Source organism: Streptomyces sp. JJ38, assembly GCF_019303475.1.
Lineage (GTDB): Bacteria > Actinomycetota > Actinomycetes > Streptomycetales > Streptomycetaceae > Streptomyces.
The window spans coordinates 57,672-113,750 of sequence record NZ_JABLSI010000028.1; the positions used below are offsets into that span (position 1 = coordinate 57,672).

At 73.4% G+C, this 56,079-nt stretch carries 49 protein-coding genes, 3 tRNA genes and 1 pseudogene (2 of these 53 running past the window's edge); 24 read left to right on the top strand and 29 right to left on the bottom strand.

The window, feature by feature from the left end; genetic code table 11:
• Nucleotides 1-1,523, bottom strand: the 5' portion of a protein-coding gene (locus HPT28_RS16605) for an ATP-dependent RecD-like DNA helicase (protein ID WP_219091878.1). Its footprint begins 718 nt before the window's first position; the window shows 1,523 of its 2,241 coding nt (coding positions 1-1,523); it begins with the start codon at nt 1,521-1,523; its stop codon lies off the left edge, out of view.
• 225 nt (nt 1,524-1,748) lie between these two features.
• Here HPT28_RS16605 and HPT28_RS16610 point away from each other — a divergent pair, with 225 nt between their 5' ends.
• The gene (locus HPT28_RS16610) at nt 1,749-2,687 is read left to right on the top strand and encodes a ribokinase (protein WP_257578771.1); all 939 of its coding nucleotides are present in this window, start codon (nt 1,749-1,751) and stop codon (nt 2,685-2,687) included.
• Nucleotides 2,688-2,761: 74 nt separating this feature from the next.
• Here HPT28_RS16610 and HPT28_RS16615 read toward each other — a convergent pair whose 3' ends face one another.
• Nucleotides 2,762-4,210: a S28 family serine protease gene (locus HPT28_RS16615; RefSeq protein WP_219091880.1), complete on the bottom strand. Its 1,449-nt coding sequence runs from the start codon at nt 4,208-4,210 to the stop codon at nt 2,762-2,764.
• Between the two features lie 175 nt (nt 4,211-4,385).
• On the opposite strand from HPT28_RS16615, the gene HPT28_RS27060 reads away from it, so the two are divergent.
• The gene (locus HPT28_RS27060; protein WP_257578754.1) at nt 4,386-4,853 is read left to right on the top strand and encodes an NUDIX domain-containing protein; all 468 of its coding nucleotides are present in this window, start codon (nt 4,386-4,388) and stop codon (nt 4,851-4,853) included.
• A gap of 72 nt (nt 4,854-4,925) precedes the next feature.
• On the opposite strand, the gene HPT28_RS27065 is transcribed toward HPT28_RS27060, so the two are convergent.
• The 4 genes and pseudogenes from HPT28_RS27065 to HPT28_RS16635 form a co-directional block, all read right to left on the bottom strand.
• Nucleotides 4,926-5,159 (bottom strand): proprotein convertase P-domain-containing protein, encoded by a 234-nt coding sequence (locus HPT28_RS27065; RefSeq protein WP_308119315.1) that lies wholly within the window; start codon nt 5,157-5,159, stop codon nt 4,926-4,928.
• A gap of 132 nt (nt 5,160-5,291) precedes the next feature.
• Nucleotides 5,292-6,458: pseudogene (locus tag HPT28_RS16625) on the bottom strand (alkaline phosphatase PhoX); the annotation flags it as partial.
• A gap of 214 nt (nt 6,459-6,672) precedes the next feature.
• The gene (locus HPT28_RS16630; protein WP_219091883.1) at nt 6,673-6,987 is read right to left on the bottom strand and encodes a putative quinol monooxygenase; all 315 of its coding nucleotides are present in this window, start codon (nt 6,985-6,987) and stop codon (nt 6,673-6,675) included.
• Nucleotides 6,984-7,331, bottom strand: a complete 348-nt coding sequence (locus HPT28_RS16635; RefSeq protein ID WP_219091884.1) for a putative quinol monooxygenase — start codon at nt 7,329-7,331, stop codon at nt 6,984-6,986. The genes HPT28_RS16630 and HPT28_RS16635 overlap by 4 nt, the downstream gene beginning before the upstream one ends.
• Nucleotides 7,332-7,478: 147 nt before the next feature.
• On the opposite strand from HPT28_RS16635, the gene HPT28_RS16640 reads away from it, so the two are divergent.
• Nucleotides 7,479-8,417: a helix-turn-helix transcriptional regulator gene (locus HPT28_RS16640; protein WP_219091885.1), complete on the top strand. Its 939-nt coding sequence runs from the start codon at nt 7,479-7,481 to the stop codon at nt 8,415-8,417.
• Between the two features lie 39 nt (nt 8,418-8,456).
• Here the strand turns inward: HPT28_RS16640 and HPT28_RS16645 are convergent, their stop codons facing one another.
• Both HPT28_RS16645 and HPT28_RS16650 read right to left on the bottom strand, forming a co-directional pair.
• Nucleotides 8,457-12,272 (bottom strand): ABC transporter ATP-binding protein, encoded by a 3,816-nt coding sequence (locus HPT28_RS16645; protein ID WP_219091886.1) that lies wholly within the window; start codon nt 12,270-12,272, stop codon nt 8,457-8,459.
• 258 nt (nt 12,273-12,530) lie between these two features.
• Nucleotides 12,531-13,217: an ATP-binding protein gene (locus HPT28_RS16650; RefSeq protein ID WP_219091887.1), complete on the bottom strand. Its 687-nt coding sequence runs from the start codon at nt 13,215-13,217 to the stop codon at nt 12,531-12,533.
• A gap of 403 nt (nt 13,218-13,620) precedes the next feature.
• On the opposite strand from HPT28_RS16650, the gene HPT28_RS16655 reads away from it, so the two are divergent.
• Both HPT28_RS16655 and HPT28_RS16660 read left to right on the top strand, forming a co-directional pair.
• Nucleotides 13,621-13,842, top strand: a complete 222-nt coding sequence (locus tag HPT28_RS16655; protein WP_308119316.1) for a DUF397 domain-containing protein — start codon at nt 13,621-13,623, stop codon at nt 13,840-13,842.
• Nucleotides 13,843-13,928: 86 nt separating this feature from the next.
• On the top strand, nt 13,929-14,831 hold the full coding sequence (locus HPT28_RS16660) for a helix-turn-helix transcriptional regulator (RefSeq protein ID WP_219091889.1): 903 nt from the start codon (nt 13,929-13,931) through the stop codon (nt 14,829-14,831).
• Nucleotides 14,832-15,495: 664 nt separating this feature from the next.
• Here HPT28_RS16660 and speB read toward each other — a convergent pair.
• The gene (gene speB / locus HPT28_RS16665) at nt 15,496-16,476 is read right to left on the bottom strand and encodes an agmatinase (RefSeq protein WP_219091890.1); all 981 of its coding nucleotides are present in this window, start codon (nt 16,474-16,476) and stop codon (nt 15,496-15,498) included.
• A gap of 114 nt (nt 16,477-16,590) precedes the next feature.
• Between speB and HPT28_RS16670 the strand changes: the two genes are divergently transcribed.
• Nucleotides 16,591-17,418 (top strand): phosphatase, encoded by an 828-nt coding sequence (locus HPT28_RS16670; protein ID WP_257578757.1) that lies wholly within the window; start codon nt 16,591-16,593, stop codon nt 17,416-17,418.
• A gap of 222 nt (nt 17,419-17,640) precedes the next feature.
• On the opposite strand, the gene HPT28_RS16675 is transcribed toward HPT28_RS16670, so the two are convergent.
• Together HPT28_RS16675 and HPT28_RS16680 are read right to left on the bottom strand one after the other, a co-directional pair.
• Nucleotides 17,641-18,531 (bottom strand): acyl-CoA thioesterase II, encoded by an 891-nt coding sequence (locus HPT28_RS16675; protein WP_219091891.1) that lies wholly within the window; start codon nt 18,529-18,531, stop codon nt 17,641-17,643.
• Nucleotides 18,532-18,538: 7 nt separating this feature from the next.
• Entirely contained in the window at nt 18,539-19,696 is a 1,158-nt protein-coding gene (locus tag HPT28_RS16680) for an acyl-CoA dehydrogenase family protein (protein WP_219091892.1), read from the bottom strand.
• Between the two features lie 155 nt (nt 19,697-19,851).
• Here HPT28_RS16680 and HPT28_RS16685 point away from each other — a divergent pair, with 155 nt between their 5' ends.
• On the top strand, nt 19,852-20,217 hold the full coding sequence (locus HPT28_RS16685; protein ID WP_219091928.1) for a signal peptidase I: 366 nt from the start codon (nt 19,852-19,854) through the stop codon (nt 20,215-20,217).
• A gap of 141 nt (nt 20,218-20,358) precedes the next feature.
• On the opposite strand, the gene HPT28_RS16690 is transcribed toward HPT28_RS16685, so the two are convergent.
• From HPT28_RS16690 to HPT28_RS16700, 3 genes are all read right to left on the bottom strand, one after another.
• Nucleotides 20,359-20,431, bottom strand: a tRNA-His gene (locus HPT28_RS16690).
• 153 nt (nt 20,432-20,584) lie between these two features.
• Complete coding sequence (orn, locus tag HPT28_RS16695; RefSeq protein ID WP_219091893.1) at nt 20,585-21,184, bottom strand: oligoribonuclease; 600 nt, start codon at nt 21,182-21,184, stop codon at nt 20,585-20,587.
• Nucleotides 21,185-21,222: 38 nt separating this feature from the next.
• Complete coding sequence (locus HPT28_RS16700) at nt 21,223-22,518, bottom strand: helix-turn-helix domain-containing protein (protein WP_219091894.1); 1,296 nt, start codon at nt 22,516-22,518, stop codon at nt 21,223-21,225.
• 1,041 nt (nt 22,519-23,559) lie between these two features.
• Between HPT28_RS16700 and HPT28_RS16705 the strand changes: the two genes are divergently transcribed.
• Nucleotides 23,560-24,090, top strand: coding sequence for a universal stress protein (locus tag HPT28_RS16705; protein WP_219091895.1), 531 nt, complete (start codon nt 23,560-23,562; stop codon nt 24,088-24,090).
• A 392-nt stretch (nt 24,091-24,482) separates the two neighbouring features.
• Here HPT28_RS16705 and glmS read toward each other — a convergent pair whose 3' ends face one another.
• The 3 genes from glmS to HPT28_RS16720 all read right to left on the bottom strand — a co-directional run bounded on the left by glmS (nt 24,483) and on the right by HPT28_RS16720 (nt 26,990).
• Nucleotides 24,483-26,309 carry a glutamine--fructose-6-phosphate transaminase (isomerizing) gene (gene glmS, locus HPT28_RS16710; RefSeq protein ID WP_219091896.1) on the bottom strand — a complete coding sequence of 609 codons (1,827 nt, stop codon included), beginning with the start codon at nt 26,307-26,309 and terminating at the stop codon, nt 24,483-24,485.
• A 53-nt stretch (nt 26,310-26,362) separates the two neighbouring features.
• Nucleotides 26,363-26,641, bottom strand: coding sequence for a hypothetical protein (locus tag HPT28_RS16715; RefSeq protein WP_219091897.1), 279 nt, complete (start codon nt 26,639-26,641; stop codon nt 26,363-26,365).
• An 88-nt stretch (nt 26,642-26,729) separates the two neighbouring features.
• Nucleotides 26,730-26,990 carry a hypothetical protein gene (locus HPT28_RS16720; RefSeq protein WP_219091898.1) on the bottom strand — a complete coding sequence of 87 codons (261 nt, stop codon included), beginning with the start codon at nt 26,988-26,990 and terminating at the stop codon, nt 26,730-26,732.
• A gap of 190 nt (nt 26,991-27,180) precedes the next feature.
• Here HPT28_RS16720 and HPT28_RS16725 point away from each other — a divergent pair, with 190 nt between their 5' ends.
• Nucleotides 27,181-28,350: a hypothetical protein gene (locus HPT28_RS16725; RefSeq protein WP_219091899.1), complete on the top strand. Its 1,170-nt coding sequence runs from the start codon at nt 27,181-27,183 to the stop codon at nt 28,348-28,350.
• A 144-nt stretch (nt 28,351-28,494) separates the two neighbouring features.
• Here HPT28_RS16725 and HPT28_RS16730 read toward each other — a convergent pair whose 3' ends face one another.
• Genes HPT28_RS16730 through HPT28_RS16745 form a run of 4 tightly spaced genes read right to left on the bottom strand, consistent with a single transcriptional unit; the run spans nt 28,495 to nt 34,319 of the window.
• Complete coding sequence (locus HPT28_RS16730; protein WP_219091900.1) at nt 28,495-29,658, bottom strand: acyl-CoA dehydrogenase family protein; 1,164 nt, start codon at nt 29,656-29,658, stop codon at nt 28,495-28,497.
• 2 nt (nt 29,659-29,660) lie between these two features.
• Nucleotides 29,661-30,605 carry a hydroxymethylglutaryl-CoA lyase gene (locus HPT28_RS16735; protein ID WP_219091901.1) on the bottom strand — a complete coding sequence of 315 codons (945 nt, stop codon included), beginning with the start codon at nt 30,603-30,605 and terminating at the stop codon, nt 29,661-29,663.
• Nucleotides 30,602-32,668: a biotin carboxylase N-terminal domain-containing protein gene (locus HPT28_RS16740; protein WP_219091929.1), complete on the bottom strand. Its 2,067-nt coding sequence runs from the start codon at nt 32,666-32,668 to the stop codon at nt 30,602-30,604. Before HPT28_RS16740 ends, HPT28_RS16735 begins: the two co-directional genes overlap by 4 nt.
• 34 nt (nt 32,669-32,702) lie before the next feature.
• Nucleotides 32,703-34,319: a carboxyl transferase domain-containing protein gene (locus HPT28_RS16745; RefSeq protein WP_219091902.1), complete on the bottom strand. Its 1,617-nt coding sequence runs from the start codon at nt 34,317-34,319 to the stop codon at nt 32,703-32,705.
• 108 nt (nt 34,320-34,427) lie between these two features.
• Between HPT28_RS16745 and HPT28_RS16750 the strand changes: the two genes are divergently transcribed.
• Complete coding sequence (locus HPT28_RS16750) at nt 34,428-35,096, top strand: TetR/AcrR family transcriptional regulator (RefSeq protein ID WP_219091903.1); 669 nt, start codon at nt 34,428-34,430, stop codon at nt 35,094-35,096.
• A gap of 21 nt (nt 35,097-35,117) precedes the next feature.
• Here the strand turns inward: HPT28_RS16750 and HPT28_RS16755 are convergent, their stop codons facing one another.
• From HPT28_RS16755 to HPT28_RS16765, 3 genes are all read right to left on the bottom strand, one after another.
• Entirely contained in the window at nt 35,118-35,684 is a 567-nt protein-coding gene (locus tag HPT28_RS16755) for a murein hydrolase activator EnvC (protein WP_219091904.1), read from the bottom strand.
• 525 nt (nt 35,685-36,209) lie between these two features.
• On the bottom strand, nt 36,210-37,088 hold the full coding sequence (locus tag HPT28_RS16760; protein WP_219091905.1) for a spermidine synthase: 879 nt from the start codon (nt 37,086-37,088) through the stop codon (nt 36,210-36,212).
• 75 nt (nt 37,089-37,163) lie between these two features.
• Nucleotides 37,164-37,571, bottom strand: coding sequence for a hypothetical protein (locus HPT28_RS16765; protein ID WP_374226976.1), 408 nt, complete (start codon nt 37,569-37,571; stop codon nt 37,164-37,166).
• Nucleotides 37,572-37,801: 230 nt separating this feature from the next.
• Here HPT28_RS16765 and HPT28_RS16770 point away from each other — a divergent pair, with 230 nt between their 5' ends.
• The 8 genes from HPT28_RS16770 to HPT28_RS16805 all read left to right on the top strand — a co-directional run bounded on the left by HPT28_RS16770 (nt 37,802) and on the right by HPT28_RS16805 (nt 45,392).
• A complete protein-coding gene (locus HPT28_RS16770) occupies nt 37,802-39,370 on the top strand; it encodes a hypothetical protein (protein WP_374226975.1) in 1,569 nt (522 codons plus the stop codon).
• A gap of 118 nt (nt 39,371-39,488) precedes the next feature.
• Nucleotides 39,489-39,860 (top strand): cupin domain-containing protein, encoded by a 372-nt coding sequence (locus HPT28_RS16775; protein WP_219091906.1) that lies wholly within the window; start codon nt 39,489-39,491, stop codon nt 39,858-39,860.
• A 145-nt stretch (nt 39,861-40,005) separates the two neighbouring features.
• Complete coding sequence (locus HPT28_RS16780; protein ID WP_308119314.1) at nt 40,006-41,187, top strand: hypothetical protein; 1,182 nt, start codon at nt 40,006-40,008, stop codon at nt 41,185-41,187.
• Nucleotides 41,184-42,689, top strand: a complete 1,506-nt coding sequence (locus tag HPT28_RS16785; RefSeq protein WP_219091907.1) for a hypothetical protein — start codon at nt 41,184-41,186, stop codon at nt 42,687-42,689. Before HPT28_RS16780 ends, HPT28_RS16785 begins: the two co-directional genes overlap by 4 nt.
• 8 nt (nt 42,690-42,697) lie before the next feature.
• Entirely contained in the window at nt 42,698-44,092 is a 1,395-nt protein-coding gene (locus HPT28_RS16790) for an AAA domain-containing protein (protein ID WP_219091933.1), read from the top strand.
• A gap of 110 nt (nt 44,093-44,202) precedes the next feature.
• Nucleotides 44,203-44,547: a hypothetical protein gene (locus tag HPT28_RS16795; RefSeq protein WP_219091908.1), complete on the top strand. Its 345-nt coding sequence runs from the start codon at nt 44,203-44,205 to the stop codon at nt 44,545-44,547.
• Nucleotides 44,548-44,719: 172 nt separating this feature from the next.
• Nucleotides 44,720-45,328 carry a hypothetical protein gene (locus HPT28_RS16800; RefSeq protein WP_219091909.1) on the top strand — a complete coding sequence of 203 codons (609 nt, stop codon included), beginning with the start codon at nt 44,720-44,722 and terminating at the stop codon, nt 45,326-45,328.
• Nucleotides 45,319-45,392, top strand: a tRNA-Lys gene (locus HPT28_RS16805). The genes HPT28_RS16800 and HPT28_RS16805 overlap by 10 nt, the downstream gene beginning before the upstream one ends.
• A 133-nt stretch (nt 45,393-45,525) precedes the next feature.
• Here HPT28_RS16805 and HPT28_RS16810 read toward each other — a convergent pair.
• Nucleotides 45,526-46,806 carry a M6 family metalloprotease domain-containing protein gene (locus HPT28_RS16810; RefSeq protein ID WP_219091910.1) on the bottom strand — a complete coding sequence of 427 codons (1,281 nt, stop codon included), beginning with the start codon at nt 46,804-46,806 and terminating at the stop codon, nt 45,526-45,528.
• A 282-nt stretch (nt 46,807-47,088) separates the two neighbouring features.
• On the opposite strand from HPT28_RS16810, the gene HPT28_RS16815 reads away from it, so the two are divergent.
• Nucleotides 47,089-48,921 (top strand): EAL domain-containing protein, encoded by a 1,833-nt coding sequence (locus HPT28_RS16815; RefSeq protein WP_219091911.1) that lies wholly within the window; start codon nt 47,089-47,091, stop codon nt 48,919-48,921.
• Nucleotides 48,922-48,973: 52 nt separating this feature from the next.
• On the opposite strand, the gene HPT28_RS16820 is transcribed toward HPT28_RS16815, so the two are convergent.
• Nucleotides 48,974-49,708 carry a decarboxylase gene (locus tag HPT28_RS16820; RefSeq protein ID WP_219091912.1) on the bottom strand — a complete coding sequence of 245 codons (735 nt, stop codon included), beginning with the start codon at nt 49,706-49,708 and terminating at the stop codon, nt 48,974-48,976.
• A gap of 12 nt (nt 49,709-49,720) precedes the next feature.
• Nucleotides 49,721-50,641, bottom strand: coding sequence for a decarboxylase (locus HPT28_RS16825; RefSeq protein WP_219091913.1), 921 nt, complete (start codon nt 50,639-50,641; stop codon nt 49,721-49,723).
• 244 nt (nt 50,642-50,885) lie between these two features.
• Between HPT28_RS16825 and HPT28_RS16830 the strand changes: the two genes are divergently transcribed.
• The 3 genes from HPT28_RS16830 (at nt 50,886) to HPT28_RS16840 (ending at nt 53,878) form a co-directional block, all read left to right on the top strand.
• Nucleotides 50,886-51,848 carry a D-2-hydroxyacid dehydrogenase gene (locus HPT28_RS16830; RefSeq protein WP_219091914.1) on the top strand — a complete coding sequence of 321 codons (963 nt, stop codon included), beginning with the start codon at nt 50,886-50,888 and terminating at the stop codon, nt 51,846-51,848.
• A 12-nt stretch (nt 51,849-51,860) separates the two neighbouring features.
• Complete coding sequence (locus HPT28_RS16835; protein WP_219091915.1) at nt 51,861-53,285, top strand: amidase; 1,425 nt, start codon at nt 51,861-51,863, stop codon at nt 53,283-53,285.
• 92 nt (nt 53,286-53,377) lie between these two features.
• Nucleotides 53,378-53,878, top strand: a complete 501-nt coding sequence (locus tag HPT28_RS16840; protein WP_219091916.1) for a DUF3830 family protein — start codon at nt 53,378-53,380, stop codon at nt 53,876-53,878.
• A 66-nt stretch (nt 53,879-53,944) separates the two neighbouring features.
• Here HPT28_RS16840 and HPT28_RS16845 read toward each other — a convergent pair.
• Nucleotides 53,945-54,018 (bottom strand) — tRNA-Lys (locus HPT28_RS16845).
• 33 nt (nt 54,019-54,051) lie between these two features.
• Nucleotides 54,052-54,615: a hypothetical protein gene (locus tag HPT28_RS16850; protein WP_219091917.1), complete on the bottom strand. Its 564-nt coding sequence runs from the start codon at nt 54,613-54,615 to the stop codon at nt 54,052-54,054.
• Between the two features lie 184 nt (nt 54,616-54,799).
• Between HPT28_RS16850 and ehuB the strand changes: the two genes are divergently transcribed.
• Both ehuB and ehuC read left to right on the top strand, forming a co-directional pair.
• On the top strand, nt 54,800-55,726 hold the full coding sequence (gene ehuB / locus HPT28_RS16855; protein WP_219091918.1) for an ectoine/hydroxyectoine ABC transporter substrate-binding protein EhuB: 927 nt from the start codon (nt 54,800-54,802) through the stop codon (nt 55,724-55,726).
• Nucleotides 55,723-56,079 carry the 5' end (the start) of an ectoine/hydroxyectoine ABC transporter permease subunit EhuC gene (ehuC, locus tag HPT28_RS16860; RefSeq protein WP_219091919.1) on the top strand. It continues 393 nt past the right edge of the window, so the window shows 357 of its 750 coding nt (coding positions 1-357); its start codon is at nt 55,723-55,725; its stop codon lies beyond the right edge, outside the window. Before ehuB ends, ehuC begins: the two co-directional genes overlap by 4 nt.

Here is a 56,079-nt window from a genome sequence, read left to right on the forward strand (position 1 = left end):
ACGCCCGACTGCTGGGCCTGCCGGAAGATCCGCGTCAGCCGGACGGCCGGGACCGGCCCGCCCTCGGCCAGCAGATCCCGCAGCACCTCGCCCGCGCCCACCGACGGCAGCTGGTCCACATCGCCCACCAGCAGCAGGTGCGCCCCGGGCGGCACCGCCTTGACCAGCTTGTTCGCCAGCAGCAGATCGAGCATCGAGGCCTCGTCGACGACGATCAGGTCCGCGTCGAGCGGGCGCTCCTGGTCGTAGGCGGCGTCCCCGCCGGGCTTCAGCTCCAGCAGCCGGTGCACCGTGGACGCCTCGACGCCCGTCAGCTCCGCGAGCCGCTTGGCCGCCCGGCCCGTGGGCGCGGCCAGCAGCACCGACGCCCCCTTGGCCCGGGCCAGCTCCACCACCGAGCGGACGGTGAAGGACTTGCCGCAGCCCGGCCCGCCGGTGAGCACGGCGACCCTGCGGGTGAGGGCGAGCCGCACCGCGTCCCGCTGCTCGGGGGCCAGATCCGCCCCGGTGCGCCGGGCCAGCCAGGCCAGGGCGCGCTCCCAGTCCACGTCGGCGAAGGCGGGCAGCCGGTCCTCCGGCGTGGCCAGCAGACGGCGAAGCCGGCCCGCCAGCGAGCGCTCGGCCCGGTGGAACGGCAGCAGATAGACCGCCGTCAGCGCGTCCTCCGGGGACTCAGGGTGCGGCCCCCGCTCGCGGACGACGCCCTCCTCCTCCCCCGCCAGCTCGTCCAGGCACTCGATCACCAGCCCGGTGTCCACCTGGAGCAGCTTCACCGCGTCCGCGATGAGCTTCTCCTCGGGCAGGAAGCAGTGCCCCTGGTCGGCCGACTGGGACAGCGCGTACTGGAGGCCCGCCTTCACCCGCTCCGGGCTGTCGTGCGGAATGCCGACGGCCTGGGCGATGCGGTCGGCCGTGAGGAAGCCGATCCCCCACACGTCCGCCGCCAGCCGGTAGGGGTGGTCCCGCACGACGCCGATCGAGCCGTCCCCGTACTTCTTGTAGATCCGCACGGCGATGGAGGTGGAGACACCGACGCCCTGGAGGAAGACCATCACCTCCTTGATGGCCTTCTGCTCCTCCCACGCGGCGGCGATCTTCTTCGTGCGCTTCGGGCCGAGACCGGGCACCTCGATCAGCCGACCGGCGTCCTCCTCGATGACGTCCAGCGTGTCCGTCCCGAAGTGGTCCACGATGCGCTCGGCGATGCGCGGCCCGATGCCCTTGATCAGCCCGGAGCCGAGATAGCGCCGTATGCCCTGCACCGTGGCCGGCAGCACCGTCGTGTAGTTCTCCACCGTGAACTGACGGCCGTACTGCGGATGGGAGCCCCAACGCCCCTCCATCCGCAGCGACTCCCCCGGCTGCGCGCCCAGCAGCGAGCCCACGACGGTGAGCAGGTCCCCGCCGTGGCCCGCGTCCTTCCGCCGCGAGGGCGCGACCCGGGCCACGGTGTACCCCGTCTCCTCGTTGGCATAGGTCACGCGCTCGAGGACGCCTTCGAGCACGGCAGGCTGAAACGACATGTCACAGACCGTAACCCCCGCCGCCGACAGTGCGACACCCCCGCCACCGACCTGTGGACAACCGGCGCCTACTTGCTCCGCACCCCGGTCGTCGTCTTCAATCCGGACGTAGTCGTTCGTATGCGGTTTCCACACGAACCCCCCGACGTGAAAGGCGTGTGCCATGGCGGTCCGGGCGACGACGGCGGGCGTGCCCGCCTCCCGGCAGAGCGCGGAGCGGTCCCCCTGACGGCCCCGGGTCCCGCGGCGGACACCCCGGGCACCGGGCTCGACGTCCTCGTCATCGGGTCGGCCAACGCCGATCTGGTCACCGTCGTCGAACGGCACCCCGCGCCCGGCGAGACCGTCCTCGGTTCCGATCTCGCCCTCCACCCCGGCGGCAAGGGCGCCAACCAGGCCGTCGCCGCCGCCCGCCTCGGCGCCCGGGCCGGCCTGCTGGCCCGGGTCGGCGACGACGCGCACGGCCGGCTGCTGACGGACTCCCTCGCCGCGTCCGGCGTCGCCACCGGCACCCTCCTGACCGGCGGGGCGCCCACCGGCGTAGCGCTGATCACGGTCGGCGCGGGCGGTGACAACACCATCGTCGTCTCCCCCGGCGCCAACGGGCACCTCACCCCGGCGGACGTGGCCGCGGCCCAGGACGCGGTGGGCGCGGCGGCCGTCGTCTCGCTGCAACTGGAGATCCCCCTGGGGACGGTGGCGGCCGCCGTCTACACCGCCGCCGCGGCCGGCACCCGCGTCGTGCTCAACCCCTCACCGCCCGCCGCGCTGCCCCCGGACGTCCTCGCCCTGTGCGACCCCCTCGTCGTCAACGAGCACGAGGCCCGGCTGCTGCTCGCCGGCACCGGGGCGGCGGACGGCGGCACTCCGGCCGACTGGGCGGCGGCGTTGCTGCGGCACGGCCCGCGCAGCGTCGTCGTGACCCTCGGCGCCGCGGGAGCGCTCGCCCGGGGACCCGAGGGCACCGCACTCGTCCCGGCGCCCCGCGTCGAGGCGGTGGACTCCACAGGCGCGGGCGACGCCTTCACCGGCGCGCTCGCCTGGCGGCTCGCCCGCGGCGACGACCTCCCCACCGCCGTGCGGTTCGCGGTGCGCGCGGGCGCCGCCTCCGTCGCCCAGCCCGGCGCCCAGAGCTCCTACCCCTCGGCTGGCGAGCTGCCCTAGGGCGGGCCCCGAACGTCACGCGGTCCCGCCGAGCCGCGCTCGACGGGACCGCGTGACGCTGGGATGTCGGGGCGTCAGCCGAGGCGCCCGGGCAGGGCGAACGGCGTCTGCTCCACCGCCGGGCGGTCCAGCTGCGCGTCGAACGGCGCGAGCGGCACGGCCTTCTCGGCGGCCGAGCGGGCCGGCGGACGGGCCTCGTCCGCCACTCCGGCCCAGCGCAGCACCGCCTCGGTGGCCACGGCCTTCTCGTCCTTTGGCAACTGGGCGATGTTCGCACCGTGGTTGGCGCCGGGGGCGGTGAACACGTAGGCGTCCTCCGCGCGCGGGCCGACGCGGAAGGGCTCGGCGCCCCACGGGTCGTTCTCACCGTTGACGAAGAGCATCTCCGAGGAGGACTTGCGCACCCAGCGGTCGATGTCCTTCATCGCCTTGCGATCGAGCTCCGGGACGTCGATCTCGTCCGGCACGGCCTCGCTCGGGTGGTACACGTCCGGGTAGCGCAGCAGCCCCTTGAGGTGGTTGGGCGTGCGGACGGTCGGGTAACCCAGCTCGGTGGCGGCCTGGTAGTAGTACGGCGTGTAGGGCGTCATGCCCTGGTCCGTGTAGAAGCCGAAGCCGGAGACCTGGTCGATGTAGTCGTACAGCTCGTCCGTCGAGGCGTCGGCCTTCGGGGCCTTGAGGCAGTCGTCCTCGTCCTGGTACTGGAAGTACGCCCACACGAAGTCCAGCACGACGACCTCGAAGGCGCGGTCGGGCGAGTCGTACAGCTCGAAGGTGTAGCCCTTCTCCTCGGCCCACGTCGTGTAGCGGTCGACCATCTCGTCCCGGCGCAGGAGGGCCTCGCGCTGGATGCCGTTCAGCCGGTCCCGGCACTCCTCGGTGGCGACGTTGCGGAAGAACCGGTCGTAGGCGGTGTTGTTCTTGACGTTGGTGTTGTTCGGCGCGACGTAGGCGACCGTGCCGTCCATGTCGTCCGGGTAGAAGCGGCGGTAGTAGGTGGCCGTCATGCCGCCCTTGCTGCCGCCGGTGGAGATCCAGTTCTCGTCGTAGATGTCGTTGAGTGCGTCGAAGAGCCGGTGCTGGTCGCTGGCGGCCTGCCAGATGTCCAGCTTGGACCAGTCGGCCGGCTCCGGGCGCGAGGGCGTGAAGAACCGGTACTCCATGGACACCTGGTTGGCGTCCGCGATCCGGGTCGGCTCACTGCGGCGCGGGCTGGTGCTGACGTGGTAGCCCGAGGTGTAGAAGACGGTGGGCCGGTCCTCGGACTTGTGCAGCAGCGTGAACCGCTGCTCGAACGTGCCCTCGGAGGGCCGGTTGTGGTCGACCGGCTGCTCGTATCCGAGGACGAAGAACCGGTACCCGTCGACGGGCTTCTCCTCGATGAGGCGCATCCCGTCGATCGCGAGTATGCGGTCCTTGATGTCGGCTTCGGCCGCGGTGGCGGCCCCCGCCGACGCGGTGGCGACCCCCGCCGTGCCGACCAGCACGCTGAGAGCCAGCACCCCTCTGAGCGCTGCGCGCATAGACAACTCCCCCTGGATGTGGGTAGGTAGTCAGGATGTTCGCGGTGAACCTATCCGCCGGTCGGCCGGGCCACCACCCCCCGGTCGGCCGGAGCGGACCGCCGACCGGCGGCGGGGTTGGCCGCCTCACCCGGCCGACGTCGCCCTGTCGTACCGGCCGCGTAGGGTCGACGCCATGGACGAGGTGCTGGCCACCGGGCCGCGGGACATGACGCTGCTGAGGTTCGACGCGCTGGAGGAAGGCGCGGCGGAGGCCGCCTACGTGCTCGTGGCCCTGTGGCACGGGCCGCTGCTGCTGCTCGTGCGCGTGCGCAAGCGCTCGTGCTGGGAGCTGCCCGGCGGCGGAGTGGAGCCGGGCGAGTCGCCCCGGGAAGCCGCCGTCCGGGAGCTGCTGGAGGAGACGGGCCAGCGGGTGCCCGCCGAGGCCCTGGCCTTCGTCGGCTACGCGACGACGGCGATCGGGCCGGAGCAGGCGGTGTTGCGCGGAGCCCTGTTCACCGCCGGCACAGACCGTCCCGAAGCCTTCAGCCCGACGGACGAGATCGCCGCAACGCACTGGTGGGACGGCGTCGGGAAACTGCCCGGCGGGCGGTTGCAGACCGTCGACACGTACCTGGCCGGGCTGGTGCGGCCGGAGCGGTGAACGGGGCGCCACCAGCCCCGGGGAGCCGGTGCGGGACGACGGTGAGCGCCGCCGTCCCGCACGGACGGAGCGTCAGAAGCGCAGAGTCCAGGAGTCCAGGTGGCCCTGGTCCCAGCCCGCGTGGTCGTGGATCTCGAGGGTCCACGTGCCGTCGGCGTTGACTCCGGAGCCGGTCAGGCCGAAGGTCTGCTGGATGTCGTTGGAGCTGCCGCCGTCCCGGTTCCAGATCCGCCAGCTCGTGCCGCCCGGGGCGATGACGTCGATCGTCAGATCGCCGATGTAGGTGTGGTGGAGGTCCAGGTCCACCTCGAAACTCCCGGCGTCGCCGATCCCGGAGACGGCGATCTCGGAGACGGCGGTGCTGTGGTCGCTGATGGTGACGTCGCCGTCGTTGGTGAACTCGTCGCCGCCCGGCGGGTCGGTCGGGTCCCCGGCGGAGCTGCGGAACGGTCCGGTGACCTCGTAGGTGATGCCCCCGGAGGACGAGCCGCTGGTGCCGCGCTGCGAGGAGAAGTAGAGCCGGTCGCCAGCCGGGTTGAACCAGGGACCGGTGATCTCCGAGGAGCTCTGGCCGTCGATCTCCAGGAACGGCGCGACGACCTCGCCCGGGGTGATGATGTTGATCTGCATGTTGCCGCCGTCCTCGGCGACGAAGAGGTCCCCGGAGACGGAGCCGGTGATGTTGTCCACACCGGTCAGTGGCGCGGGGCCGTCGACCAGGTCGTTGTCGTACGCCAGCTCGTAGGTGTCGTCCGCGGTGTTGAACCGCCACACCCGGTTGTCACCCTTGGTGGTGAACCAGCAGGCGCCGTCGGCGTAGTACGCGCCCTCGCCGCCGTCGAAGTGCTTCGCCCCGGAGACCTGGTGACGCGTCTCGGTCTGGCCCGGACGGGGGGTCGGGTTCGGCACCTCCTGCCAGCTCGCGCTGCCGGACGTCCCGCCGCCGGCCACCAGGACCTCCAGCGTGCCGCCCTGCGAGAGGTCACTCCAGACGGCGGGGCGGAACCGGTAGAAGCAGCCGTCGCCCTCGTCCTCGGTCAGGTAGATCACCTGGCGGTCGGGGTCACAGGCCGCGGCCTCGTGCTGGAAGCGGCCCATCGCGTCCCGTCGCTCCGGGGCCCGCACGCCGTACGGGTCGGTCTCGAATACGTAGCCGTAGGCCGTCTCCTCGCAGGACAGCCAGGTGTTCCACGGGGTCGGACCACCGGCGCAGTTGCGATTGGTGCCGGAGAGGATCCGGTACGCGTCGGTGACGGTGCCGTCGGCGTCGAAACGGAGCGCGCTCACCCCGCCGTCGCCACCGGACAGTTCGGCGTTGGAGACGTAGATCCAGCCGTCCCCGTCCGCGAAGCAGGCGCCGCCGTCGGGGGCGCCGTGCCAGGTGTAGCCGGTGCCGGGCACGGTCTGGGAGGACCGGGCGACGACGCGGCTGGTGAAGCCCTCGGGCAGGCGGATGCCGTTGGCGTCCGCGGACTGGAGCGGGCCGTACGGGCTGGGACCGTTCTGCGCGGGGGCGGCGAGCGCCGCCCCCTGCCACAGGCTGCCGGCGAAGGCGAGACCGCCGGCCCCGGCGACGGCGGCACGGAGGACTGCTCTGCGGTTCATATGCACGGGCTGACTCCTTCGACAGGTGGGGGGTGGTACCCGGTCAGCGGTACTCGGGCGCCGAGCGGAAGGTAGGCACCGGCGCCGCGCCGAAGAGTAACGATGCGCGAAGCACTGCGGAACGCTTCACGAACTCGTCCTGGATAACGCTGGAATGGGGACAAAACCCGGTCACGTACCCGGACGAGCCCGTGCGCCCGGGTACGTGACGGCGTCACCTTCGGGCAGCCGGGGCCGCCTCCCCCGCCTCGGTGAGGTGGCGCAGGGTGAAGGGCCGGCTCAGCAGCGTCTCCAGCTGCCGGGCGACATGCTCGAAGTGCGGCGTTCCGAAGTGGCGCTCCAGGGCTGCCCGGTCGGTCCACTCCTCGATGATCACCATGTTCCCGGGCCGGTTGGGGTCCACGTACGGCTGGTAGGCCAGGCAGCCGGGCTCGTCCAGCGAAGGCTCGATCATGGCCTCCAGGGCCGTGCGCAACGCGTCCTCCTTCCCGCGGGCGGCGTCGAACACGGCGATGACGGTCAGGCTCATCGTGCGGCCTCCTCGGGGGTCGGGGCGGTCGGGGCCGCCGTGGCGGTCTGCTCGTCCTCGATGCGGTTGCCCTTGATCAGCCAGGTCGGCCCCTCGGCGTAGTCCTTGATCAGTTCGAAGAAGCGGGCGAAGTGCGGCCCCTCGCAGTGGAGATCGAAGGCGCGCTCGTCCTCGTACGCCTCGTTGAGGTAGAAGCGGCCCGGCCGCTCGGAGTCCGCGATGAGCTCGAAGCGGAGGGTGCCGGGCTCGTCGGCGGCCGAATCGCGGCCGTCCGCCAGAGCGGCCGCGACGAAATCGGCGCGGCGCTCCTCCGGCACGTCGAAACTGACGGCGATGTGGTACACGAGGCTCCTCGGAGTCGTCGTTCTCTGACGCCCCGATACTTCCGGCTCCGGAGCCCACCCGGCAGGGCCGCCTCGCACCGGGGGACCGGCCAACCTGGGTCCGGCAGAACCCCCCTGTCGTCGCCGCGAGTTCGTACAGTGGACGGTATGGACCGCAGAGCCGAACTGGGAGCCTTCCTCCGCTCGCGCAGAGCCCGCCTCAAACCCGAGGACGTCGGGCTGAACGGATTCGGCAGCCGACGGCGGGTCCCGGGCCTGCGCCGGGAGGAACTCGCGCAGACGGCCGGCGTCAGCGTGGACTACTACGTGCGCTTCGAGCAGGGGCGCGGGGAGAACGTCTCGGACTCCGTCATCGACGCCGTGGCCACCGCGCTCCGGCTCACCGCCGCCGAGCGGGCGCACCTGCACGACCTGGCCCGGGCCGTCGGCGGCCGTCCGAGGGCCGCAGGGACGGCGCGCCCGGAGGTCCGCGCCGGGGTGCGGCGTCTGCTGGCGGCGCTCACCGAGGTTCCGGCCTATGTGGTCGGACGGCGTACCGACATCCTGGCCTGGAACGGCCTGTACGCCGAACTGCTCACCGATCTCGCGGCGCTGTCGGCCGACCGGCGCAACACGGCCCTGCTGACCTTCCTCGACACGGAGGTCCGGGCTCGCTACATCGACTGGGAGACCAAGGCGCGCAACGTCGTGGCCTTTCTGCGCATGGACCACGGACGCCACCCCGGCGACCCGGCCTTCGACGCCCTGATCGAGGAACTGTCCGACGGCAGTGCGGAGTTCCGCCGGATGTGGGCGGCGCGCGAGGTGGACGAGCGTACGCACGGCGCGTACCGCATGCTGCACCCGGCGGTCGGGGAGCTCACGGTGCGGTACGAGGGCTTCCAGCCCACCGGGGACCCGGAGACGACGCTGATCGCCTACACCGCCGAGCCGGGCTCCCCGTCCGAGGCGGCCCTGCGACGGCTCGCGCGACGGGCCGCCCGTACCGCCCGCCACGGGGACGCCGCGCACCGCGCGCCCGGCCCCGGCGGACCGGCGGTGCGCGACGCGCCGGACGAGGCCGACGCGGCGGCTCCGGTCGGCTGATCCGGTCCGGGTGATCCGGTCGGGTGATCCGGCGGCGCCCTACGTGGCGGCCGGCTCGGGCTGGGGCTCGCCGATGAAGGTGCGCCACAGGGCGGCGTAGCGGCCGTCGGCGGCCAGCAGCTCCGCGTGGGTGCCGTCCTCCACGACCGTGCCGTGGTCCAGGACGATCACCCGGTCGGCCCGGGCGGCCGTCGTGAGCCGGTGGGCGACGACGAGAGTGGTGCGGCGCCCCGCCAGCCGGTCGGTGGCCTGGTTGACCAGGGCCTCGGTGGCGAGGTCCAGCGCGGCCGTCGCCTCGTCGAGCAGCAGGATCGCCGGGTCCACCAACTCCGCCCGGGCCAGGGCGATGAGCTGGCGCTGCCCGGCCGAGAGGTTGCGGCCCCGCTCGCCCACGGGGTGCAGGTAGCCGCCGGGCAGGGAGGCCACCATGTCGTGGGCGCCCACCGCGCGGGCGGCGGCCTCCACCTCGGCGTCCGTGGCGTTCTCCCGGCCGTAGGCGATGGCGTCCCGCACGGTGCCGGGGAAGAGGTACGGCTCCTGGGGGACGACGCCGAGGTGGCCGCGGTAGGCCGTGAGGTCCAGCTCGCGGACGTCAGTGCCGTCGACCAGGACGCGGCCCTCGGTGGCGTCGTAGTACCGGGCGACCAGCTTGACCAGCGTGGACTTGCCCGCGCCGGTCTCGCCGACGAAGGCCACCGTCTGCCCGGCCGGGATCGTGAGGTTCAGGCCCTCCAGAGCTGCCTCGTCCAGCGGGGCGCCTTCGGCCGAGCGGTAGTGGAAGGAGACGTCGTCGAAGGCGATCTCCCCACGCGGGCGGCCCGGGTCGAGCGGCCGGGCCGCGGCAGGGGTGCTCGTCTCCTCGCGCAGCAGCTCGCGGATGCGGCCGAGGGAGACGACGGCCTGCTGGTAGCCGTCGAAGACCTGGGAGAGCTGCTGCACCGGGGCGAAGAACAGCTCGATGTAGAGCAGGTAGGCCACGAGCGCACCCGCGGTGAGGGTGCCGGCGGCCACCCGGTCGGCGCCGACGACGAGCACGGCCGCCGTGGCCAGGGCGGCCAGAAGCTGGACGAAGGGGAAGTAGACGGACACCAGCCACTGGCCGCGCACCCGGGCCTGGCGGTAGCCGTCGCTGCGGCGGGCGAACCGGTCGGCGCCGAGGCCCTCGCGGCGGAAGGCCTGCACCATGCGCAGCCCGGCGACGGACTCCTGGAGGTCGGCGTTGACGACGCTGACCCGCTCCCGGGCGAGCTCGTAGGCGCGCACCGACTGCCGGCGGAAGAAGACGGTCCCGACGACCAGCAGCGGCAGCGAGGCGAAGACGACCAGGGCGAGCTGGAGGTCGATGACCAGCAGCGCGACGAGGATGCCGGCGAAGCTGATCAGCGAGACCACGGCGGTGACCAGGCCCGTCTGCAGGAAGGTGGACAGCGCGTCGACGTCCGTCGTCATCCTCGTCATGACGGCGCCGGTGAGGTGGCGCTCGTAGTAGTCCAGCCCGAGCCGTTGGAGCTGGGCGAAGATCTTCAGCCGCAGGGCGTACAGGACGCGCTCACCGGTGCGCCCCGTGAGACGGATGGCGAGGACCTGGGCCGCCCACTGCCCGGCCACGACGAGGAGCGCGAGCGCGGAGGCGGCCCACACGGCGTTGAGCGCCGAGCGGGTGACGCCCTCGTCGATGCCGTGCCGGATGAGCACAGGCAGGGCCAGAAGAGCCAAGGCGTCGATCGCGACGAAGACCAGAGCGAGCGCGAGCGGCCCGCCGAAGCCGCGCAGGAGGTGCCGCAGCCCGTATCCGCCGTGCAGCGGCGAGGCCGCTGCCTCCTCCGCCTGCTCCTCGTCCACGTCGGGCACCTCGGTGGCCGGGGGCAGGGCCGCCACCTTGGCCAGCAGCTCCGGGCTGCCGGGGGAGGCCGCCAGCTCGGCGCCCCAGCTTCCCGGGCGTCCGCTCTGCGCGGCGAGGGTGCCGGCCTGGCTCGCGGCGGATCCCGCCGCGTCCTCCTCGCCCGCCCGGCGGACCCACAGCTCCGGGGTCACGCCGTCCACCGTGCGGTGGCTGTCGTGGGCGGCCTGCCCGGCCGGGTCCCGCTCGACGTTGCCCAGCTCGTCCGGGTCGGTGAGGAGCCGGCGGTAGAGGGAGCAGCGCTCGGTCAGTTCCGCGTGGGTGCCGATGTCCACCAGCCGCCCGCCGTCGAGGACGGCGATCCGGTCGGCGAGGGCGAGGGTGGACTGGCGGTGGGCGATGAGGAGCGTGGTGCGGCCGCGCATGACGCCCCGCAGGGCCTCGTGGATCTCGTGCTCGATGCGGGCGTCCACCGCGGAGGTGGCGTCGTCGAGTATGAGGAGCCGGGGGTCGGTGATGATCGCCCGGGCCAGGGCTATGCGCTGGCGCTGGCCGCCGGAGAGAGTGAGACCCTGCTCGCCGACGGTGGTGTCGTAGCCCTCGGCCAGCTCCTGGATGAAGCCGTCCGCCTGGGCGGCCCGGGCGGCGGCGCGGATCTGCTCGTCGGTGGCGTCGGGCGCGCCGAAGGCGATGTTCTCCCGGATGGTGGAGGAGAACAGGAAGCTGTTCTCGGGCACGAGGCCGATGGCCGAGCGCAGGGAGTGCAGGGTCAGGTCCCGTACGTCGTGCCCGCCGACGCGGACGGCGCCGCCGGTGGCGTCGTAGTAGCGCGGCAGAAGCATCGAGACGGTGGACTTGCCGCTGCCGCTGGGGCCCACGACGGCCAGGGTCTCCCCCGGCCTGACCTCCAGGCTGACGCCGTCCAGCACGGGGTGCTCGGGGTCGTACCCGAAGGTGACCCGGTCGAACTCGACGGAGGCCGGGGCGTCGGCCGGGAGCTCGCGCGCGCCGGGGCGCTCGGTCATCTGCGGTTCGGTGTCGATCAGGTCGTAGACGCGCTCGACGCCGGCGCGGGCCTGCTGCCCGATGGTGAGCATGGCCGCGAGCATCCGGACCGGGCCCACGAGCTGGGCGAGGTAGGTGGAGAAGGCGACGAAGGTGCCCAGGGTGATCGAGCCGTTGACGGCCATCCAGCCGCCCAGGGCCAGCATCGCGACCTGGCCGAGCGAGGGGATGGACTGCAGGGCCGGCGTGTAGCGCGCGTTGTAGCGCAGGGTGCGCAGCCGGGCCGCGTACAGAACCCGGCCGACCGCGCGCAGCTTCGCCTTCTCCTGCCCCTCCTGCCCGAAGCCCTTGACGACGCGGACGCCGGTGATCGCGCCGTCCACCACCGAGGCCACGGCCCCGGCCTGCTGCTGCGCGTACCACGTGGCCGGGAAGAGCCGGGCGCGGCTGAGAGAGGCGATCCACCACAGCAGCGGGAAGACGGCGAGGGAGACGACGGTCAGCAGCGGGGAGAGGATCACCATCACGGTGAGCGCGACGACGAACAGCAGCGCGTTGCCGATCATCATCGGGACCATGAAGAGCAGGCTCTGCACCAACTGGAGGTCGCTGGTGCCCCGGCCCACGACCTGGCCGGTGGACAGCTCGTCCTGACTGCGGCCGTCGAGGCGCACGATGGCCTCGTACATGTCCGTGCGCAGGTCGTGCTGGACGTCGAGGGCGAGCCGCCCGCCGTAGTAGCGACGCAGGTACGTCAGCCCGTAGACGAGGACGGCGGCGCCGACCAGCAGGCCGATCCACAGGGCCATGTCGCCCGTCTCACCCGCGGTGACGTCGTCGATGACGGCCTTGGTGATCAGCGGTACCAGGGCCATGACGCCCATGCCGGCGAGCGAGGCTCCGAGGGCGAGCAGAACGTTCCGCCGGTAGCGCCAGCACTGGCGCGTCAGGCGCCTGGCCCAGCTTGGGCGTTCCGGCCCCGCCTCCGATTGCCCTGTCCCCGTCGTCACGCGGCCCCACCCTTTCCGGTCGTTCTCCGATCCCGCCGGAAAGCCCCAACGCCGCCGGGCCCGCTTTCATTCCACCCGGCCGCCCCGGGTTCGCGCAGCCGTTCGGCGCCGACCGGGTGACGGGGCGGCCGGGTGACGCGGCGGCCGGGTGACGCGGCGGCCGGGGGCCGGATCAGGAGACCGGGTGCCGAGGCAGTTCAGGAGGCCCGGGGCCGGGTCAGGAGCGCCGGGAGCCGGGCCGGAAGGACCAGGGCTCGGTCAGGAGGCCTGCGGGCGGCCGTGGCTGGGCCGCAGGCCCATGGCGTCCATCCAGGCCGGCCGACCGCCGCCGAGGATCTCGGAGAGGAGCAGCAGCCGGGTCAGCCCGTCCCACTCGGCCTCGTCCTGGAGGTCCGCGACGCAGGTGATGCCGTCCGGCGCCATGACGGCGGCCAGGTGGTCGGCGTCGGCCGCGCAGTCGGCGCACTCGGTGACGGCCTCGCCGTCGGCGCACGCGGCGCACGGTCCGCCGTCCGCGGGGGCGCCCGCGGAGAAGCGGGCCCAGACCGCCTTGCCGCAGGGGCCGGGCGTCGTCCAGCCCCAGTCGTCGGAGAGGCAGTCGACGATCTGGAGTCCGCGGCCGCCCTCGGCGAGGTCCTCGGCGTCCCGCACCGCGGGAGTGCTGGCGCCGGCGTCGAGTACCGCGCACAGGACGGTGCCGCCCTGGCGCAGCAGGCTCAGCATCACCGGCCGGCCGCTCGGCGGGTCCCAGGGCTCGGCGCTGTGGCACAGCGCGTTGGTGACCATCTCCGAGACGGAGACAGCCATGTCGTCCACCAGGTCATCCAGGCCCCAGCCGCGCAGTGCGGTACGGGTGTAGCCGCGGGCGAGGCCGGGCGAGTGCGGACCGGTGTCCAGCGTCCAGGCGGCGAAGGCGGAGGCCGACTCCGCGGCCGGTGTCGCCACCGGGGCGGGAGCGGATGTCGGGGAACTCAGCATCGGGTACGGGGCCGATCCGCCGGAGAGACCGAAGGGAGGGATGGGCGCGGTTGACTCCGCCCACCTCGCCGGTTGATTCATCGTCCAACCCCGCAGCCGTCGTCTCCGGTGCGCTCACGTCGCTGGGAACACGCTTGCGCCCCCCATCCTGTGGCATTTGTACTTACTGCTGCAAGTGCGGATGCAAGTACAGATGCAATTACGGGGGCTTCTGAGGCAGTATTCAGCCAGAGATCTTGGTGGGACTGAAGTGACAAAAGAGGCAGAAGTGGCAGGTATGGCAGGGACGACAGGACTGACCGGCGGACCGGGCACCCCGACGGACAAGGGCCCGAGCGGCGGGGGAGCCGCCCACGCCGAAGGCGGTGGCATACCGGCCGACCGGCTCGACGGCGTCCGCTGGCGCAAGAGCCGCCGCAGCAACCCCAACGGCAACTGCGTGGAGGTCGCCGAACTGCCCAGCGGCGGAGTGGCGGTACGGAACTCGCGCTACCCCGCCGGACCGGCGCTGATCTACACCGACGCCGAGATCTCAGCGTTCATCCTCGGCGCCAAGGACGGCGAGTTCGACGACCTGGTCACCGGCCCCTGACCGGCTGTACAGTCCTTCGCCGTAATGGGAGACTTGCCGACTGTCTCCTTACCTACGGCACCCCGGAGCACCCAGGAGCAGGCCCGATGGCAGCACAGCCCGAGTACGACTCTTCGGTTCGCCGGCTCCTGGCCCAGCCCCGGGGCGGGCCGACGGTCCTGCGCATCGTGCTCGGCACCCACCTGCGGCGCCTGCGGGAGTCCTGCGGCATCACGCGCGAGGCGGCGGGCGAGGCGATCCGGGGCTCCCACGCCAAGATCAGCCGCCTGGAGCTGGGCCGCGTCGGCTACAAGGAGCGGGATGTCGCCGACCTCCTGACCCTCTACGGCGTCCTGGACCCGGAGCAGCGCGAGGAGTTCCTGACCCTCGCCCGGCACGCGAACAACCCCGGCTGGTGGCACCAGTACAGCGACGTCATGCCCAGTTGGCTGGAAACACTCCTCGGCCTGGAGGAGGCGGCCTCCGTCATCCGGACGTACGAGGTCCAGTTCGTCCCCGGCCTCCTCCAGACGGCCGAGTACGCCAGGGCGGTGACGCTTCTCGGCCACGCACAGGCGAGCGAGGCCGAGATCGAGCGCCGGGTGCGGCTGCGGATGCGGCGGCAGGAACTGCTGACGGGGCCGCACGGGCCGAAGCTGTGGGCCGTCATAGACGAGGCGGCCCTCCGCCGCCCGCTGGGCGGGCCGGGAGTGATGCGGGGGCAGGTGGAGCACCTGCTGAAGGTGGCCGAGCTGCCGAACGTCACGCTCCAGGTGGCCCCCTTCGCCATCGGCGGCCTGGCCGCCGCGGGCGGCCCCATCACCCTGCTGCGCTTCACCGAGCCCGACCTGCCGGACATCGTCTACCTGGAGCAGCTCACCAGCGCGCTCTACCTCGACAAGCGGGCGGAGGTGGAGGCGTACATGGTGGTGATGGACCGGCTGTGCGCCGCCGCGGACCCGCACGATCGCACGGTCGGCTTCCTGCGGCGGCTCCACGCCGAGCTCTGACCCGCACCTCTGGACACCCCCGGGCCACTGGCCACCCGCGGCGCACGCCTGGAGGGTCCGCGGTCCGCCCCGAAGGCGCAGGACCGGCAAGCGCGGCCCCGCCCCGGCACCGGAGGCGCCTTCCGGGGAAGCGCGAGCCCTGAGAAAAGGGAACGGCCCCGGAGAGTCAGGCCTCTCTCCAGGGCCGTTCCGGCGGGGCGTCGCGCTGGTGGCACTTGACGGGCCAGCACCCCCCACAGGGCCAGCACCGCCGCCTAGCGTCTTCGACGCCCCGTCCCGCGGGATTACGTTGGGGAGTCTGGTCGATAATCCCCTTGGTTTGCACATCGACCGAACAGAATCAGTAACGTTGTGTGTTAAATGAGTGGCAGGAAGTAATACACCTACCAGGCAGTAACCGAACGCTCACGCACGCTCTACCAGCAAGGATACGAGCCGACTTGGGCACGGTGCCCAACAAGTGGAGTCAAGGACGGCTTCCCGGCCGCCTCGAACACGGCCGAAAATCGCTGGTTACCCAGCCGAAACGAGGGCCTTACCGTGCACGGTGCACATGCACCCAGCCCATGCGCGCCCGCACCGGCACGCGAACGCCCCCGGTGCCCCCGCTCGGCCCGTACCGGACCGCGCGGTGCACCGGGGGCGCGTGACGTCCGTGGGAACGTCAGCGGGCCGCGGCGATCTGCCGGGACATGATCGTCGTCAGCTCGTACGCGGTGTGCGAGGCGGCCACGGAGGTGATCTCCGCGTGGTCGTACGCCGGAGCGACCTCCACCAGGTCCGCGGAGACGAGGTTGCAGCCCGCCAGCCCGCGCAGGATCTCCAGCAGCTCGCGCGACGTGATGCCGCCGGCCTCCGGGGTGCCCGTGCCGGGCGCGTGGGCCGGGTCCAGGACATCGATGTCGATCGAGATGTACAGCGGGCGGTCGCCGATGCGCTGGCGCAGCTGGTCCGTGATCTCATCCACCCCGCGCCGCATGACGTCGGCCGAGGTGACGATGCCGAAGCCCATCTTCTCGTCCTCGTCCAGGTCCTTCTTGCCGTACAGCGGACCGCGGGTACCGACGTGGGAGAGGGCCGAGGTGTCGAGGATGCCCTCCTCGACGGCACGGCGGAACGGCGTGCCGTGCGTGTACTCGGCGCCGAAGTAGGTGTCCCAGGTGTCCAGGTGCGCGTCGAAGTGGAGCAGGGCGACGGGCCCGTGCTTGCGGGCCATCGAGCGCAGCAGCGGCAGCGCGATGGTGTGGTCACCGCCCAGGGTCATCATGCGGGCGCCGGTGTCCAGGATCTCGTCCGCCGCGGCCTGGACCGTCTCGACGGCCTCGTTGATGTTGAACGGGTTCACCGCGATGTCGCCGGCGTCGGCCACCTGGGCGAGGGCGAACGGCGAGGCGTCCTGCGCCGGGTTGTAGGGGCGCAGCAGCCGGGAGGCCTCCCGGATCGCGTTCCCGCCGAAGCGGGCGCCGGGCCGGTACGACACGCCGGAGTCGAAGGGGACGCCGACGACGGCGACGTCCGCGGCACCGACCTCGTCCAGTCGCGGCAGCCGGGCGAAGGTGGCCGGGCCTGCGTAGCGCGGGACGCGGGAGGAGTCGACGGGACCGACGGGACGGCCGGAGGGGTGGGGGCTCGTCTCACTGCTCATACGCGCGAGGGTAGGCGCTGCGCAGACCCCGCCGACATGGACGTTTCTGAGCGGACAGGTGCCGCGTTTTGGACACATGGTCCATCGACCGCACGGACACGCGACAATGAGCGCATGCCCGCACCCATGGAACCGCCCGTCAGCCCTCCGCCCCCGCAGCCCGCCGTGCCCAGCCGGGCCGAGCTGATCGAGCACCTGCGGCACACCCGCATAGCCGGGGACGTCGCGACGCCGCGCGAGAACAACCTGGCGCACTACCGGGCACTGGCCAACGGCGACCGGCACTACTGGTTCGGCCTGGAGTTCGGCGACCGGTGGACGGACGAGCAGGACGTGCTGGCGGTGATGGCCGAGCGGGCGGGCGTCGTCGACGACCCGGGCCACCGCACCGGGCAGGACACCATCGACCCGGCTCTGACCGTGGACGCCCTGGAGCGGGCGGCCGTCCGGCTGCGCAAGGCGGCCGACGCGGGCGAGCGCGTGCTCTTCGCGACCGGTCACCCCGGCGGCCTGCTCGACGTGCACCGCAGCGTGGCCGCCGCGCTGCGGGCCGCCGGGTGCCACATCGTGCGGGTGCCGCTCGGCCTGGTGGCCGACGAGGGGGTCGTCGTCCAGCTCGCCGACGTCGCCATGCACGAGCGCGGGGCGACGCTGTGGCACACCCACTCCCCCGAGCCGATGCGGGCCATCCTGGACGCCCTGCCCCGGCACGGCGAGCCGCTGCCCGACCTCGTCTGCGCCGACCACGGCTGGGCCGGGTACGCCGCGCAGCACGGCCTGGACGCGGTCGGCTTCGCCGACTGCAACGACCCGGCCCTCTTCCTCGCCGAGGCCGAGGGCACGCTCTCGGTTACCGTCCCGCTCGACGACCACGTGGTCAACCCGCGCTTCTACGAACCGATGACGGCCTACCTCCTCGCGCAGGCCGGGCTCACCGGCTGAGCGCCTGCCTACGCCGCGTCCGGCGGATCGGCCCGGCACGCCCGGCGGGACCCGGCCCACGGGCGGACTCTGCCTCCGCGGCGTAGCGCTCGAAGGGCACCACGGCGCTGTGGGCCGTGGTGCCGCGCTCCGGCCGCCACGGCGGGTACCACGGTGGACCGGGGTTCGGCCGCATGACGACGCCGCTCACGGCGTCGTTCGTCCTGATCCGCCGGACGGGCCTCAGCGGGACCGGGGGACGCGGACGGCCCCCTCCTGGATGACCGAGGCCACCAGCGAGCCGTCCGCCGTGTAGATGGCCCCCTTGCCGAGCCCCCGCCCGCCCTGGGCCGTGGGGCTCTCCTGGTCGTACAGCAGCCACTCGTCGGCCCGGAACGGCCGGTGGAACCACATGGCGTGGTCCAGGCTCGCGCCGACGACGTCGCCGGTCACCCAGCCGCCCCGCCCGTGCGCGAGCAGTACGGAGTCGAGCAGCGTCATGTCCGAGACGTAGGTGGCCAGGCAGATGTGCAGCATCGGCTGGTCGCGCTCGCCGTCCAGCTTGCCGTTCGTCCGGAACCACACCTGCGAGCGCGGCTCCGTGGCCCCGCGCCCCGCCGCCGCGTAGGGCGGCTCGTTCACGTACCGCAGGTCGACGGCCGCCCGCGCCTCCGCCAGCCGCTCGACCACGCCCGGGTCGATGAACAGGTCGGCGTGGGCGGGCAGCAGCTCCGCCGCCGTCGGCAGGGACTCCGGGTCCGGGGCGGCCGGCATCGGCGTCTGGTGCTCGAAGCCCTCCTCGTGTACCTGGAAGGAGGCCGACAGGTGGAAGATCGGCTGCCCGTGCTGGACGGCGACGACGCGCCGCGTGGTGTAGGAGCGCCCGTCGCGGATGCGGTCCACGTTGTAGACGATCGGCGCCCCGGGGTCCCCGGGCCGCAGGAAGTAGGCGTGCAGGGAGTGCGCGGGCCGCTCGGCGGGGACGGTGCGCCCCGCCGCGACCAGCGCCTGGGCGGCCACCTGGCCGCCGAACACCCGGGGCACGATCGCCGAGCGGCTGGCGCCCCGGAAGATGTCCCGCTCGATGCGCTCCAGGTCGAGCAGGTCGATCAGGGAGTCCAGTGCCGCGTTCACGCCGTGCTCACAGCCCCATCGACTTGGCCACGATCGAGCGCATGACCTCGCTCGTGCCGCCGTAGATGCGGGTGACGCGGGTGTCCGCGTACAGCCGCGCGATGGGGTACTCCCGCATGTAACCGTAGCCGCCGTGGAGCTGGAGGCAGCGGTCGATGACGGTGGCCGCGGTCTCGGTGGTGAACAGCTTGGCGGAGGCTGCGTCGGCGGCCGTCAGCTCGCCGGCGTCGTGCGCCTCCAGCGCCCGGTCGACGACGGCCTCCATGGCGTCCACGTCGGACTTGCAGTCGGCGAGGACGAACTTGGTGTTCTGGAACGAGGCGACGGACCGCCCGAAGACCGTCCGGTCGGTGACGTACTCCTGGGCGAAGCGCACCGCCGCGGCGGCCTGGGCGTAGGCACCCACCGCGATCCCCAGCCGCTCCTGCGGCAGGTTGTGGGTCAGGTACTCGAAGCCCTTGCCCTCCTCGCCGAGCAGGTCCTCGACGGGCACCTTGACGTCGGTGAAGCTCAGCTCGGCGGTGTCGGACGTCTTCAGACCGAGCTTGTCGAGCGTGCGGCCGACCTCGTACCCCTCGCTGCGGACGTCGACGACGAGGATGGAGATGCCGGAGCGCCGGTCCTCGGGGGTCGGCGGCGCGGTGCGGGCGCAGACCAGCATGCGGTCCGCCTGCACGCCGCCGGTGATGAACGTCTTGGCCCCGTTGAGGACGTAGTGCGTGCCGTCGTCGGAGAGCTTCGCCGTGGTCTTCATCCCCGCCAGGTCGGAGCCGGTGCCGGGCTCCGTCATGGCGATGGCGGTCATCATCTCGCCGGACACGAAGGCCGGCATCCAGCGCCGGAGCTGCTCCTTCGTGCCGTACTTGAGCAGGTAGGGCAGGCAGAGCGCGGTGTGGACGTTCGAACCGCCGAAGCTGACCCCGGCGCGGGCGCACTCCTCGCTGATCACGGCGTGGAACTTGAAGCTCGTCTCCCCGGCACCGCCGTACTCCTCGGGCACCTCGATCCCGAAGACGCCCAGCTCGCCGAGCTTGCGGTAGAGGTCCCGCGAGACCATGCCCCGCTGCTCCCACTCCGGATAGTGCGGCACGACCTCGGCGGCGATGAACTCCCGGATCGTCTGCCGGAACGCCTCATGGTCCTTGTTGAACACCGTGCGACGCATGGGCGCGCCTCCCTCGGATCGGTCCTGGCACTCGCTTTCTAAGCGCTTGCTCATTTGACGCTACCCAGCGTCCCCCCAGGTGTCCAGAGCCCGCACGCGACCGGAGCGGACTCGCCCGCCGACCGCGGGTAGCCTGCACCGGCATGGACGACGGCATTCGCGAGGACGTGTACGTGGGCCACGCGGCCCGGGACGCCGCCCTGGACCGGGGTTGGCTGCTGGGCCACTTCAAGTCTCCCGGAGACCCGCGGCACAGCGAGGACGTGGAGATCAAGTGGGGCGTGCACCCCGTCGGCGACCGGCGGGCGGAGTGGGTGACGGGTGAGACCCGTACCGCTCTCCTCGTCCTCATCAGCGGCCGGTTCCGGCTGGAGTTCCCCGGCCGCAGCGTCACGCTGGCCGAGCAAGGCGACTACGTGGTCTGGGGCAAGGGCGTGGACCACTCCTGGTACGCGGAGGAGGAGTCCGTGGTCCTCACCGTCCGCTGGCCCTCCGTCGCGGGCTACCGGGTGCCGGGGTGAAGGGACGCGCGCATCGGGGCGGCTGACGTCCCGTCGCGTTTCCCCCGGCCGGATCCCCGGGCCCCGGGGGCCCCAGGGGCCACACCCGCACGACAAAGGCCCGTGACCTGCGTTTCCGCAGGTCACGGGCCTTCTCTCAAGGGTGAACGACGGGACTTGAACCCGCGACATCCTGGACCACAACCAGGTGCTCTACCAACTGAGCTACGCCCACCACGACCGGCTTTCGGGGGCTTCCCGCACCGGCCGGATACGAGTGTACAGGGTCTTCGGCGGTGGTCGCGCACGCCTTTTCGGGCCGCGCTCCGCGACCCGCCCGCACGCCGGGTTCGCGCCGCCGGTGTGCCGGGCGGGGCGCGCGACCCGCTCAGGCGCCGCCGGTGTGCCGGGCCGCGATTGCCTTGGCGGTCTCGGAGTCCGGTCCCGGTGCCGGGACGAAGACGGCCTCCCGGTAGTAGCGCAGCTCCGCGATGGACTCGCGGATGTCGGCCAGGGCGCGGTGCGTGCCGCCCTTCTCCGGGCTGTTGAAGTACGCCTTCGGATACCAGCGCCGGGCCAGCTCCTTGACGGAGGAGACGTCCACGAGCCGGTAGTGCAGGTGGGAGTCCAGGGTGGGCATGTCCCGGTGGAGGAACCCGCGGTCGGTGGCGATGGAGTTCCCGCACAGCGGCGCCCGCCCCGCCTCCGGCACGTGCTCCTTCACGTAGGCGAGCACCTGCGCCTCGGCGTCGGCCAACGTCGTGCCACCGTCGAGGAGGTCCAGCAGGCCCGAGGTGGTGTGCATCGCGCGCACGACGTCCGGCATGTTCGCCAGCGCCTCGGCAGGGGGGCGGATGACGACGTCCACCCCCTCGCCGAGGACGTTCAGCTCTCCGTCGGTCACCAGCGCGGCCACCTCGACGAGAGCGTCGTCGGTCAGCGAGAGGCCGGTCATCTCGCAGTCGATCCACACCATCCGATCGTTCATGCGGGTAACCCTACGTTGACCGGACGCCCCGCGGACCCTCAGGACGTCACGTGACCGCGCTGGCCGGGCACCCTGGCCGCGTACGCCTCCGAGCGCGCCCGACCGTGGCTCACCGCCCCGCCGGGGCCGCCGCCGGCCCCGCCGTGGCCGCCCGGGCCGCCGCCGGCCCCGGCGGCGACGAGGGCGCCGTCCGGGAAGCCGCCCTCGGGCCCGCTCTCCGGGCGCGACGGCGGGAGGCGGAACGACCCCGCGGGTGGTCCGCCCTCCGTGCCGTGGCCGTCCGGCCCGGGCCCGTCGTGCGCGGCCGGACGCCGGGCCCGGTACGCCGCCCGGTAGGTGGCCGGTGAGGCGCCGAGCTGCCGCCGGAAGTGCCCGCGCAGCGCGACCGGGGAACGGAAGCCGCAGCGGGCCGCGACCTCGTCCACCGAGTACTCGGAGTTCTCCAGGAGCCGCTGTGCCTGAAGCACCCGCTGGGTGATCAGCCACTGCAGCGGCGCGCTGCCGGTCAGCGCGCGGAACCGCCGGTCGAAGGTGCGCCTGCTCATGTACGCACGGGCGGCCAGCGCCTCCACGTCGAACTGCTCGTGGAGGTGCTCCAGCGCCCAGGCGACGACCTCGGCCAGCGGGTCGGTCCCGATCTCTTCTGGTAAAGACCTGTCCAGCCGGTGCAACTGGCCCACGTCGGCGGCGTTTCCGCGCCGGGGTGGCACCACGAGCCGCCGGGCCAGGGCGCCGGCCGCCTCCGCACCGTGGTCGCTGCGGACGACGTGCAGGCACAGGTCGATGCCGGCCGCCGTCCCCGCGGAGGTCAGGATGTCGCCGTCGTCGACGAACAGTTCACGCGGATCCACGTGGACGGCCGGATAACGCTTGGCCAGTGTGGGTGCGTACATCCAGTGGGTCGTCGCCGGGCGGCCGTCGAGCAGCCCCGCCGCGGCGAGGACGAACGCGCCGGTGCACAGGCCCATGACCCGTGCGCCCTCCTGGTGGGCGCGGCGCAGAGCGTCCAGGGCCGCGGCCGGTGGTGGTTGGGTGATCGAACGCCAGGCGGGGACGACGACCGTCCCGGCCCGGGATATCGCGTCGATGCCGTAGGGCGCCGACAGTTCGAGGCCCCCAGTGGTGCGCAGCGGTCCGTCCTCGCCGGCGCAGACGAGCAGCCGGTACCGCGGTACTCCCGCATCCTGCCGGTCGACGCCGAAGACGGAGAGCGGGATCGAGCTCTCGAATATCGGCCCACCGCCGAACAGCAGCACCGCCACGATCTCACGACGCCGCCGGGCGGTCAGCTTCCGGACGTGCGTCGCGGGGCCGTGCGATGGGTCCTGGCTCATGTGGTCAAGCCCCCCTCAGTGGTCGCTTTCCTCTCGGTGTTGCACGGTTTCCCCCGCCGTGGTTCTGCCAAGATCGAATCTACTGCGTCGTAGGCAGTCGCCGTGACAAGTTCATCACTCAGTGCTTTGTCGACAACACAACGTGGCGTAAAGCATTCGATCACGAAGCGTTGCATCCGTCGACGCCCCCCAGGGTTGCCACGGCCGTCCAACCGGGGCTGCGTATGGTGCGTTCACCGGTTGCACTCCTTTCACTCCTGGTGGAGCGGGCGATATGAGTGCTCCTGCCAAGGTGTGTACCACGTTCGGAAGTTGGCCGAAAAGAGTGCATGCCCGTCGGTCACTTCGCCCCCCGTGCACCCGAACAACCCGGTCGGCGCGCCACTCGGGCACCCCCGGGCCTACCGTGCGCCGCCCCCACCCGTCCGCGCCCGACCCGCCTCCCCCCGCGACCACACCGGCCCGGGGCCACACCGAGCCTGACCAGCCGCGACGGCAGGTGAGCCGATGGAGGCCGCCTCGGCCGAAGAGTGCTCAACGACGCAGCTCCGCCACGATGCCGAAGCGACTGGCGTTCGACTCGACTTCGGCCACGGCGTCGGCGGAGCACCGGGGGCGCACGGAAGCACACGGCCGTGCTCCGACGGCGGTTCGTGGCATGTCACGACGAAGACCGGACGACGACGGCCGGACACGCCCGCCCTGTCGCACGGGCCGCGCGGGCGCCGGACGGGGGGGCGCCCGCCGGATCGGCAAGCCCAGGGCCGGTGCCGCCCGGGGGCCGCCACCGGCCCGCCCGGGCGCAGCGACCTGCGCCGCACCCGGACACGCACGAGGACGCGCACGAGACGGCGTTGCGCGGGGGCGCCCTCTCGGGCATGCTTCGGCCTCAATCCTCCGGACGAGCGGTCCGAGTCCCTGTGCACGGCGTGTGTAGGGCCGTACCCTCGGGGTACGGGGGAGGAAAAGGCAGTTACCAGACTTTATTGAGCCCACAACCATCCGCCTTCCTCATCCGAGGACTTCTTCGCCGAGACGCTCATGGCCGGACACGAGATCCCCGAACCTGCGGACCGCAAGCCGGTCGCCGACCCTCCGGCGCCCCACGACGCGGTACCGGACACCACGCCGGCCCCTCACCCCTGTGACCCGGCCTTCCAGCACGGCGTCGTCGTCGGCTTCGACGGCTCGGTCTCCAGCGAGCGGGCGCTCGCCTACGGCATCGGCATGGCCCGCCGGTCCGGCTCGGGCCTGATCATCGTCCACGTCGCCAACCGGCTGCCGACGACGGTGTGGGCCGGCTGCGAACCCCCGGTCTTCGTCGACGTACCCGACCACCGCACCGAGGTGCTCGGGCTGGAGCTGGCCTGCGCGGAGCACCTCTCCGAGGTGCCGTGGATCCTCGTCGAGCGCGGCGGGGACATCTGCCACGAACTGGAGGAGGTCGGCCGCGAGTACGAGGCCGACGCCATCGTCGTGGGCTCGACACACGGCATCGTCGGCCGGATCTTCGGTTCCGTGGCCGGGCGACTGGCCCGGCGGGCACAGCGCCCCGTCGTCGTCATCCCCTGAGCCGCGCAGCGTACCGAAGCGCGTCACCCGGGAGAGGCCTCGCCGTGGAACGCGGCGCCGTGGAGGGCGCCGACCCGAAGGGCATCGGGCTCGGAGCGCATGGCCCCTGCGGCACGTTGGCCCCCACGCGCCACCTCGCTCCCGAGGCGGGCGCCCGGTGCACGCGAAGTGCGGCTCCGGGCGCGTGCCACCATACGCACCCGGAGCCGCCCTGGCGGCCCGGCGTCGCCCATTACGCCGGGCCTCGCCGCCGAACCGGGACCGTCACCTCCCCGTCGGCAGCACGTTGACGGGTGTATGCCCGTCACGAGCGCACAGTGCACCTGCTACGCGAGAGTAGCTTCGGGTCCCACGGCGGGGCGGGACCCACGCCGGGTCCCGCCCCGCCGAACTCACTCCACGGTGACGGACTTGGCCAGGTTGCGGGGCTTGTCGATGTCGCGGCCGAGGGCCAGGGCCGTGTGGTAGGCGAGGAGTTGGAGCGGGATGCCCATGAGGATCGGGTCGAGCTCCGGCTCGTTGGCCGGTACGACGATCGTGTGGTCGGCCTTCTCCTGCTCGCTGTGGGCCACGGCGAGGATGCGGCCGCTGCGGGCCTTGATCTCCTCCAGCGTTGCCCGGTTCTTCTCCTCCAGGTCGTCCTCGGGGACGATCGCCACCGTCGGCACGGCGGGCTCGATGAGGGCGAGGGGACCGTGCTTCAGCTCCGAGGCGGGGTAGGCCTCGGCGTGGATGTAGGAGATCTCCTTGAGCTTGAGGGAGGCCTCCAGGGCCACCGGGTAGCCACGCACCCGGCCGACGAACATCATCGACTTGGCCTCGGCGTAGTCCTTCGCGAGCTCCGCGATGCGGTCCTCCTGCGCGACGATCTCCGCGATCTGCCCGGGGAGCTTGCGCAGCCCCTCGATGACGCGCTTGCCGTCGGCCACGGACAGGTCGCGGATGCGGCCCAGGTGTAGGGCGAGCAGGGCGAAGGCCACGGCGGTGTTGGTGAAGCACTTGGTGGAGACGACGCACACCTCCGGCCCGGCGTGGACGTAGACGCCGCCGTCGGTCTCCCGGGCGATGGCCGAGCCGACGACGTTGACGACGCCGAGCACCCGCGCGCCCTTGCGCCCCAGCTCCTGGACGGCGGCCAGGGTGTCGTAGGTCTCACCGGACTGGCTGACGGCGATGTAGAGGGTGTCCGGGTCCACGACGGCGTTGCGGTAGCGGAACTCGCTGGCCGGTTCGGCGTCGGCCGGGATGCGGGCCAGCTCCTCGATGAGCTGGGCGCCGATGAGCCCGGCGTGGTAGGCGGAGCCGCAGCCGAGGATCTTCACCCGGCGCACGGCGCGGGCCTCGCGGGCGTCCATGTTGAGGCCGCCGAGCCGGACGGTGGCGAACCGGTCGTCGATCCGGCCGCGCAGGACGCGGTCGACGGCGTCGGGCTGCTCGGCGATCTCCTTGTGCATGAACGTGTCGTGACCGCCCATGTCGTAGGACTCGGCGGCCCACTCCACCGTCTCCGGGGTGGCGGAGGTACGGGAGCCCTCGGTGGTGTACGTGCGGTAGTCGTCGGCCTTGAGGGTGGCCATCTCGCCGTCGTCCAGGGTGACGACCTGGCGGGTGTGGGAGACCAGCGCGGCGACGTCGGAGGCGACGAGCATCTCGTGCTCCCCGATGCCCAGCAGGACGGGCGAGCCGTTGCGGGCGACGACGATGCGGTCGGGGAAGTCGGCGTGCAGCACCGCGATGCCGTAGGTGCCCTCGATGACGGCGAGCGCCTCGCGGACCTTCTCCTCCAGCGTCTCGCCCTGGGCCCGGCCCACGAGGTGCGCGATGACCTCGGTGTCGGTCTCCGAGGCGAAGACGACGCCGTCGGCGGTGAGCTTGGCGCGCAGCTCGGCGGCGTTGTCGACGATCCCGTTGTGGACGACGGCGACCTTGCCCTCGGCGTCCTGGTGCGGGTGGGCGTTCTCGTCGCTGGGCGCGCCGTGGGTGGCCCAGCGGGTGTGGGCGATGCCGGTGGTGCCCGCGAACCGCTTGGGCAGCCGGGCCTCCAGCTCCCGGACGCGGCCCTTGGCCCTGGCCGTCTTCAGACCCGCGCTCTTGCCGGTGCCGCTGCTGTGGATGGCGATGCCGGCCGAGTCGTAGCCGCGGTACTCCAGCCGCTGCAGGCCCTCCAGCAGCAGGGGGGCCGCCTCCCGCTTGCCGATGTATCCCACGATTCCGCACACAGGCGTCTCTCCTCGTCCGACTCGCCGGTCCCGGCCGGTCTCGTCCGTCGTGCTCAGCCGTAGACGATGCGGCGCAGCTGCCGGAGGCTGAGCTCCGGCGGCGCGACGGCCCGGTACGGCAGTTCCGCTTGGATGCGCTCGAAGATCTCCGGATTGCGCAGCCCGCTGGACTGGAGCTCCCGGTGACGTCGGCGGACGTAGTCCTCGGCGGTCTCGTCGAAGTAGGCGAGCACGTCGAGGACGACCCGCGCCACCTCGCCCCGGGGCAGGGCCGTGGTGCGGGTCAGATGGTCGATGAGGTCGTCATGCGACGGCGTCCGACGTTCGAGCACGGACCGATACTGCGACCCGGGGACCCCTTTCGCAAATTTCCTGCCCGATTGCGGGCACGTTCGGCGCCCAGCGCGGGTTCGGCGACCGTCAGGCGCTGAAGGTGGCGACGAGGAAGAGCACGTAGAGGACGGCGAGCCCCCCGGTGGCCAGGCCGACGGCACACTGAGCGCGGTTGAGCCCCTTCCTCAGGCCGAAGGCCGCGAAGGTGGCGGCGAGGCTGCCGCAGAGCAGCGGGACCGCGATGCCGACAAGGCCGCTGAACACCGCGGCGATCAGAGCGACGACGCCCAGGGCCAGCGAGGTCGTCCCGTAGAGCGTCGCAGGACTGTCCTTGGTTCCAGTGGTCATGGCCCGGTTCCTCGCTGTTGGTCGTCAGCGTTCCGGCGCACGCGAACGCACCCCGGTGCGGGAGGTGTGTCCCCCATACCTGATGATGGTACTTCTCACGCGCGCCCGGGCTTGACCAGCCCCATGCGGGCGCTCGTGAGAGCGAGTTCACGCACGGAGGCTCCGGCGTGACCGGAAACGGGAGGGAATCATGAAGCATCGCTCCGCGATGAAGACGGCCTTACTGGCACTGGCTCCGCTGACGCTGCTGGCGGCCGCGTTGCCGGCGGCTTCGGCCTCGGAGGCGAGCCCCCGGACGGATGCTCCGGCCTTCTCCATATCCGCGCTGTCCGACGACGACACGAAGGACGTCTCGGGCGTGAGCCCGGACAGCGCGACGGGCAGGGCCCTGGAGCAGCACGGCTACGGTGTGACGCGGACGGCATCGGGCGAAACGGCGATCGTGGACAGCTCCCTGCTGGACCAGGGACTCACGGCGGCGTACGGGCCCTCGTTCGTGGACCTGTCCTGGAAGGCGTACGCGTCGGACGCCCGCTACGAGGTGGTCCGGGACGGCGTGCGGATCGCCGACCTGGATGCCGGGGAGACCGCGTTCCGTGACACGCGGGTGGAACCGGGCGCCGACTACGACTACCAGGTCGTGCCCGTCCTGCCGGAGGAAGGGCATCCCGATGCCCGGATGTGGGGCGTGAAGGCGTCCGTCCCGTCCTCCGGCTCCCTGTCCGGCCTGCGCCAGGAGGCCGTCGACCGGGCGACCGCGGCAGGGGTGGCCAAGACGACCACGCTGTCCTGGGTGACCTTCATCCCGCAGAAGAAGATCAACGCCCCCACGGCAGGGTGCGACTACGGCAAGAAGTTCCAGTTCGGCGGTGACGGCCGCACGCGGTTCGACTGGAAGTCCAGCAAGTACCGCACCGCGCTGCACGCGAACATCACCTGGAGCTCCAAGAAGGTCACGGGCTCCAAGTCCGTCCGGTCGACCAGCGTGTACGTGAAGAAGACCGGCAAGAAGGTCGCGACGAAGACCGCCAGCAGCAAGAACATGTCCGTCAAGAAGCTGGGGTCGGGCAGGAACTACGTCGACCTGCGGATGGTCACCCACGCCACCAACCCCTTCTGCAAGGGGCTGGGCGGCGTCAAGGGCGCCATCAGCGGGGCCTTCACCATCCAGCTCACCACGAGCGGCAACTACGCCATCCGCTCGGGCAAGCACCGTCTGATGCCGAACCACCACATCTACATCTACGACGGCGGCAAGGTGACCAACGTCTACACCCGCTCCTACGCCAGCGCGAGCTGCCTGATCGGATCGATCGCCTGCCCGGAGGCCGATCTGACGGGCCGCTACGGCAGGTTCTGACCGCGTCCGGCCGGACAGGGGCCCCGCCCGCGCGGGCTACACCCTGTCCGGCCGACTCCGCCGCCGCCCCGGGCAGACCCGACGTGCGCCGTGCGCGACGTCCCGTGTCCGTGCGGAGCGGCCACGGGGCGGCAACGGGTCCGGCTACGCGGCCTGGAAGCCGAGTTCGCGGGCGATCAGCATGCGCTGGACCTCGCTCGTGCCCTCGCCGATCTCCAGGATCTTGGAGTCCCGCCACATGCGGGCCACGGGGTACTCGTTCATGAAGCCGTAGCCGCCGTGGATCTGGGTGGCCTCGCGCGCGTTGGTGACGGCGATCTCGGAGGAGTACAGCTTGGCGATGGCCGCCTCCTTCTTGAACGGTTCGCCCGCCAGCATCCGGGACGCCGCGTCACGCCAGGCGATGCGGGCGGTGTGGGCACGCATCTCCATGTCGGCCAGCTTGAACTGGATGGCCTGGTTGGCGCCGATGGGACGGCCGAAGGCCTCCCGCTCCCGGGCGTAGCGCACGGACTCGTCGACGCAGCCCTGGGCCAGGCCGGTGGCGAGCGCGGCGATGGCGATGCGGCCCTCGTCGAGGATGCGCAGGAACTGGGCGTAGCCGCGGCCCTCCTGGCCGACCAGGTTGCCCAGCGGCACCCGGACGTCGGAGAAGGACAGCTCGCGGGTGTCCGAGGCGTTCCAGCCGACCTTGGAGTAGGGCGCGGCGACGGTGAAGCCGGGCGTCCCCGAGGGGACGAGGATCGAGGAGATCAGCGGGGAGCCGTCCTCCTTGCGCCCGGTGACGGCGGTGACCGTGACGAGCCCGGTGATGTCGGTGCCGGAGTTGGTGATGAAGCACTTGGTGCCGTTGATCACCCAGTGGTCGCCGTCGCGCACCGCGGTGGTGCGGGTGCCGCCCGCGTCGGAGCCGCACTCGGGCTCGGTGAGGCCGAAGGCACCCAGCATCTCGCCCGAGCACAGCTTGGGCAGCCACTCGCGCTTCTGCTCCTCCGAGCCGAAGCGGTAGATCGGCATGGCGCCGAGCGAGACGCCGGCCTCCAGGGTGATGGCCACCGAGGAGTCGACCCGGGCCAGCTCCTCCAGGGCGATACCGAGGGCCAGGTAGTCCCCGCCCATGCCGCCGTACTCCTCGGGGAACGGCAGGCCGAACAGGCCCATGCGGCCCATTTCTCGGACGATCTCGTAGGGGAACGCGTGCCGCTCGTAGAAATCGCCGATCTTCGGCGCGACGACGTCGTGAGCGAACTCCTCCACGGTACGGCGGAGTTCCTCGTGCTCAGGGGTGAGTCGGTGATCCAGGGACATGATCATTGTTCCTTGTGGGAGAGGGCACGGAGGGTGCGGGACGGGCTGGGTCGGCCCAGTCGGTCGGCCATCCACGCGCTGGTGGCGGTGAGACGGCCGAGGTCGACCCCGGTCTCGATGCCCAGGCCGTGCAGCATCCAGACGAGGTCTTCGGTGGCGAGGTTGCCCGTGGCGCTCTTGGCGTAGGGGCAGCCGCCGAGCCCCCCGGCGGAGGCGTCCACCGTGGTGACGCCGTGCTGGAGGGCGGCAAACGTGTTGGACAGCGCCTGCCCGTAGGTGTCGTGGAAGTGGACGCCCAGCCGGTCGGCGGAGAGGCCGCCGCCGGTGAGCGCCGTCAGGAGAGCGGTGACGTGGCCGGGGGTGGCGACGCCGATGGTGTCCCCCAGGCTGAGTTCGTCGCAGCCCATGTCGGTGAGGGCGCGGCAGACGCGGACGACGTCGTCCGGCGCGACCGGGCCCTCCCAGGGGTCGCCGAAGCACATCGACAGATAGCCGCGGACGTGGGCGCCGGCCTCCTTGGCCCGCGCGACGACCGGCTCGAACATCGCCAGCGCCTCGGCCACCGTCCGGTTGAGGTTGGCCCTGGCGAAGGACTCGGTGGCGCTGGCGAAGACGGCGACCTCCCGGGCGCCGAGCGCCAGGGCGCGGTCCAGGCCGCGCTCGTTCGGGACGAGGACGGGCAGCCGCACCCCGGGAGCGAGCTCGCTGACGCGCGGGAACAGCTCCTCCGCGTCGGCCAGCTGGGGGACCCACTTCGGATGGACGAAGCTGGTCGCCTCGACGGTGCCCAGCCCGGCCGCGGCGAGCCGGTGGATGAACTCGGCCTTGACCTCGACCGGGACGACGGCCTGTTCGTTCTGCAGCCCGTCCCGGGGGCCCACCTCGTGGATGCGGACCCGGCCGGGCAGCCCGGGAGCGGGTACGCGCATCGGCAGCCCGTCGATCATGTTCCGGCCCCTTCCGTCGTGCCCTCGGCGGCGTCCGGTCCGTCCGTCGCGTGCGGGTCCACCACGGCCAGGATCTGGTCCATGGCGACGGTGCTGCCCGCGGTGACGTCCAGTTCGGTGACGGTGCCGGCGTGCGGGGCGGAGATGACGTGCTCCATCTTCATCGCCTCGACGATCACCAGGGCCTGGCCCGCCTCGACGGCGTCGCCGACCGCGGCCTTGACGACGGTGACCGTGCCCGGCATGGGAGCCGTCAGGGCGTCGGCGCCCGCCGCACCGGCACCGCCGCGGAGGGCGGCGGCCACCGGGTCGTGGTCCTGCGCCAGCCAGGCGGCACCGTCCCGGCCCAGCCAGTGGTGGCGGCCGTCCACGGCGTGCTCGAAGCGGTGCGAGACGCCGGCCCACTCCAGGTGCACCCGGCCCTCCCCCGCCGCGGCGAGCCGGGCCGGGACCGCGTCGGCGTCCCCGATGCGGACCTCGGCCCCGCCCCCGGCCCGGTGCCGCACCCGTACCGCGACCGGGTCGCGCCCCGGCAGCTTGAGGTGGTGGACGGTCCACGCGGGCTCGCCGCCGAGGCGGAACCCGGTGGGCTGGGCGAAGGGGTCCGTCCAGCCGCCGGCGTCGGGGCGCGGGCGGAGGGCGGCGTGGCGGAGCAGGGCCGCCGCCGCGTAGACCTCGTCCGGGACCGCGGCGGGAACCAGCGCGGCGGCGTCCCGGTCGACGAGCCCGGTGTCGAGGTCGCCGGAGACGACGTCGGGGTGGGCCAGGAGCGCGCGCAGGAACGCGGTGTTGGTGTCGACGCCGAGGACCGTGGTGCCGGCCAGTGCCGTGCGCAGGCGGCGCAGCGCGGTGGGCCGGTCGGGGCCGTGGACGATGACCTTGGCGAGCATCGGGTCGTAGGTGGTGCCGACCTCGGTGCCCTCGGTGAGCCCGGAGTCGGTGCGCACGCCCTCGCCCTGGGGCTCGCGCAGCAGGTGCACGGTGCCGGCGGAGGGCAGGAAGTCCACCCTTTCGCCGCTCACCCGGGCGGTCTCGGCGCAGATGCGGGCCTCGACGGCGTGCCCGGTGAGGGTGATGTCGTCCTGGGCGAAGGGCAGTGGCTCGCCGGCGGCGACGCGGAGCTGCCACTCCACCAGGTCGAGCCCGGTGATCATCTCGGTGACGGGGTGCTCGACCTGGAGGCGGGTGTTCATCTCCATGAAGCAGTAGGCGCCCGGGTCGCCTCCGGGGACGATGAACTCCACGGTGCCGGCGCCGCGGTAGCCGCAGGCGCGGGCGGCATCGGCCGCCGCAGCGCCCATGGCGGCGCGGGTCGCCTCGTCCAGCAGCGGGCTGGGCGCCTCTTCGATGATCTTCTGGTGGCGGCGCTGGAGGGAGCACTCGCGCTCGCCGAGGTGCAGCACGTTGCCGTGGCCGTCGGCGAGCACCTGGATCTCGATGTGCCGGGGGCCGTCGATGAACCGCTCCACGAGGAGGGTGTCGTCGCCGAAGGAGGTGCGGGCCTCGCGCCGTGCGGCGGCGATCTCGTCCTCCAGCACGGCGGCGTCCCGCACGAGCCGCATGCCCTTGCCGCCGCCGCCCGCCGAGGGCTTGAGCAGCACGGGCATGCCGATCTCGCGGGCGGCCTCGGCCAGCTGGGCGTCCGTCAGCCCCGAGCCCGAGGACCCGGGGACGACGGGCACGTCGGCGGCGGACACCGTCTGCTTGGCGCGGATCTTGTCGCCCATGAGCTCGATCGCGTCGGCGGGCGGGCCGATGAACGTCAGCCCGGCCTCGGTGACAGCGCGCGCGAAGTCGGCGTTCTCGGCGAGGAAGCCGTAGCCGGGGTGGATGGCCTGGGCGCCGGTGACGCGGGCGGCCTCCAGCAGCCTGTCGGTGCGCAGATAGCTCTCGCTCGCGGCGGCGGGGCCGATGTGGACGGCGGTGTCGGCCTCGCGCACGTGCCGCGCGTCGGCGTCGGCGTCGCTGTGGACGGCGACCGAGCGCACGCCCAGGGCGCGCAGCGAACGGATGACGCGGACGGCGATCTCGCCGCGGTTGGCGATCAGTACGGTGTCGAACATCTTCGGTGCCTTCTGTGGCATCAGTGGTTCCCCCTCACATCCGGAAGACGCCGAAGCCGGGCTCGCCCAGCGGCGCGTTGGCACACGCGGTCAGGGCCAGGCCGAGGACCGTGCGCGTCTCCAGCGGGTCGATCACGCCGTCGTCCCAGAGCCGGGCGGTGGCGTAGTAGGCGTTGCCCTGCGTCTCGTACTGGGCGCGGACGGGGTCCTTGAAGGCCTCCTCGTCCTCGGTGCTCCACTCCTCGCCGCGGGCTTCGAGCTGGTCCCGCTTGACGGTGGCGAGGACGGAGGCGGCCTGCTCGCCGCCCATGACGGAGATCTTGGCGTTGGGCCACATCCACAGGAACCGGGGGCCGTAGGCCCGGCCGCACATCGAGTAGTTGCCCGCGCCGTAGGAGCCGCCGACGACGACGGTCAGCTTGGGCACCCGGGTGGTGGCGACGGCGGTGACCATCTTGGCGCCGTGCTTGGCGATGCCGCCCGCCTCGTAGGAGCGGCCGACCATGAAGCCCGAGATGTTCTGGAGGAACAGCAGCGGGATGCCGCGCTGGTCGCACAGCTCGATGAAGTGCGCGCCCTTCTGGGCGGACTCGGAGAACAGGATGCCGTTGTTGGCGACGATGCCCACGGGGTGTCCGTGGATGCGGGCGAAGCCGGTGACGAGCGTCGTCCCGTACTCGGCCTTGAACTCCTGGAAGCGGGAGCCGTCCGTGACGCGGGCGATGATCTCGCGGACGTCGTAGGGGGTGCGGGAGTCCACGGGGACGGCGCCGTAGAGCCCGGCCGGGTCGACGGCGGGCTCCTCGACGGGCTCGACCGACCACGGCGGCGTGCCGCGCTCGGGGAGGGTGGCGACGATGTTGCGGACGATGCGCAGGGCGTGGGCGTCGTCCTCGGCGAGGTGGTCGGTGACGCCCGAGGTGCGGGAGTGCACCTCGCCGCCGCCCAGCTCCTCGGCGGTGACGACCTCACCGGTGGCGGCCTTCACCAGCGGCGGGCCGCCGAGGAAGATCGTGCCCTGGTTGCGCACGATCACGGCCTCGTCGCTCATCGCCGGGACGTAGGCGCCGCCCGCGGTGCACGAGCCCATGACGGCGGCGATCTGCGGGACGCCGCGGGCCGACATGCGGGCCTGGTTGTAGAAGATCCGGCCGAAGTGCTCGCGGTCGGGGAACACCTCGTCCTGCATGGGCAGGAACGCGCCGCCGCTGTCCACCAGGTAGAGGCACGGCAGCCGGTTCTCCAGGGCCACCTCCTGCGCCCGCAGGTGCTTCTTGACCGTCATCGGGTAGTAGGTGCCGCCCTTGACGGTGGCGTCGTTCGCGACGATGACGGCTTCCCGGCCGCTGACGCGCCCGATCCCGGCGATGACGCCCGCCGCGGGGGCCTGGCCGTCGTACATCCCGTCGGCCGCCAGCGGGGCCAGCTCCAGGAAGGGCGAGCCGGGGTCGAGCAGCCCGTCGACCCGGTCCCTCGGCAGCAGCTTGCCGCGCGCGGTGTGCCGGGTGCGGGCCCGTTCCCCTCCGCCCAGGCGGGCTGTCGCCAGCTTCTCGCGAAGCTCCGCGGCCAGCTCCCGGTGAGCCGCCTCGTTGGTGCGCCAGGCCGGTGACGCCGGGTCTACGGCGCCGGCCAGCGGCGGTGCCTGCTGCATTGCCCTGTGCCCCCTCGTGTGGTGGTTGGCAGGTCGCAAGGGGTTAATGTGCGTTAACCTCTTCGGCAAGGTTAACGCCCGCTAACGGGGCTGTCTAGAATTGCCTCCATGAGCACGGAGACCCCCGCAGACCCCAGAGCCACGGCGCCCGCCGCATCCGCCCGCACCGAGCGCGTCAGCCGGCGCGAGCAGATCCTGGGCGAGGCGGCACGGCTCTTCGCGGAGCGCGGGTTCCACGGCGTCGGCGTCGACGAGATAGGCGCCGCCGTCGGCATCAGCGGTCCGGGGCTCTACCGGCACTTCGCCGGGAAGGACGCGATGCTCGCCGAACTGCTCGTCGGCATCAGCGAGCGGCTGCACGAGGGCGGTCGGCAGCGCTTGGAGGAGGCCGTCGCCGCCGGCTCCCCCGCGGAGGCCGCGCTCGACGCCCTGATCGCCGGGCACATCGACTTCGCCCTCAACGACCGGGCGCTGATCACCCTGCACGACCGGGAGCTCGACCGGCTGCGCGACGACGACCGCAAGCGGGTGCGCCGTCTCCAGCGCGAGTACGTGGAGCTGTGGGTGTCCGTCGTCCGCGAGGTCCACCCCGAGCTGGCGGAGCCGGAGGCTCGGGCCGCCGTCCACGCGGTCTTCGGCCTGCTGAACTCCACACCCCGGCTCAGTCGCCCCGCCGCGCTCCCGGACGCCTCGGTGACCGCCGCGCTCCTCCACCGGCTCGCCCGCGGCGCCTTCGCCGCCAGCGCGGCCCCGGGCACCGCGCCCGCCGACGACTGACCCCGCACCCCGAGCCGCGGCTCAGAGGATGGAGACGCCCCGGTCGGCCAGGTAGCGCACCGGGTCGACGTCGGTGCCGTAGTCGCGTGTGGTGCGGATCTCGAAGTGCAGGTGCGGCCCCGTGACGCGGCCGGTCGCCCCGGTGTGGGCGATGTCCTCGCCCCCGGCCACCCGCTGCCCGGCGCGGACCCCGATCCGGGAGAGGTGGGCGTACAGGGCGAAGTGACCGTCCGCCAGCCGGATGACGACCGCTTGGCCGTAGTCCCCCAGGGCACCGGCGGAATCAACTGTTCCGGTACCCACCGCGTGCACCGGCGTGCCGCTGTCGACGGCGAAGTCGATCCCCGTGTGATGACCGGCGAGCCAGTCTCCGGGGATGCCGTAGTGGGCGGAGACCCGGTGATGCCCGGCCAGCGGGCGGGCCCAGGGCCGCCCGGCCGCGCGCGGGGACTCCGGGCTCTCCTCCGCCGAGGCCAGGCGGACGGCTCCCAGGGCCGGGACGCACCCCAGTGCGGTGAGCACGCCGCAGCGCAGCACCGCCCGCCGGGAGGCGAGGCGCGCGAACCGGGAGCCAGACGTACCGGGCATGAGACCGACCTCCTCGTCGTGATGTCGTCACTGCGAGCATCCCGACGGCCCGGCGCGTTCGCACCCTCAGCCACGCCGATGGTCGGCCGAACGGACCAGCGGTCGCCGTCACGTGGGTGTCAGCGCCGACGCGGATTCTGACTGGGCGCCAGGTCAGGAACCGGGCTGGCGCCACGTCAACATCGGTTCCGGCAGGCCACGCAGGCAGCGCACCCCCGCAGTGCCCCGGCGCAAGCGGGGCACATGGCGGCGTGAAGCCCCAACCCCTGGCTCGCCCAGCCTCCTCCGTCGGCTTGCGCCGACTCAGCGGGCGCCGGTCGGTCCCACCTCCTGAACAGAGCTCAGGCACTCCTGCCCGGAACCGTTGTTGCCCTCCGCACGCCATCTCCCAGGGGAACCTCCCTCCCCATCGGCCAGAGGCACTGCGGGACGTGAGATGGGTTCGGGCGGCGTCGACCCCGGCCGGGGTGCCGGCGCCGGGCCGCGGGGCCGCACCGCGAGGACGTCGGCCCGTCGACGGCCCCGTCAGCGGCCGGAGAAGACGTCCGGCGGAGGCGACGGCGAGGGCCGGGCGTCGGCGTCCGTGACGGGCCGGGCCCCGCCGGTGAAGTCGGCGAGCTCCCGGCCGTGCTGGAGCCGGCCCGGGTGCGGGTCGCCGGCGGCCCGCCGCGTCAGCTCGGCCACGGGCAGCGGCCGGTCGGCGGCGAGCAGGACGGCGTTGCCGAACCGGCTCCCGCGCAGCACCGCCGGGTCGGCCGTGACACACACCTCGGCGAAGACCGCCAGCGCGGTGGCCAGCTGTCCGCGCAGATACGCCAGCGACGCCCCGTCCGTCACGTTGGCCGCGTACAGGCCGTCCGGCGCGAGGACGCGGCGTACCTCCGCCTGGAACTCGGTAGTGCCCAGATGGGCCGGGGTCCGTGCGCCGGAGAAGACGTCGGCGATGACCACGTCCGCCCAGCCGTCCGGAATCCGCGCCAGCCCCGCCCGGGCGTCCGCGCCCCGGACCCGGATGCGCCAGCCGGCGTCCCACGGCAACCACTCCCGCACGAAGGCGGTCAGCTCGGTGTCCACCTCGATCACCTGCTGGGTGGAGCGCGGCCGGGCCGCGGCCACGTAGCGGGCCAGCGTGCACGCGCCCCCACCGAGGTGGACGGCCCGCACCGGGCGCCCCGGCGCCGCGGCCAGGGCCACGTCGAGCGCGTGCCCGAGGCGGCGCTGGTAGGAGAAGCCCAGATACGTCGGGTCGTCCAGATCCACGCACGACTGGGGGGCGTCGTCGAGGGTGAGCGTCCAGCCCCGCGGACGGTCGGGCTCCGGCACCAGCCGGGCGAGACCGCCGCCGACCCGCGCACTCACCGTCTCCCGGCCACCCCGCCGCCGCTGACCTGCCCTTCTACCCATACCGCCAGTATCCCGGACGCGGCCTCGGCACCGGCGGCGCCCCGGCCGCGTCCGGCGCGGGCCGCCGGACGGGACCTAACGCTGGCGGTCGGCGGCGTCGATGACGTGGGCCGCCTCGCGCAGGGCGGCGCGTAGGAGCGCCGGATCGGTGGCCGGGACATAGGCCCGCTCCGGCGGCACCAGCCAGCGGGCGCCCGGGACGGGCGGGGCGTCGACGGCCCGCCCGGGCGGCATGCTCGCCCGGGCGCAGGCACTGCCGGGCACGTCCCAGCCGTCCGCGGTGCCCGGCGGCACGAGGAAGCCCAGGGTGGTGCCGCCGCCGTCGTGCAGGACGGGCCCGACGCCGTCCCACAGCCGCAGGATGTCGGCGGCCTCCAGCCCCTCCCGCGCCGGGACCGTCACCAGATCGCAGGGTTCGCCCGGCACCGGCCGGGCCAGCCTGGGCCGGACGACGTCGGTGCGTGCGGTGCCCGACCGGACGATGTCCGGCCTCCGGCCCGGTGCCGCACCGGAGTGTGCCGTGATTCGCGGGCCGTCGGTGTCCAGCAAGGAGACCACCCCTCCGCCATACGCGCTGACTTGGTAACGGAATCAACGTCCGGCGCACACGGGGGGCTACGGCGGGTGCGGCGGCAAAGGATGGCACTTCATGGCAGAACGCGGGTGGGATATGCCGTTTGTCGGCAAACCCCGCATGGCCGCCCTGTCACGAGATGTACCTTCCGGGCATGGCGTCGTCACCTTCTACGTCATCTTCCACGTCCTCGCGTTCCGCGTCCGCGCGGCCCCCGGACCCCGCGCCCTCCGGGCCCGCGGGACCGGAGCAGGCGGGCTCCGCGACAACGGTCCCCGCCCCGGCGGCACCAGCCCGTCAGCAGCCTGCGACGCGGCCCAACACCGCCTTCCGGAGGCTGCGCGGCAGCCGCTCGCCCAGCGAGTTCGCCGCCGCCGTCCGCCGGGCGGCACGCGAGATCGGAGAGCAGGTATCGTGCGACGCCCGGTACATCGGACGGGTGGAGGCCGGTGCGATCCGCTGCCCCAACTACGCCTATGAACGTGTGTTCTTGCACATGTTCCCCGGGCGGACGCTGGCGGACCTGGGCTTCGCCCCGCGCGAAGCCGTCCGAGGCCGGGGAGCGCGGGAACGGGGGAGGCACGAAGGTGACACGGCAGCCGCAGGACCGCGCGCGTCCTCAGGGGAACCGGACGCGCCGGAGGTGACGGCCGGGCTCTTCGCGCCCCGTCTCGCCGAGACCCTTTTCCACACCGACGAGGAGAGCGACGTGCTGCGTCGCGCGTTCATGACCGGCGGCCCCGCCGCACTCGCCGCGTCCCTGGGCCTGGGCCCGGGACCGGCCGAAGCCCTGGCCACCCCCGACCTGCCCACGAGGGCGGGAGAGAGCGAGGCCCACGCCGTCGAACAGGCGGTACGACACATCAGGCTGCTGGACGACCAGCACGGCGCCGACAGCCTCTTCCAGCGCGCCGGTACGGCCCTGCGAGGCGCCTACCGGCTGCTCGACACCGGCATCCGCCGCCAGTCCGTGGCCGACCGGCTGCACTCGGGCGCCGGTGAACTGGCCATCTCCGTCGGCTGGCTGGCCCATGACTCGGGTCAACTGGAGGACGCCCGTTCACACTACGCGGAGGCGCTCGCCACAGCGCGGGTCGCTGGAGACCCGGGCCTGGAGGCGCACGCCTTCTGCAACACCGCGTTCCTGGCCCGGGACGCGGGCCGCCCCCGGGAGGCCGTGCGGGCCGCCCAGGCCGGCCAACTCGCCGCGGCCGGGCTGGGCTCGCCGCGGCTGCTGGCGCTGCTCAGCCTGCGTGAGGCCGGCGGACGCAGCGGGCTGGGCGACCGGTCCGGCTGCCAGGAGGCGCTGGGCCGGGCGCACGACCTGTTCGCCCACGGGCCCTCCGACACCGACCCGGAGTGGATGACCTTCTTCGGCGAGGCCGAGCTGGCCGGGCTGGAGGCCCAGTGCTGGGCTGCGCTCGGCGACTTCGGCCGGGCGAGCGTGTGCGCGCGGCGTGCGGTCGAGCTGCAGCCGCCGCACTTCGCCCGCAACAGGGCGCTGTTCACGGCGGAGCTGGCCGACGACCTGGCGGCGAGCCGCGCTCCGGAGGAGGCGGCGGCGCAGGGGCTGCGGGCGCTGGACCTGCTGGCCTCGGTGCACTCCACCCGCATCCGCACGATGCTGCGCCGCACGGCCGCCCGGCTCCTGCCGCACCAGCGCGAACCGCACGTCCTCGACTTCCTGGAGGGCGTACGCGGCACCTGAAGCCGGTTAGGCGGACGAGCGCCGGGGGTGCGCCGGGGCCCTGCGGCGCACCCCCGGCGCCGGTAGCCTGGATGGTGGCTCGGGGACGGAAGCGTTCTCTCCCGGGAGGCAGATGATCATGGCCGGGATCGTGCACAAGACCTTCGCGGCGGCGGACGAGCGGCGGCCGTTCGAGGAGAGCAAGGGCGAGCTGGATCTGCTCCAGACGCCTCAGGGACCGGTGGGACAGGCGATTTTCGAGCCGGGCTGGCGGTGGTCCCAGCACGTCAAGCCCATCGCGGGCACGGACAGCTGCCAGGCGGCACACGTCGGGTACTGCCTGAGCGGGCGGATGAAGATCGTCATGGACGACGGCGAGACCGCCGAGGTCGGGCCGGGCGAGTTCGTGAGCATCGAGCCCGGACACGACGCCTGGGTGCTCGGCGACGAGGCGTGCGTCATGCTCGACTGGGCCGGGTTCGGCGACTACGCGAAGCCGTCGGGTTCCTGATCCGTCGGCCACACCGGGGCCCGGTCGGCCGGGCGGCCGACCGGGCCCCGGTCTGTGCTCGGCGCGGCCGGCCCGGGCCGTGCGGCGGGGCGTGGAGGGGGCGGGCGCGGTCCGGCTGTCCGTGGGGGATGCCAGACTGCCCCGGGTGACGCACGTGAACCCTGCCCCGCCCCGGACGGCGGGCGCGTCGGCGCCGCTGCGGCAGCGGCTGGCCGAGCTGCGCGGAGCCGTCCACCCGCCCCGCCCACTGGACGCCAGGGCGCTGGCCGCGCTGACCGCCAACCCCGGGTGCCGCCGCCGCGCCCTGCTCGACGGAGCGGGGGTGGACAAGACGGCACTGGCCCGCGCCCTGGGCTCCCCGGCACCGTTCGGCCAGTCCCAGTTCGCCTTCACCCGCGGCCACGCGTTCGAGTCCCGGGTGCACGCCGACGGCGGCGCGGAGCTGGTCCGCATGCTGCGCGCCGCCACGGCGGACGGCTCCCCCGAGCCGCTCGCCGTCGAGGTGCCGGATCTCACGGCCGACGGTCCCGTCGGCCGCGCCGCCCGCACCACGCTCGCCCTGGAAGAGGCGGACGCCGCCGGCCCCGGCGTGTGGACGGTCCTGGTGCACCCGATGCTGGAGCTGCGGGTGGCCGACGCGCCGGTACACCTGGAGCCGGACGCCCTCGTCGTCTCGCCCGACGGCACCCGGACGGTGGTCGAGGTCAAGTCGTTCCCGATCCTGGACGGCGCCGCGGACCCGGCCAAGGTCGGCGCCGCCGTGCGGCAGGCCGCCGTCTACACGCTGGCGCTGGAGGAGCCCGCCGCCCCGGGGCGGGTCGCGGACGTCGTCCTGCTGGTGTGCCCGAAGGACTTCTCCAACCTGCCGACGGCCGCCGCCGTGGACCTGCGGCGGCAGCGCGCGGCCGTCCGGCGGCAGCTCACGCGGCTGACCCGGCTCGCGGACATCGCCGCCACGCTGCCGCCCGGCGTCACCTTCGACGTCGACCTGCCCGGCGCCGAGCTGGCCGAGGCCGTCGCCCAGGTGCCCGCGACCTACGCGCCCGAGTGCCTCGCCTCCTGCGAGCTGGCCTTCCACTGCCGGGCGGCGGCCCGCGAGGCGGGCGAGGTGACGGTGCTCGGCCGGGCCGTGCGCGGGGAGCTGGGCTCCCTCGGCACCCTCGCCGAGGTCCTCAGCGCCGCCCACGGCGGGAGCTGCGCCGGCCACGGCGAGGGCCACGACACGGACGGCGAGGAGGACCCGGCCGTCGCCGCACTGCGCCGGGCCGCGGGGCTGCGGGCCGAGGCGCTGGCGGCCGCCCGCGCGCAGGCGGGAGGTCCGCGATGACGCTGCTGGCCACGCTGGCCCGGGTCGAGGCCGCCGCGGCGGGACGGGCCCGGCCGCTGACCACCGTGCGCCACCGCCATCTGGCCGAGCGGCCGCTGGTGTTCGTGCCGCTGACCACGGCGGGCGAGGCCGGGGCCCCGCTGGCCGCGCTGGTGGGGACGGACGCGGCGGAGCCGGTACTCCTCACCGTCCCGCAGCCGCGCGACCGGGACCTGCGCTTCCGCTTCCTCGCCGAGCTGGCCGAGGTCATGCTGCCGCACCTGGAGGCGGGGCAGGACGAGGTCGAGACCGTCGCCCGCCGCTCCGGGGAGGAGACCGAGCTCTGCCTGGACGCCCCGCAGCTCCTCGTCCCCAACTCCGGGGGCGTGGCCCTGGTCCGGCTGCTGGGCCGGTCGATGCGGTTCCGCAGGACGGCCGAGGAGGACCCGGAGGCGGCGTATCCGGCGCCCGCCCGCGTGCCGCTGCTCGGCCGCTGGCTCAGCCACTACGGCGAACGGTCCCGGGTGCCCGGCTCCTCGCTGCTCCTGGCCGTCACCGACCTGCTGACCCGGCACTGGGCGACGGGGCAGAGCCCCCTGGAGGACCAGCACCTGGGCGCGCTGCTCGCCTGGCTGCGGGAGGACGGCGCGGCGGGCCCCGAGGCGGCTCTGCGGGCGGAGACGGCGCGCGACGCCGCCGGCCAGCTGCTGCTGCCGCCCGCCGGCCCGGCCACCGACCCGGCCTTCGACAACCGGCTCCTCGCCCCCGCCGTCGCCCGCTACGACGCGGGGGTGCGCGGCGCCGAGGACGAGATCGCCGAGCTGCTGGCCGGGCAGCTCCGGCCGACCTGGGACGCGGTGTGGGAGGCGCTTGCGCTGCTGCGGGCGCTGCCGCCCGGGGAGCGCGTCGCCCGGCGGTGGGAGGGCGACCGCTGGTCCTACACCGCCCACCGGGACCGGCTGCGTGCCGGGGAGCCGCCGCAGCCCCGGCGGGACGACGCGGTGACGGCCGCCCGCAAACTCGCCGCACGCGAGCGCGACCAGGCGCGGTTGTCCGCGCAGGAGGCCTTGGACGACCCGCTGGTGATGGCCGCGCGGAGGCTCGCGGGGGAGGCGTTCAGCGGCACCGTGACGGAGGTCGAGTCCGCCTACTCGACCGGCAAGCGCCCGATGCCGCGCCCTCTGGTCACCCTCGCCACCCAGGACGACGCCCAGTTCGGCGAGGGCGTGCGGGTGTGGCGTGCGCGCGCGGACGGGACGTCGCAGCAGGGCGAGTGCGTGGCCGCTCCGGGGCCCGGGCTCGTCACCGTGCGGCTGACGAACGGGATGGGCCGCGGCCGGGAGCCGGCGCCCGGTTCGGTTCCCGAACCGGGTGAGACGGTGTGCTGGACGCTGTTCGACCACAACCCGCGGAGCGGCCCCGACCTGCCCGAACCGGAGGACACCCCGTGGACCCACGGCGGCCCGCCCGACCCGGCACGGGTCGAACCGCCCGACCCCGTCACCGGAGAGGACCTGGTGTGACGATCGCGCTGGAAGAGCAGGGAGAGAACGCCCCCGGCCCGGGGGCCGCCGAGCCCGGGGCCCCCGAGGCGGGGGACCCGGGGGCGGCCGCGGACGCCGCCACCAGGGCGATCCTCGCGGACGCGCTGCACGGGCGGGAACGCGGCGTCGTGGTGAACTCGCCGCCGGGCGCGGGCAAGTCGACGCTCGTCGTCCGCGCCGCCCGGGAGCTCGCCGCGGCGGGCCGCCCGCTGATGATCGTCGCGCAGACGAACGCCCAGGTGGACGACCTCGTCGACCGCTTGGCCACCGCCGACCCGGAGCTGCCCGTCGGGCGGCTGCACAGCAACGACACCCGCTACGACCCGGCCCTGGACCGGCACGCCCAGGTGCGGGCCTCGGCGAAGCCCGCGGACCTGGCCGGGCAGGCCGTCGTCGTCTCCACCGCGATGAAGTGGGCGTTCGTGCAGGGCGGCGCGGACGGGCAGCGCTGGGAGCACGCCATCGTCGACGAGGCCTACCAGATGCGGTCCGACGCGCTGCTGGCCGTGGCCCGGCTGTTCGAGCGGGCCCTGTTCGTCGGCGACCCGGGCCAGCTCGACCCGTTCAGCCAGGTGGGCACCGAGCAGTGGGCGGGGCTGACGTACGACCCTTCGGCCAGTGCCGTCTCCGCGCTGCTGGCCCATCACCCGGAGCTGCCGCAGCACCGGCTTCCGGTGTCCTGGCGGCTGCCGGCCTCCGCCGCGCCGCTGGTGTCCCGTGCCTTCTACCCCTTCACGCCGTTCCGCAGCGGCACCGGCCCGGGCGATCGGACGCTGGGCTTCACCGCACGCTCGGACGGCTCGCCGGTGGACCGGGTGCTGGACGAGGCGGCGGGCTCCGGGTGGGGGCTGCTGGAGCTGCCCGCCCGGCACACGCCGCGTACCGACCCGGAGGCGGTGGCGGCGGTGGCCGACGTCGTGCGGCGGCTGCTGGAGCGCGGCGGGGTGACGACGGACGAGCGCGGCCGCCCGGAGCCGGTGCCGCTCACCGCGGACCGGGTCGCGGTCGGGACCGCGCACCGGGACCAGGCGGCGGCCGTCCGCGCCGCGCTGGCCGGGCGGGGCGTGGCGGGCGTCACGGTGGACACGGCCAACCGGCTCCAGGGCCGGGAGTACGACGTCACGGTGGTCTTGCACCCGCTGTCGGGCCGGCCCGACGCCACGGCCTTCCACCTGGAGACGGGGCGGCTGTGCGTGCTGGCGTCCCGGCACCGGCACGCCTGCGTCGTCGTGTGCCGCGCGGGCGTGGCGGAGCTGCTGGACGACCATCCGTCGGCCGACCCGGTGCGGCTCGGGGTGGAGGTGGCGTTCCCGGACGGCTGGGCCGCCCAGCAGGAGGTCCTGGCGGAGCTGGCGGCCCACCGGGTCCCCGCCGGGGGCTGAGCGCCCGCGCCCGGCGGGGCGGCCCGGAGCGGTGCCGGCCGGGCGGGGGCAGACAGCGCACGGGGGTTCGCGGGACAATGGACGGTGGTCTACGACGTGGAGGTACGTTCATGCCCGAGCCGGAGCCGGCTCCCCACCCTCGGCGGCCCGCGCCGCTGCTCTTCGAGCCTGCCGCCGCGGCGGAGGACGCGGAGCACTTCTTCGACCTGGAGTCGATCAGCGATCCTCGGGAGTTGCTGTCCCGGTCGACGGAGCTGGCGCTCGCCTTCCAGGCGGCCGCCGACCGGGCCGTGGAGTACCAGGCGATGGCCGCCGCCCAGCTCGCCGACCCGAAGCGGTTCGACAAGCTGCCGGACGCCGCCATCGCGGACCGGGCGGAGTGGACGGAGGACTACACGCGCCGCATGATCGCCTTCGGCAAGCAGCTCATCGAGCAGTCCGCCGAGACACCCTGACGAGGGTTCCCTCGCAGCGGCCCCGGGGCGCGCCCCGAGGCGTGGACCGTCAGCCGAGACCGTCACACGTGGGCGTGACGCGCGTGCGTAGAGTAGCGCATCGCGCGAGGCGGCGCGGGGGTTTCCCACAGATACCGTGACCGAGCGGATACGCACGGTACATCTGAATGTCATGACTACCCCCTTCTGCGACGACCTCGCCACCCCCCACAGCAGCACCGACGCCCACGCCGCCGCGGGTCCGGACTGGCCGGCCGCGGCGAGCCCGTTCCCCCGCAGCGTCCGCGCGCTGTGGGCGGCCTTCCCGGAACGGGCGCAGCCGCTTCCCTGCGGCACCGTGTTCGACGCGGTGAGCGCGCCCGCGGTGTTCGGGCGCCGCATGGCGGAGCAGCTGGCGGGCGCCGGCCCGGTCGCCGTCCAACAGGGGCGGGTGCTCTTCCTCGCCGCGCCCGGCACGGCCCGTCGGCTGCCCGCACTGCTGCGCTGGGAGGAGTGGCAGGGCAGACACGACGTCGAGAGGATCCCGCCGCTGCTGGGCTACGGGCCGGGGGACGTCGTCCCCGTGCCGGCTCCACCACTCCCCGGGGAGGGCGCGGGGGCGGCCGGTTCGCGCTGGCTGGTGCCGCCCACCCCGCACGGGGGCCGGCTGCCGGGCCCGCGAGACCTGCTGTGGGCGGCCGTGCGGGCGGTCCGCGCTGGTCGGGAGGGGGGTCGCGGGCTATCGATTTCCGCTCGGGGCGATGCGGGTGTTAAGGTCTACGACGTCAGCAGGCGCCGCTAGCTCAGTTGGTTAGAGCAGCTGACTCTTAATCAGCGGGTCCGGGGTTCGAGTCCCTGGCGGCGCACAGACGGCCGAAGGCCCTCCGCGATGGCGGGGGGCCTTCGCGCATGCTCCAAAAGCCTCGGCGCCAATGCCCTGACCAGCCCTTTCGGCCCCGAAGCCAGTCCAGCGAGCCAGCCCGTGACCCAGCCGCGGGCTCAGCGCCGGGTGATGCGTACCGCCCACTCTCCGGTCACGGAGCGGTCCAGCACGGTGACCCGCACCGCGCCGTCGTCCACCGAGAGGGTCTCCCCCACGCCGAGCGGGGCGTCGGCGAGCGGCGGGTGGACGGAGGTGGTGCGGCAGGCCGAGGACTCGGGGTGGCCGTCGAGCACCTCGACGGGCCCGCCGGCCGAGGCGGTGTCGCTGCGTACCCGGTAGACCAGCACCCCGCCGCGGCACACCCGGGCGTCGTTGCCGAGCGGCTCGCGGACCTCGACGGCGAGCACCTCGTTCGGACCGGTGCGCACGGCGGCGAGCCGGGTCCCGGCGGCATGGCCCCGCCGCACGGGGGTGCGGCCGAGCGGCTGGAGGGAGTGCAGGCTGGTGCCGGGCGAGCCGACGCAGTCGACGTGCTCGGCGTCGAGCCAGCCCAGCTTCCACTTGTGCCAGCCGAAGGGGTCGGGAGCCAGCCCGAACTGGCTGCCCATCAGGTCCCAGTCGCCGACGTAGGTGTCCCAGTCCCCCTTGCCGTCGTGTGGACGGTTGTAGAGGTCGGGCAGGTCGAAGACGTGGCCCGTCTCGTGGGCGAGGACGTTGCGGTCGGCCGGGAACCGTTCGAACACGGTCACGATGCGGCGGAGCTCGGTGCCGTCGACGGTGATGGGCTCGCGGAAGTTCACGACCTTCGTCGCGTCGGAGTCGACGCCGGGGGCGTCGGGGTCGGCGACGAAGTAGACGAGGTCGTAGTCGCCGAAGTCGACGCCCGGGTCGGTGACGGCGAGGGCGTCGCGCACGAAGGCCGCCCGGCCCTCCGCGTCCCAGTCCCGCGCTATTCCGTAGGCGTGGGCGGGCTTGGGCATGCGCGTCCAGCGGGGCGTGGCGTGCAGGCGCAGGTCGAGCCGGCCGTAGGAGGCGCGCTCGAAGAAGTTCCCGGTGGCGGGGAAGTGGTCGGCGGCGAGCTGGCTCGGGGAGGTCAGCGGAGGCGCGTCGGGGAAGGAGAGGAAGACCATCATCGCGTCGACGGTCCGCTCGGGGCGCACGTAGGCGTCGTTCCAGGTGTCCAGTCCGAGCGAGTGGTGGGCGTCCGTGCGCTGCAGGGCGCACGGCGGGGCGGCCGGGCGGCCGGTGGTGGGCCCGGCGAACGACGAGGTGCCGACGACGGCGGTGAGCACGGTGAGCACCGAGGCCGCGCGGCGGGCTGCCGCACGGCGCGGGAGCCCACCGCGCGCCGCGCGGCGCGGCGGGTGCGCGGGCGGCGTGGGAGGCGTCGATCGCACAGGGACCTCCGAGGACAGACCCGGTCGGGTTGCCGGCACTTCGTCCACTGTGGGCCGATATTCCACTGATCGTCCTGCTGGACTAGGCCGGGTGGGTCATGGCCATGACTTCACCGTGCGTAATCACTTCACTGTTCCGGCGCGATCACCCCGGTGCTCGTACTGGCGTGCGCGGCCGTCCCCTCGGCGGGTGTCCCAGCTCCGGTCCGTGCTGGCCTGTCCGCCGCGTAAGCCCCTATGATCGGCTGACTTTCCAGTGACGAACCCCTCCGGGAGCGATCGGTGAACGCAACCCTGGACGCGCCGGGTGGCGACCCGAACGCCACCGGAGCAGCGCCCCGCGTCGCTACGGACGGTCACCGCGAGGTGGGCTTCCGCGTCGCGTTCGACAGTGCCCGGCTGGCGATGGCGCTCGTCGACCGCTCCGGGCGCATCTCCGCCGTCAACCCGGCCTTCGCCCAGCTACTGGACGCCTCCGCCCAGTCCCTGGTCGGCCTTCCGGTGACCGAGCTGGCCCCGCTCGGCCTCGACCGCCGCACCCGCGCCGCCTGTGCCGCCGTCCTGCGCGGCGAGCGCGCGGAGATGCGCTGCACCCGGCGGCTCAAGCACCCCGAGGGTGCGCTCCGGTGGGCGGAGGTCGGCCTGGTGTCCGCCGGTCCGCCCGGCCCGGCGGCCGTGCTCACGGTCGCCGACGTGAGCGAGTACCGCGAACTGCGGGAGCGGCTGCGCCATCTGGAGATGCACGACCCGGTGACCCGGCTGCCCAACCGGTCGCTGTTCTTCGAACGGCTGGCCACCGCACTCGCCGAGAGCGCGACCGGGCGTGTCGGGCTGTGCTATCTCGACCTGGACGGCTTCAAGGCCGTCAACGACACCCTCGGGCACCGCGTCGGAGACGAGCTGCTCGACCTGGTCGGCCGTCGGCTGGTCCAGTGTGCGGCCGGGCCGCGCGGCGGACACCTCGTCGCCCGGCTCGGCGGGGACGAGTTCGCCCTGCTCGTCGAGGGCTCCACCGGGACGCAGCAGCTCACGGACCTGGCCGACGCCGTACTCCGGGCGCTCCAGCGGCCGTTCCGGCTCGCCGGCCAGCGGCACACGATCTCGGCCAGCATCGGCGTCGTCGAGCGTCCGTCCGCCGGGACCGGGCCCACGGAGCTGATGCAGGCGGCCGACACCACGCTGTACTGGGCCAAGGCCGACGGCAAGGCCCGCTGGACGCTGTTCGACCCCGAGCGCAACGCCCATCGGATGACCCGCCAGGCCCTCTCCAGCATGCTGCGGCCCGCCGTCGACCGGGGCGAGTTCGCCCTGGAGTTCCAGCCGATCGTCGGGCTCTCGGACGAGACGCTGCGCGGGGTGGAGGCGCTCGTGCGCTGGCGGCATCCGCGGTTCGGCACGCTGGGTCCCAAGGAGTTCATCGGGCTCGCGGAGGAGAACGGGGCCATCGTGCCGCTCGGCCGCTGGGCGCTCGCCGAATCGTGCCGCCAGGCCCGGGGCTGGCAGCTGCGGCACCCCGGGCTGCCGATCTACGTGTCCGTGAACGTCGCCGTGCGGCAGGTGTGGGACTCCGACCTCGTGACCGACGTCGCCGACGTCCTGGAGGAGACCGGGCTGCCGCCGGGGCTGCTCCAGCTCGAACTGACCGAGAACGAGGTCATGGGCTCCGGGGGCCGCCCGGTGCGGGCCCTGCAGGCGCTCTCCGAGATGGGGGTGCGCATCGCCATCGACGACTTCGGCACCGGTTACTCGAACCTCGCCTACCTGAGCCGGCTGCCCGTGCGGGCGCTGAAGCTGGACGGCATGTTCGTGCGCGGCTTCCAGGCCGGTCAGTCCGGCCGCACCGACCGGGCGGACGAGACGATCGTGGCCTCCCTCGTGGACCTGGCCCACAAGCTGGGGCTGACCGTCACCGCGGAGTGCGTGGAGGGCCCGGTGCAGGCGGAGCGGCTGCGCCGCATCGGGTGCGACACCGGGCAGGGCTGGCACTACTCCAAGCCGGTCGCGCCGGAGCGGATCTCCGCGCTCCTCGCATCGGCCCCGCAGGAGGCGCCGCGCGGGAACGTCGTGTCGCAGGACGCGGGCCGCAGGGCACGAGGCGCCGAACGCCGGACGTGAGCGGGGACGCCCCGGGGGGCTCCGGGGCGACCGGCCCGGGATGCTCGGTGGATCAGCGGAAGAGGGCGCCCAGCGCCTCGGTCCGCACCGACAGTTCGGCCAACCGCAGGCCCTCCCAGACGCTGACCTGGTTCGCGGTGAGCACCGGCTTGCCCAGCACCGCCTCCAGCACCGGCAGGTGCTCGGCGCTGTGCAGGGCCGTGTCCGGAAGCAGCACCGCCTCGGCCGCGGCGTGGTCCCCCGACGTCGCCATCTCCAGCACCTCGGAGCGGCCCCAGGTGCCCACCTCCGCCGCCGTGATGATGCCGCTGCCGCGCAGCGAGACGACCTCGATGCCCGCCGCCTTCAGGAAGGCGGCGAAGTACTCGGCCACGTCGGTCGGGTAGGTGGCCGCGATGGCGACCCGCTGGAGGCCGAGGGCCCGCACGGCGTGGACGAACGCGAAGGACGTGCTGGACGCGGGCAGCCCGCCGACGGCGGAGAGGGTGCGCACCTGCTCGTGCGCGCCCTCCCAGCCGAAGACGAAGCTGGCGCTGGTACAGGCCCACACGACCGTCCGGGCGCCCCGCCCGGACAGCGCCGCCATGCCGTCGGCCAGCCGGTCGGCGGAGCCCATCTCCAGGAGTGCGTCGACCCGGTGGGCGTCCTCACCGATGTCGGTGTGGACGAGCGGGAGCGCGACATCGGCCCCGGCCTTCCGGAGGATGCCCTCCAGCCGGGGGTAGTCGTCCTCGGCTGAGTACCCGGGGTAGAGGAATCCCACGGAGTGCTGGGCGGCTTTCTGCATGGACTGCTCCTGTCAGACGGGGGGCGGCTGGCCGCCCGTCAGGTCGTCGGGGCCGGGGGGTTCGGTGAGCGGGTCGGAGAACTCGGGCTCGGGGCCCGGGAGGGCCGAGCCGGCCAGGGCCACCTCCGCCTCCGGGGCCGGGGGCTCGGGGGCCGCCGGGGCCGGCAGCCCGGACATCGCGGCCGGTCCCGATCTGGCGACGGGGTCGAGCAGCGCCTGGTAGGGGCCGACGGCCTGCTTGCCGATGCGGCGCAGCGCCGACCAGACCGTCACCTGGTTGGCGGAGAGCACCGGCATGCGCAACTCCGCCTCCAGCTGCGGGATGGCGTCATAGGTGGGGAGGTTGGTGCAGCTGATGAAGAGGGCGTCCGGCTCGCCCTCCGCCGTCGCCTCCCGGGCCATGCCGGTGACGTCCCGGTACGGCACGCGCCAGATCTCCCGGGTCAGGCCCAGGTAGCAGCGCCCGGTGACCTCGATGCCCGCCTCGCCCAGGTACTCCTCCAGGGAGTCGGTGACGGACTTCGTGTACGGGGTCACGAGGGCGACGCGCCGGGCGCCGATCTCCTGGAGGGCTTCGAGCAGCGCGCCGGAGGTGGTGAGCGCGGGCGTCTCCCCGGCCTGGCTCATGGCGTAGGACATCGCCACCTCGCCGGCCTGGCCGCCGACGAAGGAGCCGGAGGTGCAGGCGTAGGCGACGACCTCGGGGGAGACGGCGGTGAGCGCCTGGACGGCCTCGCGGAGCGTGGCGTGCTCGCTGACCAGCCGCGCGAGGTCGAGACTCACCTCGACGGGGACGAAGGGTGTTCGGGTCAGGTGCAGGGAGACGTCGTCGGGGACCCAGCGCCACAGTTCGCGGTCCAACGCGAAATCGAACGGCGCCACGATTCCCACACCGCGCTGCGGTTCAGGACCGCCGAGAAACGAGACATCCATTGCGGGCCCCTCACACACGCAGGGATGGCCGATGGCCGCAACAAGGAGCAAGGAGAGGTGAAAACCTCGAAGCCGGCCGAAAGCCGGAGACGCAGGGGCAGATGCCTTTGTTGACGAAGGTAGTTTCCGATCCCTACCGTGGTCAATCCTTCCCTCGAAGGCTGTACTCCGGCCGAGCTTCGGGCAGACCTTTGGGTAGGCCTTCGAGTGAAACACCGACCCGTTTCGAAGAGGTTTCCCACCCATGTCAGAACCCCGTGTCCTGGTGCTCGACGACGACCCGCCGCCGGACCTCGGCCGGCTCGCCGGGCGCGCCCGGGTGCTCCACTCCGACGAGGCGGGCCTCGCCGAACTACTGCCCGAGGCGGACGTCCTGCTGGTGTGGAACTTCCTTTCCGACGCGGTGAGAGAGGCGTGGCCGGGCGAGGGCCCGCGGCCGGGCTGGGTGCACACGGCGAGCGCCGGGGTGGACCGGCTCCTGCCGGAGCTGGCGGACTCCGATGTGATGATCACCAATGCCCGCGGGGTCTTCGACCAGCCCATCGCGGAATACGTCGCCGGACTGGTCCTGGCAATGGCCAAGGATTTCCTCGGCACCTGGGAATTGCAGCGCGCCCGGCAGTGGCGGCACCGGGAGACAATACGGCTGGGCGGAACGCGGGCCGTGGTGGTCGGTTCCGGGCCGATCGGAAGGGCCATCGGCCGAACTCTGCTGGCACTGGGTGTCAGAGTGGAACTCGTCGGCCGCACCGCCCGGGAGGGGGACGCGGAATTCGGCCGGGTACACGGAGCGGAAACCCTGCACGATCTTCTCCCCACGGCCGACTGGGTCGTGTGCGCCGCGCCCCTCACCCCCGCGACGGAGGGCCTGTTCGACGCGGCCGCCTTCGCCCGTATGCGGTCCGGGGCGGCCTTCGTCAACATCGGCCGGGGCGCGCACGTGGTCACCGCCGACCTCGTCGACGCGCTGGCGGCCGGGCGGCTGCGGGCCGCGGCCCTGGACGTCCTCGACGAGGAGCCACTCACCCCCGACAGCCCCCTGTGGCAGGTGCCGGGCCTGTGGATCTCCCCGCACATGAGCGGCGACACCCTCGGCTGGCGGGCCGACCTCGCCGAACAGTTCTGCGACAACTTCGACCGCTGGGCCGCGGGCAAGCCGCCGCTCAACATCGTCGACAAGAAGCTGGGGTACGTCCCGGCACACTGACGGGAGGACGCGTTGACCGATCTCACCGCCCTGACGGCGGCCCAGCTCGTGGCGGGCTACGCCGCGGGCGACTTCTCACCCGTGGAGGCGACGCGCGCGGCGCTGGAGCGTGCCGAGGCCGTCGACCCGCGGGTGAACGCCTTCGTCCGGATCTACGGGGACACCGCGCTGGAGGCGGCGCGGGCCTCCGCCGAGCGCTGGCGGCGCGGCGCGCCGGCCGGCCTGGTGGACGGCGTCCCGGTCACGGTCAAGGACATCCTGCTGCAACGCGGCGCGCCCACCTACAAGGGCTCGTGGACGATCTCCGACGCCGGGCCGTGGGAGGAGGACGCGCCCTCGGTCGCCCGGCTGCGCGAACACGGCGCGGTGTTCCTGGGCAAGACGACGACACCGGAGTTCGCCTGGAAGGGCGTCACCGACAGCCCGCGGCACGGCTCCACCGGCAACCCGTACGCCCCCGACCGCACGGCCGGCGGCTCCAGCGGCGGCGCCGCGGCGGCCGTCGCCCTCGGCGCCGGGCCGCTGGCCCTGGGCACCGACGGCGGTGGATCGGTACGCATCCCGGCGTCCTTCAGCGGGACCTTCGCGCTCAAGCCGACCTACGGGCGGGTGCCGCTGTACCCGGCGAGCGCCTTCGGCACCCTCGCCCACGTCGGCCCGCTGACCCGGGACGCCGCCGACGCGGCCCTCCTCCTGGACGTCATCGGTGGCGCGGACCCGCGGGACTGGTCCGCCCTCGCGCCCTACCCCGGCAACTTCCGGGACCAGCTCGCCGGGGGCGTGGCCGGGCTGCGGATCGCCTACTCCCCCGACTTCGGCGGCCGGGTCGCCGTCGAGCCCCAGGTCGCCGCCGCCGTCCGGCGGGCCGTGGAGCGGCTGGCGGAGCTCGGCGCCCGGGTGGAGGAGGCCGACCCCGGGTTCGAGGACCCGGTCGAGGCCTTCCACGTCCTGTGGTTCAGCGGCGCCGCACGCGTCACCCAGGGGCTCGACGAGGAACAGCGCGCCCGGCTCGACCCGGGGCTGCGGGAGGTCATCGAACAGGGTGCCCGCTCCTCGGCACTGGACTACCTCGCGGCCGTGGACGTGCGGATGGCCCTCGGCGCCCGGCTCGGCGCCTTCCACCAGCGGTACGACCTGCTCGTGACGCCGACGATGCCGGATACGGCCTTCGAGCGCGGCGTCGAGGTGCCCAAGGGCTCGCCCCACACGAGGTGGACCGGGTGGACGCCCTTCAGCTATCCCTTCAACCTGACCCAGCAGCCCGCGGCGAGCCTGCCCTGCGGGCTGGACGACGCCGGGCTCCCCATCGGCGTCCAGCTCGTGGCCGCCCGGCACGCGGACGCGCTCGTCCTGCGTGCCGCGCACGCCCTGTACGGCGCCGGGCTGCCGGAGCTGCCCCCGCCGCCCCTGCTCACCGAGTCGCCCGTCCGCTCCTGAGTGCCGCTCCGGGCCCGTTTCCGCGGCCCCGCCGCTCCCGTTCGTTCCTCCCCCGGCCCCGGGCCGGGGGCATGACCTCCTAAGGAGTCACGATGGCCGACCGCTTCATCGAGGTGGCGCTCGACAAGCGCGGAGTGCGCTGCACCGCCCGGCTGCTGGACGACCGCGCGCCGATCACCTGCGCGGCGGTGTGGGACGCGCTCCCGCTCGGCGGCGACGTCTACCACGCCAAGTACGCGCGGAACGAGATCTACGCCCTGGTGCCCCCGTTCGCCCCGCAGGAGCCGCCGCTGGAGAACCCGACGATCACCCCCATCCCGGGCGACCTCTGCTACTTCACCTTCACCGAGGTCCAGCTCGGTACCTCGTCCTACGGCTACGAGACCGACGCCCGGCACCAGGGCCGGCCCACCGTGGTCGACCTGGCGCTGTTCTACGAGCGGAACAACCTGCTCATCAACGGGGACGCCGGCTGGGTGCCCGGGATCGTGTGGGGCAGCGTCATCGACGGCCTGGACCGGATGGCCGACGCCTGCCAGGACCTGTGGCGGGCGGGGGCGATCGGCGAGACGCTCTCCTTCCGGCGCGCGTAGCGCGACCCGCGCCCTTCGGGGCACACGGATGAGGCCCCTGCCGTCGGCAGGGGCCTCAGATCGCTGTACGCCGCCAGGGACTCGAACCCCGGACCCGCTGATTAAGAGTCAGCTGCTCTAACCAACTGAGCTAGCGGCGCCCGCGCCGGTGCGGTGACCGGCGGGAGGAAACTCTACCCGATGTCCTGGGGCGCCGATGACCAGGCGGCGTCGCGGTCCCGCAGCTCCGCCAGCACGCGGCGCAGGTACTGCGGCGGGACGGACGGGAGCAGCAGCGCCACGGCGTGCACCAGTTTCCCGAGGACGAAGGTGGTGTCCGGGGTGGCGCGCACGAGGTCCTGCACGGCCTCGGTGTCGTTCTGGTCGACGGCCTCGATGAGGACGGCCACGTGCGGGGCCGCGTCCTCGGCGGTCTCGACCCAGCGCCCGCCCCGCCCGGCCACGGCTCCGGAGGCGTCGGAGGCGGCCAGTCGGCGCAGCCTGCGGTCGCCCGCCTCCGCCGGGTACGCGCCGCGGACGCAGTCGTTGGCCACCCGGCACAGGGACGCGACGAGGTCGCGGGTGTTCTCGTCGCAGTCCAGCCCGTCGAGAGCGGCGTCGAACGCGAGTTGGTTGCCGTGCCGGAAGGCCAGCAGGAGCCGGCCCGCACGGGCGTCGGCCGTGGGCCGCGCCGGGCCGGCGCCTGCCGGGGTGGTGGAAGCGGCCGGGGTGTCGTCGCCGTGCCAGGACGTCCGCATGACCCAAATCATGACATAGCCACTGTTTCACCCCAGGGAGGCCGCACCCGGCCGCGCCCGGCCGGTCCCGTCGCCCGGTGGCGCGCCCGTGGCCCAACGTCCCATCGTCCGAACGGAGTACCGGAAGGATCGGCGGCCGAAAGTAGCGGGCATATCTTCATAGCGTTTGGGTAGCCGCGCGCCCATGGCTCCACCACCGAGGAAGTTCCAGACATTGAGCGAATTCCGTGGCATCGGGAGAAGACCCATCAGCCGCCGCGCCCTGCTCGGCGGGACGGCGGCGTTGGGCCTCCTGGGTGCAGCCGGGTGCAGCAAGGCACCTGCCGAGGGGAAAGTGGAGGGCGGCGATCTCCTGGAGAGACTGCGTGACCGGGGCACCGTCCGGGTCGGCATCGCCAGCGAGCCGCCGTTCGGTTACATCAACTCCGAAGGGGAGGCGGCCGGCGAGGCTCCGGACATCGCCAAGGTGATTTTCCAACGGCTCGGTGTGCCGAACATCGAGCCGGTGCCCACGGAGTTCAGCGCGCTGATCCCGGGGCTCCAGGCACAGCAGTTCGACTGCGTGTCCGCGGGGATGTACATCAACCCCACGCGCTGCGCGCAGGTCCTGTTCTCCGACCCGGACTACCTCATGCTGGACGCGTTCATCGTCCCCGAGGGCAACCCGAAGAACATCCGGACCTACCAGGACGTCAAGGAGCAGGGGCTCCGGCTGGCGAGCGGCGAGGCCTACGCGGAGGTGGCCTACGCGAAGGACGCCGGCATCAGCGACATCCTGATCCTGCCCGACCAGGTCGCCGGTCTCGACGCCGTCGTGCAGGGCCGGGTGGATGCCTTCGCCGGCACGAACATCACCGTGCAGGCCGTCGTCAAGGGCAACGACCGGGCCGACGGCACCGAGCCGTTCCAGCCGACACTGGGGGGCGAGCCGGCCTACGGCGCCGGCGGCTTCGCGTTCCGGCTCTCCGAGAAGAACCTCCGCGACGCGTTCAACCGGGAGCTGCACAAGCTCAAGGAGGACGACTACAAGGAGCTGCTGCAGATCGTCGAGCCCTACGGGTTCACCCGCGCGGAGATGACCGACCTCACCGCAGAGGAGCTGTGCGCATGAGCTCAGGCATCTTCACCGAGTGGTTCCTTCCCGGTGTCTGGATCACCATCCAGGTGACGCTGTACAGCGCCGCCCTGGCCGGGGCCGTGGCCTTCGTCGTCGGCATCGCCCGCACCCACGACCTGTGGATCGTGCGGTTCCTCGCCGGCACCTACTTCGAGATCTTCCGCGGCACCTCCGCGCTGATCTTCATGCTGTGGATGGCCTTCGCCTTCCCGCTGATGTTCGGCTGGCAGTTCGTGCCGATGGCGGCGGGCGTGGTGGCGCTGGGACTCACCTACGGCGCCTACGGCTCGGAGATCGTCCGCGGTTCGCTGGCGGCCGTCGCGGCCGGGCAGCGTGAGGCGGGCATC

Coding starts and splice junctions, on each gene's coding strand:
- HPT28_RS16615 (WP_219091880.1), bottom strand. CDS start 4,210: ATGCGCGCAGCGCTCAGAGGGGTGCTGGCTCTCAGCGTGCTGGTCGGC.
- HPT28_RS27060 (WP_257578754.1), top strand. CDS start 4,386: ATGGACGAGGTGCTGGCCACCGGGCCGCGGGACATGACGCTGCTGAGG.
- HPT28_RS16630 (WP_219091883.1), bottom strand. CDS start 6,987: ATGAGCCTGACCGTCATCGCCGTGTTCGACGCCGCCCGCGGGAAGGAG.
- HPT28_RS16640 (WP_219091885.1), top strand. CDS start 7,479: ATGGACCGCAGAGCCGAACTGGGAGCCTTCCTCCGCTCGCGCAGAGCC.
- HPT28_RS16660 (WP_219091889.1), top strand. CDS start 13,929: ATGGCAGCACAGCCCGAGTACGACTCTTCGGTTCGCCGGCTCCTGGCC.
- speB (WP_219091890.1), bottom strand. CDS start 16,476: ATGAGCAGTGAGACGAGCCCCCACCCCTCCGGCCGTCCCGTCGGTCCC.
- HPT28_RS16670 (WP_257578757.1), top strand. CDS start 16,591: ATGCCCGCACCCATGGAACCGCCCGTCAGCCCTCCGCCCCCGCAGCCC.
- HPT28_RS16680 (WP_219091892.1), bottom strand. CDS start 19,696: ATGCGTCGCACGGTGTTCAACAAGGACCATGAGGCGTTCCGGCAGACG.
- orn (WP_219091893.1), bottom strand. CDS start 21,184: ATGAACGATCGGATGGTGTGGATCGACTGCGAGATGACCGGCCTCTCG.
- HPT28_RS16700 (WP_219091894.1), bottom strand. CDS start 22,518: ATGAGCCAGGACCCATCGCACGGCCCCGCGACGCACGTCCGGAAGCTG.
- HPT28_RS16705 (WP_219091895.1), top strand. CDS start 23,560: ATGGCCGGACACGAGATCCCCGAACCTGCGGACCGCAAGCCGGTCGCC.
- HPT28_RS16720 (WP_219091898.1), bottom strand. CDS start 26,990: ATGACCACTGGAACCAAGGACAGTCCTGCGACGCTCTACGGGACGACC.
- HPT28_RS16725 (WP_219091899.1), top strand. CDS start 27,181: ATGAAGCATCGCTCCGCGATGAAGACGGCCTTACTGGCACTGGCTCCG.
- HPT28_RS16730 (WP_219091900.1), bottom strand. CDS start 29,658: ATGTCCCTGGATCACCGACTCACCCCTGAGCACGAGGAACTCCGCCGT.
- HPT28_RS16735 (WP_219091901.1), bottom strand. CDS start 30,605: ATGATCGACGGGCTGCCGATGCGCGTACCCGCTCCCGGGCTGCCCGGC.
- HPT28_RS16740 (WP_219091929.1), bottom strand. CDS start 32,668: ATGTTCGACACCGTACTGATCGCCAACCGCGGCGAGATCGCCGTCCGC.
- HPT28_RS16745 (WP_219091902.1), bottom strand. CDS start 34,319: ATGCAGCAGGCACCGCCGCTGGCCGGCGCCGTAGACCCGGCGTCACCG.
- HPT28_RS16750 (WP_219091903.1), top strand. CDS start 34,428: ATGAGCACGGAGACCCCCGCAGACCCCAGAGCCACGGCGCCCGCCGCA.
- HPT28_RS16755 (WP_219091904.1), bottom strand. CDS start 35,684: ATGCCCGGTACGTCTGGCTCCCGGTTCGCGCGCCTCGCCTCCCGGCGG.
- HPT28_RS16760 (WP_219091905.1), bottom strand. CDS start 37,088: ATGGGTAGAAGGGCAGGTCAGCGGCGGCGGGGTGGCCGGGAGACGGTG.
- HPT28_RS16770 (WP_374226975.1), top strand. CDS start 37,802: ATGTACCTTCCGGGCATGGCGTCGTCACCTTCTACGTCATCTTCCACG.
- HPT28_RS16775 (WP_219091906.1), top strand. CDS start 39,489: ATGGCCGGGATCGTGCACAAGACCTTCGCGGCGGCGGACGAGCGGCGG.
- HPT28_RS16785 (WP_219091907.1), top strand. CDS start 41,184: ATGACGCTGCTGGCCACGCTGGCCCGGGTCGAGGCCGCCGCGGCGGGA.
- HPT28_RS16795 (WP_219091908.1), top strand. CDS start 44,203: ATGCCCGAGCCGGAGCCGGCTCCCCACCCTCGGCGGCCCGCGCCGCTG.
- HPT28_RS16800 (WP_219091909.1), top strand. CDS start 44,720: ATGACTACCCCCTTCTGCGACGACCTCGCCACCCCCCACAGCAGCACC.
- HPT28_RS16820 (WP_219091912.1), bottom strand. CDS start 49,708: ATGCAGAAAGCCGCCCAGCACTCCGTGGGATTCCTCTACCCCGGGTAC.
- HPT28_RS16825 (WP_219091913.1), bottom strand. CDS start 50,641: ATGGATGTCTCGTTTCTCGGCGGTCCTGAACCGCAGCGCGGTGTGGGA.
- HPT28_RS16830 (WP_219091914.1), top strand. CDS start 50,886: ATGTCAGAACCCCGTGTCCTGGTGCTCGACGACGACCCGCCGCCGGAC.
- HPT28_RS16840 (WP_219091916.1), top strand. CDS start 53,378: ATGGCCGACCGCTTCATCGAGGTGGCGCTCGACAAGCGCGGAGTGCGC.
- HPT28_RS16850 (WP_219091917.1), bottom strand. CDS start 54,615: ATGCGGACGTCCTGGCACGGCGACGACACCCCGGCCGCTTCCACCACC.
- ehuB (WP_219091918.1), top strand. CDS start 54,800: ATGGCTCCACCACCGAGGAAGTTCCAGACATTGAGCGAATTCCGTGGC.